The following is a 54,494-nucleotide window of genomic DNA, read 5'->3' as shown; positions in this document are numbered from 1 at the left end:
ATCAGGCCCTTGCGTGCCCCTAGAGGATGCTCCGCCTCAACTCAGGCGGATTCCTTCTTCGGCTCTGGCGTCTCCTTGTTGTCCTGCGAGTGCAGGACGACGGGCTCGCTCTTCTTGAGGATGACCTCCTCGGAGATGAGCACCTCGCGGGCCGTCTTGCGGGACGGGATTTCGTACATCACGTCCAGCATGGCCGTCTCCAGGATGGAGCGCAGGCCGCGAGCGCCCGCCTTGCGGCGGATGGCCTCCGACGCGATGGCCTTCAAGGCCCCGTCGGTGAACTTCAGCGACACGCCGTCCAGCTCGAAGAGCTTGCGGTACTGCTTGGTGAGCGCGTTCTTGGGCTCGCCCAGGATGTTCACGAGCGCGCCTTCGTCCAGCTCCTCCAGCGCGGTGATGATGGGCAGACGGCCGATGAACTCCGGAATCATGCCGAACTTGAGCAGGTCCTCCGGCTCCACTTGCTTGAGCAGCTCACTCAGGTTGCGCTGCTTGCGCGACTGGATCTCCGCGCCAAAGCCCAGGCTGCGCCCACCCATGCGCCGCTCAATCACCTGCTCCAGGCCGCCGAACGCGCCGCCGCAGATGAAGAGGATGTTGGTGGTGTCCACCTGCAGGAACTCCTGCTGCGGGTGCTTGCGGCCACCCTTGGGCGGGACGTTGGCCACCGTGCCTTCGATGATCTTCAGCAGCGCCTGCTGCACGCCCTCGCCGCTCACGTCGCGGGTGATGGAGGGGTTCTCCGACTTGCGGGCAATCTTGTCGATTTCGTCGATGTAGACGATGCCCCGCTGCGCGCGCTCGATGTCGTGGTCCGCGGCCTGGAGCAGGTTGACGATGATGTTCTCCACGTCCTCACCGACGTAGCCGGCCTCCGTGAGGCACGTGGCGTCCGCGATGGTGAAGGGGACGTTGAGGATGCGCGCCAGCGTCTGCGCGAGCAGCGTCTTGCCGGAGCCCGTGGGGCCGAGCAGCAGGATGTTGCTCTTCTGCAGCTCCACATCGTCCATGGCGACCTTGGACTCGATGCGCTTGTAGTGGTTGTGCACCGCCACGGAGAGCGTCTTCTTCGCGCGCTCCTGGCCCACCACGTACTCGTCCAGCACGGCCTTGATTTCAGAGGGCCGGGGGATGCGCAGCTTGGTGTCCTTGGTCTCCTCGCGGTCAATCTCCTCCGCGATGATGTCGTTGCACAGCCCGATGCACTCGTCGCAGATGTAGACCGTAGGGCCCGCGATGAGCTTCTTCACCTCCTTCTGCGACTTGCCGCAGAAGGAGCAGCAGAGGGTCTGGTTGTCTCGCTTCTCCACGTTCTTACCCGCCATGAAATCCCTCGCTGCGCCTGAAAGGCCCCAACCCGCTTCGCGTCCGGTCCCCTGCCCACACCAATCTAGTCAGCCCCCATCCGGAACGTCCACGCACCTTCCGGGTACTTAACAAGGGGAAAATACCGGTGATGGGGGAAAACAGAAGGCCGGAGGCGCGGGAGAAGATTCCCAGCACCCCCGGCCGCCGACCGGGTGTTTGACACCCCGGTCCGTTCGGATGTCGGTGTGTCTACTTCTTCTCTTCCGGCTTCACGCCCACGACCTTCCGGGGGTCCTGGATGGCGTCGAGGATGCCGTACGCCTTCGCCTCCGTGGCGCCCATGAAGTAGTCGCGGTCCGTGTCCTTCTCCACGCGCTCGATCGTCTGGCCGGTGTGCTTGACGATGAGCTCGTTGAGCTTGGCCTTCATGCGAAGGATTTCACGGGCCTGGATTTCGATGTCCGTCGCCTGGCCGCGCGCGCCGCCCAGCGGCTGGTGGATCATGATGCGGCTGGAGGGCAGCGAGTAGCGCTTGCCCTTCGCGCCGGCGAGCAGCAGCACGGCACCCATGGAGGCCGCCTGCCCCACGCAGATGGTGGAGACGGGCGCCTTGACGTACTGCATCGTGTCGTAGATGGCCAAACCGGCCGTCACCGAGCCACCGGGCGAGTTGATGTAGAGGTTGATGTCCTTGTCCGGGTCTTCGGACTCCAGGAACAGGAGCTGGGCGACGATGGCGTTGGCCACGTCATCGTCGATCTCCGTTCCCAGCATGACGATGCGGTCCTTCAGGAGCCGGCTGTAGATGTCGTACGAGCGCTCACCCCGGTGGGTCTGCTCGATGACGTAGGGGACGGGCATGAAGGGCATGTCGGATGGACCTCTAGAAGGAACTCAGAAGGCTTGAGGAAAAGACCTCAAGAATACTTCGCCCGGCCCTTGAGGAATTCAATCGTCTTTTCCTCGCGGAGTCGCAGAGACAACCCAAGGCGCTCGTCCGGGCCCTTGAAGTACTTCTTCACCTGGGCGACCGGCTGGTTGGCCTCGATGGCCAGGTCCTCGATGCGCTTCTCCACGTCCTCGTCGGACGCCTGGATGTTCTGCTGCTGGGCAATGGCCTCGAAGAGCAGCGTGCCCTTCACCTCCAGGGTGGCCTTCTCCCGCATCTCGTCACGCAGGCGGTTGAAGTCCAGGCCCAGCTGGCGCGGGTCGATGCCCTGGCGCTGCATCTGGCGGAAGGCGCCCTCCATCATGGAGTCGATGGCGCGCTCCACCATGGCGCGGGGCACGTCGAACGGGTTCTTCTCCAGCAGCGCCTTGATGAGCCCGTCGCGCTCGTCCACGGTGGACTGGTTCTTCCTGGCCTTCTCCAGGTCCGAGCGCACCTTGGCGCGCAGCTCATCCACCGTCTGCGCGACGCCCGTCTGCTTGGCGAAGTCGTCGTTGAGCTCCGGCACCACCGCCTTCTTCAGCTCCTTGACGGTGATGTGGAAGACGGCCGTCTTCCCGCGGACCTCTTCGGCCTGGTAGTCCTGGGAGAAGGTGTACTCGACGTCCTTGGACTCGCCGACCTTCACGCCCGCCAGCTGCGGGATGTTGCCCTGGATGAGGTCGCCGTCCTGCACGCGCACGCCAATGCCGTCCGCCTTGCTGCCGGGGAACTCCTTGCCGTCCACCTTCGCCTCGAAGTCGATGGTGACCTGGTCGTCCTGGGCCGCGGTGTCGCGGTCCGTGACGGGCTCGATGCGGCCCAGGTTCTGGCGCATGTTCTCGATCTGCTGGTTCACCGCGTCGTCAGCGACGGCGGTGTCCACCTTCGTGAGGGACAGGCCTTCGAAGTCCTTGGCCTCCACCTTCGGCTTCACCTCGACGCGCGCCTCGAAGCTGAAGGGGGCGTTGGGCTTGAGGCCGGAGTTGGTGACCTGGGGAGAGGCGACGGCCTCCACCTTGTGCTCGCGCACGGCGTCCAGGTAGGCCTTCTGCACGACGCGCTGGATGACGTCGTCCTCCACCTGCTCACGGTACTTCTGCTCGAGGATGCGGCGGGGGACCTTGCCCTGACGGAAGCCGGGCATCTTCACCTGGCCGCTGAGCGCGGCGTACGCGCGGTTGAGCTCCTCAACGACGCGGGCGGAGTCGACCTCGATGGAGAGCTTCTTCTCGATGGGAGAGAGCTCTTCGACCTGGACCTTCATGCGGGCCTCGCTCGCCGCCTCCACGGGCTATACGTCCCGGGGCGGCAACCGGAAAGTGGGACGTGCGGCTTTAGGGGATAGGCACGAACGGGTCAACGCGAAATGGGCGAGGAGGGACTCGAACCCTCACACCTTGCGGTACCAGATCCTAAGTCTGGCGCGTCTACCAGTTTCGCCACCCGCCCGACGCGTCGCGCGACCGCCGTCCTACTCCGAAACGTCCGTGGACGACAGGGGCTTTCCCGAGCGGACCTCCCCGTCAGGGAGTGCCGGAAAAGACACAGGGCCCCTTCCGTTTCCAGAAGGGGCCCTGCGAGTGAGAGCGGAGGGAATCGAACCCACAACCTATGGATTAAGAGTCCATTGCTCTGCCAATTGAGCTACGCTCCCGGCTTTGCTTTCGGCCGCGTTGGCTTCGCGACGTCCGAGGTGGCGCGGTGAATACCGGTCGCCGCCCGCTCTGTCAAAACGTTTTTGCACCCTCCTCACATTCTCCGCGGTGGAACCGGATGCCCGGCGTGCGGCCGGCCGTCCCTGCGCCCGGGAAGCGATGCGAAGGGCCTGCCCGGCTCGCATGTTGATCCACGCCTCGGTTCGCGCTGCAGGCCTGTAGCAGGGGGACCGTCCAGGCCCCTGCTCCACGGGTCGTGCGCCGTGTGCCCGGGCAACCATGTGGGCGGGCGAGGGTCGTCCGCTTTTTCGAGCGGTGCTGGAGACACAGTGATGGATGCGAATGTGAAGGCGGAAGGAACGACGTCGCCGCAGGGCGCGGCCTGGAACCGGGAGCGGGTGGACCTGGTGAAGCGGACCATCTGCCCCCGGGGAATCAGCGAGGACGAGTTCGCCCTCTTCATCGAGCAGTGCAAGCGCAGCGGGTTGGATCCGCTCCTCAAGGAAGCGTTCTGCGTGGCGCGCCGGCAGAACGTGGGCAACCGGGAGCGGCCCAACTGGGTGACGAAGTACGAGTTCCAGCCCTCGGAGGCGGGGATGCTCGCCCGGGCGGAGCGCTTTCCGGACTTCAAGGGCATCCAGGCGAGCGCGGTGTTCGCCGAGGACGAAATCGTCGTGGACCAGGGCAAGGGCGAAGTGGTGCACCGCTTCAACCCGGCCAAGCGCAAGGGCGCCCTGGTGGGTGCCTGGTCGCGAGTGGTGCGCGAGGGGAAGCTGCCCGTCGTCGTGTGGCTCGACTTCTCCGGCTACGTCCAGCAGACGCCGCTGTGGGCCAAGATTCCCACGACGATGATCGAGAAGTGCGCGCGAGTGGCGGCGCTGCGCAAGGCGTACCCGGAGGCCTTCGGCGGACTGTACGTGCGCGAGGAGATGCCGGCCGAGGAGTACGACGCGCACGACGAGCCCGCGCCCGCCTCCGGTTCCTATGAGGTGCTGGGCTCGAAGCCGGGCCCGGTGAAGGCGTCCTTCCCCACCCTGGCTCCGGCCCCCGCCCCCGCGGAAGCCGCCAAGGCGGTGGAGACGGCGCGGACTCCGGAGAAGGAGGAGGCGCGGCTGGACGTGGACGTGCCGCTGGCGCCGGCCACGACGGTGGCGGCGGTGCCCGTGTCCCAGACGCCCGAGCGTTCGAAGGCGAGCGCGGTGGTGGTGGCGTTCGGCCCCCACAAGGGAAAGACGACGTCCGAGCTGTCCGACGACGAGCTGAGCGAGACCATCGACCTGGCGCACGAGAAGCTGATGGAGCAGCCCCGGGCCCGTTGGGCGAAGGCCATGCGCGAGAACCTCACCGCGCTGGAGGCGGAGACGGAGCTGCGCTGCCAGGCGCCGTCCTCCAAGGACCGCGCCGGGACGAACCCGGAGGCCTGAGGCCGCGTCATTCGCTGAGTTGAAGAACGCCCGCGTTCCCGAAGAGGGGACGCGGGCGTCGTTGCTCAGAAAGACCAGACGCCGATGATAGGGATTGTCTCCCCGTCAATGACTCCAGTGCCGCGGATGACTGTGTTTGGACTGTGGGGAACCGAAGCGCGGAGCCGGGAGGCGGCGTCTGACGCGGCTTCAAGAGGGTTGAGACAGTGCGCCCAGAGGGACTTGAACCCCCAACCCTCGGCTTCGAAGGCCGATGCTCTATCCAGTTGAGCTATAGGCGCGGGGAAGCAAAGAAGGGCGAATGACCGGGATCGAACCGGCAACCTCCGGAGTCACAGTCCGGCGCTCTAACCAGTTGAGCTACATTCGCCGTCACTTCGCACGTCTCACGGCGTTGCTGCGGCGGTCTCCTACCGTGGAAACCGGGGCTGTTCAAGGCCCAAAACCACCGGCCAGCAGATTAGCGCCCCAGGCAGGGCTCGAACCTGCGACCCCCGACTTAGAAGGTCGGTGCTCTATCCAGCTGAGCTACTGGAGCTGGCCGGTCCTCACTGCTGAAACATCACGGCACTTCAAATCGGGGCGAGAGGATTCGAACCTCCGACCCCCTGCGCCCAAGGCAGGTGCGCTACCAGGCTGCGCTACGCCCCGAGAAGTGCTGCATTCTTCGCCTAACGCGGACGGACGCGCAAGCTTGCTCTTCCTGACGCCCGCCCGGCCGGTCAAAGCGCCAACAGATGGCGCCTCATCAACTGGAAGGCCCGGGCCCGGTGCGACACCCGCGACTTCTCCTCCGGCGCCAGCTCCGCCATGGAGCGCCCGCCCTCCCCCTCCACCTGGAACACGGGGTCGTAGCCGAAGCCGTTCGTCCCCTTCGGAGCCCGCAGGATGACGCCCTCGCAGCGGCCCACCTCCACCCGGGCCTCGTCACCCTTCCCCGTCACCAGCGCCAGGGCGCAGCGGAAGGACGCGGTGCGCTTTTCATCCGGCACGTCCGCCAGCTCGGTGAGGAGCTTCTCGTACCGGGCCTTGTCGTCCCCCGGCGCGTACCGGGCGGACAACACGCCGGGCTGTCCGTCGAGCGCGTCCACGAACAGCCCGGAGTCGTCCGCCAGCGCGGGCAGGCCGGTGGCCTTCGAGTACTCGCGGGCCTTCTTCACCGCGTTCCCCTCGAGGGTGTCGGCGTCCTCCACGGGCTCGGGGATGGGAGGCAGGTCCTTGAGGGACACCACCTCCACCGCGTCTCCCACGAGCGCGCGCAGCTCGCGCAGCTTGCCGGCGTTGCCAGTGGCGAAGAGCAGCTTCGGCTTCATCCCAGCACCTTCGCCTGCGCGGCGGCGAGCTGCTGGATGGCGGCCAGGCCCCCGTCCAGCATCGCGTCCATCGACTTGCGGTCGAAGAGCTTGTGCTCGGCGGTGCCCTGCACCTCCACGATGCGGCCGTCGCCCGTGGCCACGAGGTTCAGGTCCACCTCCGCGGTGGAGTCCTCGTCGTAGTCCAGGTCCACGCGCACCTCGCCGTTCACCACGCCCACGGACACCGCGGCCAGCGGCGTGAGGCCCTTCAACAGGCCCGGCTTGTTGAGCGAGCGCATGGCCAGCACCAGCGCCACGTACGCGCCGGTGATGGACGCGGTGCGCGTGCCGCCGTCCGCCTGGATGACGTCACAGTCCAGCGTGAAGGTGCGCACGCCCAGCGCCTGCAGGTCCACCGACGCACGCAGGGCGCGGCCGATGAGCCGCTGGATCTCCATGGTGCGGCCGGACTGCTTGCCCTTGGCGGCCTCGCGCGCGCCGCGGGTGTGCGTGGCGCGCGGGAGCATGCCGTACTCGGCCGTCACCCAGCCGCTGCCCTTGCCCATCAGGTGCGGCGGGACGCGGTCCTCCACCGAGCAGGTGACGAGTACCTTGGTGTGGCCGAACTCCACCTGGACGGAGCCCTCCGCGTAGCGGTTGACGTTGGGCGTGAGGGTGACAGGCCGGAGGTCCAGCGCACCACGGTTGAACGAACGCACGGGGAAAGGCTCCTGACAGGGAGGGACAGGCGAAGCCCCCACGCTTTATCAGGGCGCGGTGGATCCAGCCACCGGTTGCGAGGGCGAGGAGTCCCGCCGCCGCGTCTCCCGGAGGAAGGCCTGCACCCCGTCCGCGATGGCCTCCGCCAGCGTCTCCTGGTACGCGGCCTTCCCCAGCCGCGCGCCCTCCTGCGGGTGGGAGATGAAGCCCACTTCAATCAGCACCGCCGGCGCCTCCACGCCCGTGAGGACGAAGAAGGGCGCCTGCTGCACGCCCCGGTCCGCCGCGCCGCTCTTCGACACCAGCCGCGGGTGGATGGAGTAGGCCAGCCGGGACGCATCCGAGTGCGCCTCCGTGCGCGCCAGGTCATCCAGGATGAAGGCCAGCGTGGAGTGTCCACGCGCCGCACGGGCCGTGGGGGCTTCCGCGTTCTCTCGGTCCGCCACCGCGCGCGCCGCCTCACCGGAGGCGTTGGCGGAGAGGAAGTACGTCTCGATGCCCTCGGTGCGCTCGCGCAGCCGCTTCGTGGGCATGGAGTTGGCGTGGATGGAGAGGAAGAGGTCCGGCCGCTGGATGTTGGAGAACTCCACCCGCTCCGACAGCGCCATCAGCGTGTCGCGGTCACGCGTGAGGAACACCTCGCTGCCCGCGGCCTCCAGCTTGTCGCGCAGGCGCTGGGCAATCTGGAGCGCGACCTCCTTCTCCCAGATTTCGCCGGGCCCCTTCGCGCCCTCCTTCGCCCCGCCATGTCCCGGGTCGATGACGATGCGAGCGCCGCGCTCCCCCGCTCCGGCGAGGGCCGGCAGGAGGCACGCGAGCATGACGAGACCGAGAGGGAAGCGGCGCGGCGACATTCGCGCAGGGATGTTAGCGGAGGCCCGGCCCGGAGGCGAAATCCGCTCCCGGACGCGGTCGCCTCAGCCGATGACGTCGATGCCGGGGCGGCCCGCCTGCACTTCGCCGATGAGGGCCGCGTCCACGCCCGCCTTCTCCAGCGCCTGGATGGCCTTGAGCGCATGGCGCGCGGGCACACTGGCCAGGAGACCGCCGTTGGTCTGCGCATCCGCGAGCAGCCACTGGATGTGCTCCGGCAGCCCTTCCGGAAACGTCACCTGCTTCTTCACGTGGGCGAGGTTCGTCTTCGTGCCGCCTGGAATCACACCGGCCTCCGCCAGCGCGGGCACCTCCGCGATGAGCGGGATGCGCTCCAGGTCCACCGCCGCGCGCGTCTTCGCGCCGTTCATCATCTCCAGCAGGTGGCCCAGCAGGCCGAAGCCCGTCACGTCCGTGAGCGCGTTCACCTTGAACGCACCCGACGCGAACACCTCACCGGCCGCCTTGTTGAGCGTGGCCATCTGCGCCGTCACGCGCTTCGTCAGCGCCTTGGACGCGAGGCCCCGCTTGATGGCGGTGGTGGCGATGCCCGTGCCCACGGGCTTGGTGAGCAGCAGCACGTCCCCCGGCTTCGCGCCCGCGTTGGTGAGCACCTTCTTCGGGTGCACCACGCCGGTGACGGCCATGCCGAACTTGGGCTCCGGGTCGCGGATGCTGTGGCCGCCGAGGATGGGGATGCCCGCCTCGTCCGCCTTGGACTGGCCGCCCGCGAGAATCTTCTGCAGCGTCTTGAGCGGCAGTTCGTCCGGGAAGCACACCAGGTTGAGCGCGAACAGCGGCTTCGCGCCCATGGCCCAGATGTCCGACAGCGCGTTGGCCGCGGCGATGGCGCCGAACTGGAACGGGTCGTCCACGAGCGGCGGAAAGAAGTCCACCGTCTCCACCACGGCCATGCCCGGCGCCACCTGGTACACGGCGGCGTCGTCATTCGTGTTGAACCCCACCAGGGCCCGGGGATGAGACGTCTTCCCCTTCAGCCCGCCCAGGACCTTCGCCAGGTCCCCCGCCTTGAGCTTCGCCGCGCAGCCCGCGCAGTGGCTCATCTCGGTGAGGCGCTTTGCCTTCACCGGTTTCTCGCCCGCCATGGTGTTCCCCCGCGCCCTACTCCGCGCGCACGTAGTCGCGCTTCATGAGCTGCACCACCGTTTCGGCGGTGAGCACGTCGTCGCCGTCCGAGTGGTCCAGCACGCCACCCAACGAGCCGTGGTTGTGCACCAACTGCAGCACGTCCAGGTGCTCCGGCGTCAGTTCCTTCAAGGGCGCCGTCAGCGGCTGCGCGATGCGCAGCGCCGTGGCCATGGGCGGCAGGTTCGGCTGCAGCCGCTTGAACTCGTCCAGCTGCCGCAGGGCGTCCATCAGGAGCGCTTCGGTGGAGGAGTCCAGCTCCACCATGAACTCCTGCGAGTCCGCCGGGCGCAGCTCGAAGTCACCCTCTTCCCAGGTGACGATGCGGTTGAAGCTCTTCTGCGGGCCCAGGTTGTGGTTGTCGTCGATGACCGCGTAGTACACGCGGCCCTGGCGCAGGTAGATGCGACCCTCGTGGGCGTTGTTCACCACGAGCACGCCGTTCTTCTTGGACGTGTGGAAGAGCTGGAGCAGGTCCGGGAGGGGAATCTCCTCAATCTTCCCCGTCATGGAGCTGGCCTTGGTGGTCCGCGCGGCCTGTGCGGCGGCGGCCTCCTCCAGCTTCTGCTTCACGACGCTCTCGTCCACGGCGGCGCTCTCCGCGCCCTGGTGCACGAGCTTGAGGATGGAGGTCCCGATGAGGATGCGGTCCCCCTCCTTCAGCTTGGCCTGCTTGACCTTCTCGCCGTTGACGAAGGTGCCGTTGGTGGACCCCAGGTCCTCGATGGTGATGGCTCCGTCGGAGAACAAAATCTTCGCGTGCTTGCGCGAGACCATGTCCTCCACGAGCACCATGTCCAACTCGCTCGACCGTCCGACGACGATCTGCTTGTTGGCCTTCAGCGGGAACTCACCGCCCTGGTACTTCCCGGAGATGAACTTGAGGGCAAAGGACTTCGCCGTACCGCCAGGAGTGCTCACGGTGCCGCGACCTCGATGATGGAAGTTGCCATGGTGCTCAACCCGTTACTTCCGCCTTGCCCGGGTCCTTCACCAGGTTGAGGTACATCTGCGCGCTCTTGTTGCCGGGGCTGCGCACGAGCACGTCTTCCCAGACCTTCACCGCCTCGTCACGGCGTCCCGCCGAGTACAGGGCGATTCCATAATTGATCCGTCCAGGAATGTACGACGGATTCTGCGCGATGACCTGTTCGTACTCCGCCAGGGCCGCCGCATTGTCGCCGGCGTCCCTCAGGGCATTGCCCAGCTTCAGGCGGATGTCCACGAACTCCGGGAAGTGGGCCAGCGCGCGGCGGTACTCTTCAATGGCCTTGGCCCACACGCCGCTGGAGGCGAACACGTCGCCAATGTCGGCGTACATGTTGGCCACCTTCTTCATGACGTAGGGGTCCAGTTCGCCGGGGGCGCCCTTCTGGCGGGACAAGGCGGCCTGGTAGACCTCCTTCGCCTCCGCGTACTTCCCCATGTCGTTGTAGATGACCGCCAGGTTGAGCGCGGCCTCGGTGTACGCGGGGTTGAGCCGCAGCGCGGACTCAAAGGCCCGCTGCGCCCGGGCGAACTGGCCCTGGTCGTGGTAGATGATGCCGAGCATGTTGTAGACGTCGGCGAAGGTCGGATTCTGCTCGACCACCTTCGTCAAGAACTGCTCGGCCTGGGCGTACTGCTTCTTCTCGAAGGAGCCGCGCCCGAGGGTCAGTAGCTGCTTGAGGGCTTCGTCCATGACTCGGCCCGCGCGGGCCCCTGCCTCCTCGGGAAGCCTACATCAGCCCGGGCGAAAACAAGAATTGATCGCCCTCGCGCACGAGCAAAAGCGGTCGCTCACCCCGGGTGTCCACCGGCCGGGCCGGGAGATCGCCCTCCAACCGGTAGTGCTCCGTCACCGTCACCTCGTCCCGCTCCAGGCGCGCGTACCACGCCTGGACCGTCAGCCGCCGCTTGCTCAAGGGGGCCACCTCCGCCCACGCCCGCCCCGCACCGCCGTCCCCTCCCGGGCCCGCCAGCCGTGACAGCGCCTCCGGCCGCCCTTGCGCCAGGGCCTGCCGCCGCGCCTCCAGCGCCGCCACCACCGCCACCAGCCGGGGCGCCACCGAGGACGTGGGCTTCCACCGGCCGGACGCTCGGGTGAAGGCCACCGCCTCCACGCCGGCGGTGCTGACCGTGGTGGCGCCCAGCGCGCCCTCGAAGTCCAGCGTGGCGAAGGCCTCCGCGCGCTGGCCATCCGGCGCCACGGAGACGGAGATGCGGGCGTACTGGAGCTTCCGCGAGACGAGCGGAGCCTGTGCACCGGGCACGGGCAGGGACACTCCGTCGTGCTCGGCCTGCTTCAGGGTGGTGATGATCTCCGCTTCCGGTCCGGCGGCCGCGCCCAGGAGGCGCGAGCCGAGGAACAGGAGGACACAGGCGGCGGCGAGCACGGCGATGCCGATGCCCCCCAGCCGGCCCCAGTCCTCCGAGCGCCTCACGAGCCCAGCATCTTCTGGGCACGCTGGGCGGCGGGCGTGCCCGGCAGGCGCTTGACGACTTCCCGCAGCGTGTTCTGGGCGCGCTCCGTGTCGTTGAGCTTCACGTACGCGTTGTGGAGGTCGAAGAGGGCCTCCTCCTCCAGCGGCGTGCCCGGGTAGTCCTTGAGCAGCCCCTCCAGGCGTTGGGCCACGGCCTTCCAGCGCTCGCGCTTCGCGTAGAAGGACGCGACATAGAGCTCGTGGCGCGCCAGGCGCTGGCGGGCGTCATTCCGGTGCGCCGTGGCGTCCTTCACGTACTGCGAATCCGGGTACTGGCGCAGGAAGACGTTCATGGCCCGGAGCGCGTCGTACATGGGCTTCTGCTCCTTCTCGTAGGAAGGCGGCAGGGCGAAGAACTCCGAGGGGAACTCCTGCACGTAGGAGAGGGCCGCGCGGTAGGCGGCGTAGTCCACCTTGGGGTGCGTGGGGTGCAGCCGCATGAAGGAGTCGAACTTCTCGCGCGCCTCCGGGTACATCTCCCGGGCGAAGTCCAGGTCCGCCAGCTTCAGCTCCGCCTCGCGCGCAGCCTCCAGGTAGGGGAACTTGGCGCGGACGTGGTCGAAGTACTTCTCCGCCTTGAAGTAGTCGTTGTCCTCCATCGCGGCCTCACCCAGCGCCAGGTTCTCCGCGGCCATGGTGGCGTAATCAGGCTCGCCCGCGGGCCCCGCGGAGAGGGCGGCACAGGCGGACAACATCAGGGCGGACAGGACGAGGACGACGGAGCGCATCACGCCTCCAAACTATTCGTCCTGCCCGGAGGGGTCCAGCGAAGGTTCTCCCACCAGCCGGGTCACGATGTCCGGCGCGAAACCCCGGCTGAGCAAAAGCCGCCCCGCCCTCGCCTGCTCCTTCGCGTCCAGCGGGCGGCCGGACAGGCGGCGGCGCTCCAGCACCTGCCGTGCGGCCTCCAGCGCGTCGAAGCCCACCGCGTCCTTGGCCTCCGACAGTGCCCGCCGTGCCTCCGTGCCCTCCAGCCCGTGGGCCTGGAGCCGTTGAAGCACGGCCCGGGGGCCCAGCTTGCCCCTGCCCAGCAGGGCCTGGGCGCGTTCACGCGCGAACTTCGCGTCGTCCAGGTAGCCCCACTCCGCGAGGCGGGCGAGCACCGCTTCACGCACGGATTCGGAGAAGCCCTTGCGCTCCAGGGCGAGCGACAGCTCATGCCGGCTGCGGCCGCGCGCCTTGAGCAGACGCAGGCAGGCATCGGTGGCGCGCTGGACAGCCTCGGGGCCTTCGGGCTCGTCAACCATCGCGGAGTCCCTACCATGTGGTAACAGGCCCCGCCATGCACCCCATCCTCGCCCGCTTCCTCACCGCAGACGCCGCCAGGGAAACGCTCCGCAAGGAGAAGGCGGGGGAACCGCTGACTCCGGAGGAGCAGCACTTCGTGACCGCCGCGAACGCCAACCCCAGGCAGAAGGCCATGCTGCAGGGCGTGAGCGGACGCGCGCTGTCCTCCGACGCCCAGGCCGCGCTGGTGCTGCTGGCCGCGCACGCCGCCGCCCGCGCGCTCACGCAGGACGAGTCCCTGTCCGCCGCGACGCAGAAGGCGCGCGAGGCGCTGAAGGAGGAGGGCGCGAGCGACGAGGAGTCGGACTCCTTCCTCGCGTCCATCCTGCTGGAGGAGGCCTTCGGCTACGAGCAGGAGGTGGACAACTTCGACGCGGACTACGTGAAGGAGTCCCTGGGCGAGGTGCCCGCCCTGGCCGCGCTGTCCAAGGAGTCCGTGGACGCGCTGTTCCTCGCGTTCGCCAAGGCCGCGCCCAACGACGCGGACCGCAAGGCCCGCGAGCACATGGCGCGGGCGCTGTTCGACATCGCCTGGGCGGAAGGCCCCACGTCCATCAATCCGGAGCACCTGGAGACGCTGCTCGACAACGAGGTCCTCCAGGAGTCCGACGAGGCGCAGGACGCGCGCGTGCGCGCCACCGTGTCGCTGCTCCAGACGCTGGCGCACCAGGGGCTCATCGGGCCCATGCGCCTCAGCCGGCTGCGTGCGCAGCTGGGGGACGACGACGCCTGAGCGGCGCCCTCCCCCTTCGCACCGGGTTTCCTAGAAGCGTTCGATCTGGAAGTCGTCGTCGCCGCCAGCCGCCGGAGCGGGCGCGGCCACCGGGGCGGGCGTGGGCGGACGGGCCGCCACCTGCGGAGGCAGCGGCCGGCCCTGGACGACGCCGGGCGGCGGAGTGGCGGGACGCGGCGCCGCGACGCCGGGCGGAGGCGTCATGGGCCGGGCGGCCATGGGCGCTCCGGGGCGCGGGGCCTGGGGAACCGGCGCGGGCGTGGGCGCCACGGGGGCAGCCTGCGCGGGCGCGCCCTTCTGCGCGAAGGACGCCGAGCCCGGGATGGGACGCTCCTCGCCGGCCTTGGCGTCGAAGTTGTCCCACTTCGAGTCGGACGTGCCGCTGATGCCAGAGAAGCGCAGCGCGAAGTCGTCCGGGTTGCTGGCCTGACGGTGGGCCTCTTCGTAGGTGACCAGGCCGTTGCGCACCAGGCTCATCAGCGACTGATCGAACGTCTGCATCCCGTAGGAGTCCGTGCCCTGCGAGATGGCGTCGTGGATCTCCTTCGTGCGGTCCTTGTCCTCAATCATCTCGCGCACGCGCGCGGTGACGCGCAGCACCTCCACCGCCGCCACACGGCCCTTGCCGTCCGCGCGCGGAACGAGGCGCTGACTCACTACGCCGCGCAGCACGCTGGAGAGCTGCAGGCGCACCTGCTTCTGCTGGTGCGGGGGGAACGCGGACACGATGCGGTTGATGGTCTCCGTGGCGTCCAGCGTGTGCAGCGTGGACATCACCAGGTGGCCCGTCTCCGCGGCGTGGAGCGCCGTTTCGATGGTCTCGTGGTCGCGCATTTCGCCCACCAGGATGACGTCCGGGTCCTGGCGCAGCGCTGACTTCAGGGCCTGCGAGAAGCTCATCGTGTCCACACCCACTTCGCGCTGGTTCACGATGGAGCGCTTGTCGCGGATGAGGAACTCGATGGGGTCCTCGATGGTCATGATGTGGTTGGTTTCGTTGGAGTTGATGTAGTCGATCATCGCCGCCAACGTGGTGGACTTGCCGGAGCCCGTGGTGCCCGTCACCAGCACCAGGCCGCGCTCCTCGCCGCACACCTTCTCCAACACCGGGGGCAACAGCAGGTCCTTCATCGTCATCACCTTGAAGGGGATGACGCGGAGCACGGCGCCCACCGTGCCGCGCTGCTGGAAGACGTTCACGCGGAAGCGGCCCAGGCCCGGCACTCCGTAGGCCAGGTCCACCTCGTTGCTGACCTTGAACTTCTCCTTCTGGAACTCGTTCATGATGCCGAACGCCATGCGCGCCACCTCCTCCGGAGGCAGGCGGCGGCCGTCCTTGAGCGGCACCAGCGAACCATCCACGCGGAACATGGGCGGCAGGCCCGCCTTCAGGTGGATGTCGGAGGCTCCGCCGCGCAGGGCGATCTGCAGGATTTCGTTGAGTTCCATGAGGGTGCCGGGATGGTAGCAGAACGCCCGCGCGCGTCGCGACGGGGCGACGCCCACCCGCTTGCCCGCAAAGCACGACGGCGGAGGCTTCCCGAAGGAAACCCCCGCCGACGAACGGCCGGACAGCTGGCCGACAAGCGCGATTAGCGCTTGGAGAACTGGAACCGACGACGGGCGCCGGGCTGGCCGTACTTCTTACGCTCGACCGCGCGAGCATCGCGGGTGAGGAAGCCGGCCTTCTTCAGCGCCGGACGGAACTCCGGGTTGAAGGCGCACAGCGCGCGCGCGATGCCGTGACGGATGGCACCGGCCTGGCCAGAGAGACCGCCGCCGCGCACGTTGACCGTGACGTCGAGCTTGCCCTTCTGCTCCAGGATCTCCAGCGGCTGGTTGAGCACCATCTTCGACGTCTCACGGCCGAAGTACTCGTTGATGTCGCGGCCGTTGATGACGACAGCGCCGTTGCCAGGACGCAGCCAGACGCGAGCGGTGGCCTCCTTGCGGCGGCCCGTGGCGTAGAAACCGAGTTCAGGATTGATCGCCATGGTTGTCTTACGCCTCGACCTTGAACGCCACCGGCTTCTGCGCGGTGTGCGGATGAGTGTCACCAGCATACACCTTGAGCTTCGTCATCATCTGACGGCCCAGGGCATTGCGGGGCAGCATGCGGCGCACGGCGTTGAGGATGATGTCCTCAGGGTGACGCTGGCGCAGCTTCTGGAGGTTGGTGATCTTCAGGGCACCCGGGAAACCGGCGTACGGGTGACGGTAGTACTTCTTGTCCGTCTCCTTCGTGCCCGTCACCTTCACCTTGTCGGCGTTGATGACGATGACGTGGTCACCCGTGTCGATGGACGGGGTGTACGTCGGCTTGTGCTTGCCCTTCAGGAGGGTGGCGATCTGACTGGCGGCGCGACCAAGCACCTTGTCGGACACGTCGATGACGTGCCACTGGCGCTTGATGTCCCCAGCCTTGGCGCTGTAGGTCTTCTGCGACATTTCGTGCACTCCAGACTTCGGCGCGGCGCCCAGGTGCATGCCAGGGGCCGCGTGCTCGTGCGGAACCAACCGCGGGTCCTCCGTCCAAAACTCCGACAGAAGCCCGGAAAGGCTGACCCTCCTAGTAGGACGGCGGGATCAAGTCAAGGTTGGGCGTACGGGGGACCCCTCAGGGCGCCCGGCCAGGGGTGCCCGGGCCCGGCCCCCCGGCGGCGGGCTTCTTGAAGCGCTCCTTCAGGTTGGCGAAGAAGTTCTTCTCCTTCTCGTCCGGCGGCCCCTGACGCGGCGCGTCCATGTCCACGATCTCGAAGGCGTCCGGGGGGAGGTCCTCCAGGAAGCGCGAGGGCGTTCGGGGGACCTCCTTGCCGCGCTTCACGCGCACGGTGGAGCGGGTGAGGTAGAGCAGCTCCTTGGCGCGGGTGATGCCCACGTAGCAGAGGCGGCGCTCCTCCTCGAGGTTCTGCGCCTCGCCCTGCATGCCGCCGTGGGGCATCAGGTCCTCCTCCATGCCGATGAAGAAGACGAGCCGGTACTCCAGGCCCTTGGAGGCATGCAGGGACATCAGCGTCACGCGCTTGTTCTGCCCCGGGACGTCCTCCTCTTCCTGGCGCGTGTCCAGGCTGAGGCGGTTCAGGTACGTGAGGAGGCTGGCCTTGGGGCCCTCGCGCTTCTCGAACTTCTCCAGGGACGCGAGCACCCCATCCACGCCCTTGAGCTTCTTGTCCGCGGCGGTGCCGGAGACGGCCTTGGCGCGGGTGGCCTCGCGGAAGCCAATCTCCTCCAGCAGCTTGTGCGTGGCCTCCGACAGGCGGGGCGTCTGGGTGAAGGCGTCGCGGTAGCGCTCCACCATCTCCACGAACTCCAGCACCTTGCCGCCCGCGCCCGAGGGCAGGTCGTCATAGGTGTCCGCGCGGCGCATCGCCGTCCAGAGCGTCACGCCCTCCGCGCGCGAGTGCGCGTGCAGCCGCTCCATGGTGACGTCGCCAATGCCTCGCGAGGGCACGTTGACGATGCGCATGAGGGAGATTTCGTCCAGCTTGTTCGCCAGGACCTTGAAGTACGCGATGACGTCCTTCACCTCGCTGCGGTCGAAGAACTCGCTGCCGCCCACCACTTCGTAGGCGATGTTCTTCTCACGCAGCATCTCCTCCACCGGGTGGGCCTGGCCGTTGGTGCGGTAGAGCACCGCGATGTCGTCCGCGGGGACGCCCAGCGAGATGTGCTTCTGGATTTCGTGCGCGATGAAGCGGGCCTCCTCTTCATCATTGGGGCACGCCACCACCTTCACCAGCGGACCGCCCTTGCGGTCGGTCCACATGCGCTTGTCCTTGCGCTCCGGGTTCTTGGCGATGACGGCGTTGGCCGCGTCCAGCACGCGCTGGGAGGAGCGGTAGTTCTGCTCCAGCCGCACCTCCTTGCCGCCCGGGAAGTGCCGCTCGAAGTCCAGGATGTTGCGCACCTCCGCGCCGCGCCAGGAGTAGATGCACTGGTCGTCATCCCCCACCGCGCACACGTTCCTCGCCTCGCCCGCGAGCAGCTTGAGCAGATCCAGCTGGGCGTGGTTCGTGTCCTGGAACTCGTCCACCAGGAGGTACTGGAAGCGGGCCGTGTACTTGCGGTGCAGGTCCGGGTGCTCGCGCAACAGGCGCGCGGGCAGCACCAGCAGGTCGTCGAAGTCCACCGAGCCCTGCGCCTTGAGCGCGAGCTGGTAGTCCGCGAAGACCATGGAGGTGATGAGGTCGTAGTCGTCCCCCATGCCCTCCGGCTTGGGCTGGGGCGCCTCGCCGGAGTTCTTCGCCTTGGAGATGAGGGTGAGGACCTTGCGCGCGTCGAAGGCGCGGTCGTCGATGCGCTTCTCGCGCATGGCGCGGCGGATGATGGAGAGCTGGTCGCCCATGTCCGCGATGGCGAACTTCTTCGGCCAGCCCAGCCGGTGGATGTCCTCGCGCAGCACCTCCGCGCCGAACGCGTGGAAGGTGCACACCAGCACGCCCTGGGCGCGCGGCCCGGCCATGTGGATGAGCCGTTCCTTCATCTCCGTGGCGGCCTTGTTGGTGAAGGTCACCGCGAGGATGTTGCGGGCCATGATGTGGTTCGGCCGCTCGTTGAGCAGGTGGACGATGCGGTGGGTGATGACCCGCGTCTTTCCACTGCCCGCGCCCGCCAGGACGAGCAGGGGGCCCTGGAGCGTCACCACGGCCTCGCGCTGAGGAGGATTGAGCTTCGAAAGGTCCATTGCGCGCGGGCCAGGGATACCCTTTGATTCGTTCGTGCGCGACTATTTCCTACGGCTGGCCATCGCATCGCTCGCGCTCGGCGTGGGCGGCGGATGCCGTGACGACGAACGCACGACATCTCCCACCCCGCGCGACGTGGTGACGACCGCCGCACCGTGCGTGTACTTCAAGGACCTGGCGCCGTTCCTGCCGGAGTCACTGGAGGGCTTCACGGTGGGTTCCACCGCGGGCTCCACGGGGAAGTACGGCGAGGTGTCCGTGTCGGAGGCGGAGCGCACCTACACCCGGGGCGAAGGCCGCGAGGTGAAGGTGCGCATCGTGGACACCACCATGGGGTTGAAGCTGGGGGAGGCCATCCGCGAGGCGGCGCAGAAGGCGAAGGGCCGCGCGGCGAGCGACCCGACGGCGCCCATCCAGTGGAAGGAGGCCGTGGGCTTCGTGCGCTATGACGCGGACGAGGCCGTCGCGGAGGCGAACCTCCTGGTAGGCGAGCGGTTCGTGGTGGCCGTCACCAGCCGCGGCTTCCCCAGCACCGTGGAGGTGCGGCGGGTGGCGCGAGGCATCGACCTGGCCGGACTGGCCCAGCTGCAGTGACTCAAGAGTCCAAGGAGCGTTTGTGGCGGTGAAGGACAAGGGGTCGCGGACCCAGACGGCCCAGGAGCTGCTGGAGCAGGAGAAGGCGGCGCGCCTGGGCGTGTCGTCCCTGGGCAAGCGCGAGTTCATGGACCAGTTCCAGAAGCTGTCCAAGAGCTACGCGGTGGACCCGGGCAACCCCGGCTCCTACGCGTGCGAGGGCTGCCAGCGCTGCGCCAACTGCATGTTCTGCAAGGACTGCGACAGCTGCCACCAGTGCACGCACTGCACGCGGTGCGAGCTGTGCACCAACTGCTCGCACTGCGTGGAGTGCAAGAACTGCCACGCGTGCGCCTACTGCGTGCAGAGCGAGAACTGCTCCAGCAGCGCGTACGTGGTGCTGAGCAAGAACCTGCAGGACTGCAACTACTGCTTCGGCTGCGTGGGGCTGTCCAAGAAGGACTTCCACATCCTCAACGTGGGCTTTTCCCGCACCGAGTACTTCAAGGTCGTGGGCCGGCTGCGCAAGGAGCTGGGCATCCCGTAGCGGTTCCAGCCCCCTGCCCCGCCGCGCCCTGCCTTACAGGGCGCGCACGTAGAGGGCCTTGAGGTACTCCGTCTCCGTGAGGCCCGCGAGCACCGGGTGGTCCAGGCCGGCGCCCCGCCGCTCCAGGATCTGCACCGGGCGCTTCGCGTCCGCGGCGGCGTCCAGGACCATGGACTCGAAGCCCTGCCGGTCCAGCTTCCCCGAGCACGAGCACGTCACCAGCAAGCCGTCCGGCTTGAGGCAGCGCAGGGCGCGCAGGTTGAGCTCGTGGTAGGCGCGCAGCGCGGTGGCCAGGCCCTCGCGGCGCTTGGCCAGTCCGGGAGGGTCCAGGACGATGGTGTCGAAGCGGCGGCCCTCCTGGTCGAAGCGGCGCAGCACGTCGAACGCGTTGCCGTTCTCCACCTTCACGTTGGCGCGGCCGTTGGCCTCCGCGTTCGTCTGGATGCGCGCGGAGGCCTTCGCGTCCTGCTCCACCGCGAGCACCGACGTGCAGTGCTTCGCGAGCGCGAGCGCGAAGCCGCCGTGGTAGCTGAAGCAGTCCAGCGCTTCGCCACGGCCCAGCTCGCCCGCGCGCAGGTGGTTGTCCACCTGGTCCAGGAACGCGCCCGTCTTCATGTCGCCCAGCAGGTCCACTTCGAAGCGGTTGTCGCCCTCGTGGTAGGTGAAGCGCGCGGCGCCCTCGCCGTGCAGAAGGCGCACCTCGCGGGGCAGGCTCTCGAAGTCGCGGCCGGAGGCGTCGTCGCGGCACACGACGTGGCTTGCGCCGGTCCTCTCCACCAGCGCTCGCGCGAGCATCTCCTTGCGCGCGTCCATGCCCTCCGACAGGGTCTGCACCGTGAGGCCCTGGCCGTAGCGGTCCACGAAGAAGCCGGGGAGCAGGTCCGCCTCGCCGTGCACCAGGCGCAGGCCGTCCCGCCCCGGCAGCACCGCGCGGCGGGCGAGCGCGGCCTCCAGGCGGCGGATGAAGAAGGCGTCATCCACCTTCTCTTCATTCGGCCCCTTGCGCGTGAGCAGCCGCAGGGCGAGCGGGGAGCGGCGGGCGTAGAGCGCCTGGCCGATGGGGTTTCCCTGAGGGTCCACCACGGCCACCACCGCGCCCGGGGTGTCGGTGGCGGGGGCGTCGGTGAGCTCCGTGCGGTACACCCAGGGGGTGCCGCGACGCAGTGTCTTGGCGCCCTTGAGGCTGACCCGGGCAGTGGGAAGAGAAGGCATGTCGGGGCTCACTCCAGGCCGCGTGCGGCCAGTTCCTCGTCGTCTTCCCCGCGCAGATGCCCGATTTCATGCAGCAGTGTCACGCGAATCTGTTCGCGCAGCTCTTCGGGGGTGCGCACCGCGCGGGCCAGGTTGCGCCGGTAGAGGGCCACCGAGCGGCAGGGCGTCTCCGAGCCGTCGCACGGTTCCTGGAGGGAGGGCCCCCGGAACAGGCCCAGGATGGTGGGCGACAGGGGCGGCTGGTTGGCGAGCAGGTCGTCCTCGGAGGGAATCTCCTCCGTGGCCACCGGAACGCCCTCCAGGTCCCGGCGCATGTCCGCGGGCAGGGCCGCCAGCGCGCGCTTCACCTGGGCCTTGAACTCGTCCGCCGACGGCAGGGGCGGCGGGGGAAAGTCTTCGGGCTCCAGGGCGCGGGCCTTCTGGAAGTGGTCGTCCGCCTTGGCCCACTGGCCCTCGCGCTCCAGGAGCAGGCCCAGGTGCTGGTGCGCGTGCGCCGCGCGGTCCTTGTCCTTCAGGAGCGACGCGAAGGCGGCCTTCGCCTCGCGGAAGCGGCACAGCTCGAAGAGGGCCAGGGCCTTCTCGTACTTCGCCTCGGCGTTGCCCGGCTCGCGGGCGAGGACAATCGCCGCACGGTCCAGCGCCTGTTCCGCCTGCCCCAGGTCGTTGAAGGCCATGGCGGCCACCAGCGCCAGCGACGGCACCAGCTCCGGGGGCGTGGAGGGCTGGGACAGGCCTCGCTCGGCGTAGAGGGCGCCAAGTTCGTCCCGCTCGCGAGTGGAGGGCAGTTGCACCGCGTACAGGTGCGCGGCGCCCAGGAGCGCGTCCGCGTCCCCCGGGTCGATGGCCAACGCTCGGGCGTAGGCGAGCTGCGCCTCCGGCTCGCGGTTGAGCGCGGCCAGCGCGGCGCCCCGTTCCGCGTGGGCGGCGGCGAGGTCCGGCTCCTGCGCGGCGGCCTGCGCGGCGCAGGAGAGCGCGTCCTCGTAATGGCCGGAGTCGTAGTAGTCGCGGGCCGCGTCCAGGGGCGCACCGCCCCGCGCGTCGCACACCGCCAGCGGGTGCACCTCCGCCACCGCGTCGTCCGGGCGCTTCACGGAGGCGAGGGGGCCCGCGTCCACGGAGGACTCGGCGAGCGCGCCCGCGTCAGCCTCCACGGCCGTGGTGACCGTGCCCGCATCCGTGCCCGCGTCGGCGTTCGCCGGAGGGGGCCGTTTGCAGGAGGCGAGCAGGAGGAGACAGACAGCGAGCAGACCGCGCCGCGACATGGGCGGGGAGGCTATGGCATCCGCCCCATGCACAGGAAGCGGGGACGTGCCTGCCCGCCTGAGGGGTCCCATCCCCTCCCCGGCTGCATTACCCTCCGGCCTCCCATGAGCGACCTCATCCTGGCATCCACCTCCAGCGCGCGACGAGTCCTGATGGACGGGCTGGGCGTGCCCTACCGCACCGAAGCCCCCAACGTGGACGAGCAAGTCCCCGAGGACATGCCCGCCGACGAGGCCGTGCGGATGCTCGCCGTGCGCAAGGCCCGCGCGGTGCAGGAGCGCCACCCGGAGTCCTGGGTGCTGGCGGCGGATCAGCTGGTGGAGGTGGGCCGCGACGTGCTGGGCAAGCCCCAGGACCGGGACGCGGCGCGCGCGCAGCTCACGCGGCTGCTGGGGAACACCCATGTCATCCACACCGCCGTGTGCCTGCTGGGGCCGGGCGGTCACCACTCGGAGACCCTGGAGGACGCGCGCCTCACGTTCTTCGCCGTCCCGCCGGAGGAGCTGGAGCGCTACCTGGACACCGGCGAGTGGGAGGGCTGCGCGGGCAGCTACCGCGTAGAGGGCCGGGGGCAGGCGCTGCTCCAGAAGCTGGAGGGCGACCGCACCAACGTGCAGGGACTGCCCATGCTGTCGGTGGTACGGCTGCTCCGGCAGGCGGGCTTCGACCTCTTCGCCCGCCCCTAAGCCCCGGCGCTCAGCGCGCGCCGGACAGCTCCGCCAGAATCTCCTGGTACGCGGCGCGGGCCTTGTCGGACTGGTCCGCCTTGAAGCTCGCCGCGGCCACCACAGGGTGGCCGCCCCCGCCGTAGCGGCCGGCGATGGCCGCCAGGTCGTGCTTGCGCGTCTCCGGCCGCCACGGGTTGGAGCCCAGCGAGACCTTGGCGCGCGACGCGCCCTTCCCCACCCACAGCGTGTAGCGCGCGTCCGGATAGAGCGCGTACGCGATGAACTTGTTGAGGCTGTCCACGCCCTCGTCCACCAGGTCGAAGGAGACGACGCCGTTCTCGTACCGGGCCTTCTCACGCACGAGGTCGATGTTGCGCTGGTGCTTGAAGAGCAGCGGCTCCAGCGGGGCGGCGATGAGCGGTGACCGGGCGATGTCCGCCAGCGAGTCCGTCTGCATGCGCCGGATGACCTCCGGGATGAGCGTGTCGTCCTTCGTCGCCTCCAGCACCGTCATGATGCGCAGCGCGGGCTCCTCCAGCGCCACCGCCATCTGGGGGCTGGGGAACTGCGCTCCGTCGATGATCTCCGCCCAGTGCAGCAGGTCCTTCAGCGGGGACGAGTCCCAGCCGAAGCGCTCGCGCGCCACGTCCGCCAGGTACAGCGTGCAGCTCTTGCGATGCGGGTCGTGGAACTTCCGGCCGCTGGTGTCGCGCTGGAAGTGGGGCTCGTCGCCGGGCTGCTGGAAGGCGGAGGCGTGGTGGTCGAACCACCAGGTGAGCCGCGCGTCCTGGCTGTAGCGGAAGTCGACGATGACGTTCTCGTCGCCCGTGAAGACGGCCGGGTCGATGCCCTCCGCCCCCGGCTTGTGGGCGAGGCCCCGGTAGCTGAACGTCGCGTCGGCGCGCACGCGCTCCCGGTAGAAGCGGGTGAAGACCGCGGCGCTGGCCGCGCCGTCGAAACAGTTGTCGTGGAAGAGGACCTGGACTCGCATGGGCGCCCGCCCTCTACCGCGAATCCCCGCCGCGGCCCAACCGCACCGCGGTCGCCTGCCCGCAGGGGCTGTGGCCAGGGGGTGACACCCGACCCAGCCCTGTCGTCGCACGGCCTCAGGCGGTGCGCTCCATTGAACGATGCGTGGAAATCACCGCGCTGGATGAACGAAAAACTCGACAGAACGAGGAACGACCCTGAAGGGCTGAAAAAAGGAAGGCCCGTCCGCCCCTCGGAAACCCGCTACCCGCGAGGAAAACCCCTGGATTCAGGAACCTGACGGGGAGGCTGAGCCCTGGCACCTCGCCTGCATGGTGTCAGACCGACGAGGTACTCACCCGCGTATCGGCAGTAGCGGGAGGAACCATGGCGAAGCGGACCGCAGGCAAGACGAAGGGTGGCACGGTGCGGCGGCAGGGTCGGCGGGTGATGCCCGCGCTGCGTCGCACGGCGAAGCGCGCGCGGGTGGCGGCGCAGAAGGCCCAGCTCACCCTCGGCGAGGTCATCGCGGCGGCGTTCGACACCGCGGGCGGAGAGATGAGCGGCGTGCTGGAGCTCGTCACCTCCCCGCAGATGACCCGCGCGCTGGGCCGCCGCATCGTCGTCGAAGGCTGAAGCGCCCGCGTCCCGGCCCCGCGAAGCCCAGGCCGTGCTCCGCTGAAACGGAGCGCGCGGGCGCGGAGCTGTCGCGACACGGCTGTCAGCCTTTCTCCACCAGGTGCCGCGTTTCGCGTGAGCGCGGGTGGAGTCCTTCTCCCCTTCTTTTCGTCCTGAAACCTGGATCCGTTGGACTGGGTAATGGAGCCGCTCGGGGTTCATCCGGACCCTGGAGTGCCCGCGTTCGTCACTTCGCGCCGGGTGTGCTGCGCGCTTCGCACCTGAAACACGACGGCCCGTGCTCCCTCGTAAAACCGGGAACACGGGCCGGGAAACCCCGGAGTGCGGGGCTTTGGGTGCCTGGGACTAGCGGGGCTGCCAGCGCGGGCGGTAGTCGTCACCCTCGTTGGTCAGCACCGTGTACGTGTCCTTCGGGTGCTGGATGAGGGTGCCGGTGGGCTGGCCGGTGGCCGGGTCGATGGGCTGCACGTAGAGCGCTCCGCCGAAGACGTAGGCCACGAGCTGGCCGTCCGGGGAGAACGACGGCAGCGTGGCGTTGTCGGCGAGCTTCACCGGGGCGCCGTCCGCCGCGCCCGTGGTGGTGTTCACGCGCTGCAGGAAGATGACGTTGCCCGGCGTGGTCCCGCACAGCGTCGCGCCGGTGTTGCCGCACAGCGTGGCCGCGCCATTGATGTTCTGGTAGTAGGCGCGCACGTACGCCACCCAGCTGCCATCCGGCGCCCAGTTCGGGTTCGCGATGTACGAGTCCACGGTGCCGCCCGTCGCGCTATCGGAGGTCCTGTCCGCGAGCAGCGCCGGGGTACCGCCACCCGTCACCGGCAGCGAGTACAGCCGCAGCACCGGGGTGGTGTCCGTGCCGAAGGTCACCGTGAGGTTGTCCGGGTTGGCCAGGAAGAGCAGCTGCGAGGTGGTGCGGTTGTAGTGCGGCTGCTCGCCCGAGGTGGGCGAACCCGCCAGCGGAGCCGGCACGCCGCCGCCCGTGGAGACGTAGATGCCGTTGCCCGCGGCGCTGTAGGCGTAGTCCGTGCCGTTGGGCGCCAGGTCCGGGAAGGTGCCGTTGACGGTGGCCTGCGTGGGCGAGCCGCCCGTCGCCGCGATGGTGGAGATGCCCGTGCTGCCGCGCACCCAGGTGATGAGGTTGCCCGGCTCCCACTCCATGTAGCGGATGCGCGTGCTGCTGGAGGCCGTGCCCGTGGTCAGCACGGTGGGCGCGGCGGCCGTGAGCGGCACCGGGCGCACCGCGAGCTCACCCGCGGCGGCGGTGACGTCGCCCTGCACGAAGGCCACCTGGGCGCCGTCCGGGCCGAAGCGCGGGTAGGCGCTGGCGACACCGTCGGCGCTGAGCGACGTCATCCCCGGCACGTCGTATTCCGTCACCAGCGCGCGCGTGCCGCCGTCGTTGCCCGTCACGGCGATGAGGAGCGACTGGCAGGTGGCGGCCTCGCAGCGCAGGCCCGCCATGCACTCCGCGGACGCGGTGCACGCGCCGCCCTTGGCCACGTTCATCCCCGCGTCGGTGCCGGCGTCGACTTCCGTCCCGGCGTCCTCGGTGCCCGCGTCGACCTCCGTGCCGGCATCAACCTCCGTGCCCGCGTCGACCTCCGTGCCGGCATCAACCTCCGTGCCCGCGTCCTCTTCCGGCGGGAACACGAGTTTCTGCAGCTCGCACTTGTTGTCCGCGTTGCAGATCCATTCCTGGCCCGCTGGCGCGGCGCCCTTGTCACGGCAGTCGAACTGATCGACGCACTCGTCGCCACAGCCCGTCCCCAGCACCGTCAGCGCCCCGAACAACGCCCCCAACACCACTCGCTTGATCATTTCCACGCCTCCCAGGTCGCGATGCTCCAAAGTCAGGGGGCGCGTCTTAGCTTCGCGTTCACGGGTGCCGGCAGGCCTTGAAGGGCATGGCATCCGAGGCTGTCGGTGATTGAACTGGATTGAGAAGAAGGGTGCTCAATGATCGACACGCACTGCCATCTGGACGCCTCGCGCTTCGACCCGGACCGCGACAGCGTTGTCGCGCGCGCCTGGGCCGCGGGCCTGCACGGCATCCTCATTCCGGCGGTGGGCCCGGACACGTGGGAGCCACTGCTCGCGCTGCCGCGAAGGGACGCGCGCATCCAGGTGGGGCTGGGCATCCATCCCCAGTTCCTGCCGGACCTGCCAGCGGAGGATGACGGCGCGCACCTGGAGCAGCTGGACGCGCTGCTGTCGCAAGGCGGCGCGGTGGCGGTGGGCGAGTGCGGCCTGGATGGCCCGTCCCTCCCCGGCGCCCCACTGGAGCGGCAGCTGGCGATGCTGCGCGGACACATGGCCCTGGCGCGCAAGCATGGGCTGCCGGTGCTGATGCACTGCCACCGGCTGCACCCGGCGATGATGGAGTTCCTGAAAGCGGAGCCGTGGCCGGAGGCCGGCATCCTGATGCACAGCTACAGTGGCGGCGCGGAGCTGGCGCGCTTCTACATCCAGAAGGGCTGTCACTTCTCCTTCGCGGGCCCGGTGACCTGGGCGGAGGCGCGCAAGCCGCTGGACGCCCTGCGCGTGATTCCGGCGGACCGGCTGGTGGCGGAGACGGACTCGCCGGACCAGGCGCCCACGCCCTTCCGGGGGCAGCGGTCCGAACCCGGCTACCTGCCCCACATCCTCGCGGGCATGGCGCACGTGCTGGGAGAGCCGGTGGATGCGCTCGCCCAGCGGACGACCGAGAATGCCCGGCGCCTGTTCCGGGAAGCTTTCCCCTCCCCTTCGCGGTAGGCGAGCGTCGCGTGATAGAGGAGCCCTTCATGAACCCGCAGCCCGCCCCCGCCCCCACCGCCGAGACCGAGGCTCCCCCCGCCTCCCCGGCCGCTTCGAACGCCGTCGCGCCGGAAGCGTCGCTGGCGAAGCCCTTCAAGCTGTCGCGCCGCTTCGACCGCACGGCGCGCCTGTTGGGCGACAACGCCATGGAGCGGCTGGCCAACGCGCACGTGGTGGTGTTCGGCCTGGGCGGCGTGGGCAGCTTCACCGCGGAGGGCCTGGTGCGCAGCGGCGTGGGCCGCCTCACGCTGGTGGACCACGACGACGTGTGCGTCACCAACACCAACCGCCAGCTGCACGCGACGGTGAAGTCGGTGGGCAAGTCGAAGGCGGAGTTGATGGCCCAGCGCTGCCAGGACATCAACCCGCAGGCGAAGGTGGAGGCCCTGCGCGAGTTCTACCGCGAGGAGCTGGCGGAGACGCTGCTGCCCGCGGGCCGCTACGACTTCGTGGTGGACGCCATCGACAACGTGAAGGCGAAGCTGCACCTGCTGCACCGGTGCGTGACGCTGGGCCTGCCGGTGGTCAGCTCCATGGGCGCGGCGGGACGCCTGGACCCCACGGCCATCCGCGTGGAGGACCTGAGCGAGACGCACATGGACCCGTTCGCCAAGGACATCCGCAAGCTGCTCAAGCGCAAGTACGGCGTGGAGACGGAGCGCCACACGGGCATCACCGCCGTGTACTCCATCGAGACGCGCCGGCAGCCGGTGCCGCTCAACTACGACGACGCGACCGACGGCTTCCTGTGCGTCTGCCCGCAGGACAACGAGTTCCACACCTGCGACCACCGCACGCAGATTGACGGCAGCGTGGCGTTCGTCACCTCCGCCTTCGGCATGAACGCCGCGGGCGTGGTGGTGCGCCGGCTCGCTTCCACGCGGTAGCGCGTTTCAGGCGACCCGGGGCCGGGCCTGCGCCACCGCGGGCTCTCGGCCGCACGGACGGCGGAAGACGCAGCGGGCGCAGGCGTCCAGGTTCCCCGTCTGAGGGAAGGCCTCTGAGTCCTTCGGCGTGTTGGTGGCGACGTCCTTGAGCAGACCGCGCATCCCGTCCACGCTCCGGGCGAAGTGCTGGCGGAAGGAGTCCATGGCGGACGGATCCACCGTCACGTCGTGCTCCAGTCCCTCGTTGAGGTACACGAGCGACGCGCGCACCTTCTCCAGCGGGTAGCGGTAGCGCTGCGCGATGTAGAGCGCGTAGCCCAGCACCTGCTCGTCGTAGCCCTCGCGCGAGCGGCCCGTCTTCCAGTCCACCACGACGACGGAGCCTTCGGCGTCCACGTAGGCGAAGTCCGGGATGGCGAAGGTCTTCACCCCGTCCATGACGAAGTGGGCGAAGTCGAAGCCCGCGTCCACCTCCAGCCACTGCGCGGGCTTGAGCCCCTTGGCCACCGTGGGCCAGCGCGACTGGAAGAACCACGCGAGCGCGGAGCGCACCGTTTCGAAGTTCTGCTTCCAGGACTCGTTAGGGATGTCCTCCCCGTACTCGTGCTCTGAAAGGCCGGTGAAGGGCTTGCGGTACTTCGTCGTCCAGTAGGCCTTGGAGCGCGAGTGCCGGAAGTCGTCCTGCATCAGCTTGTGCGTGCGCGCCTCCACCTTCGCGGGGTCCACGTCACGGCCGGCGCGCCAGTCCAGCAGCACGTCCTTGAGGGCCTCGTGCACGATGCTGCCCGCCCAGGTGTAGCGGTTGTGCAGCTTCTTGAGGACGTAGAGCTCGCGCACGTCCTTGGCCGCCTCCGCCTCCCAGCCGCCCCAGGAGCGGTAGTAGTAGAGGTAGTAGGCCCGGAGACACTCGGAGAACTTCTCGTGGCGGCTCTTGGACCAGGAGAAGTCGTTGGTGATGGGAGGGCGGGCCATGGACGCGGGCATCCTATAGACGATCGCCCGCCCCGCCAGAAGAGGGACGGGCGGCCGGACAACCGCCCCATGCCGTCGGTAAAAACGACGGGTGCACCCGACCGTACGGGTATGGTGCCGCGCCGCCCCCGCGAAGAATCACATGAGCCCACGCAAGCGCACCGACACCGGGGCACTCCCCGCCCCCGTCTCCCCTGAACGCCACGCCGCCCTCCACGGCCCGCTGCTCTCCTGGTACGACCGGAACAAGCGCGACCTGCCCTGGCGCCGCACGCGCGACCCGTACGCCATCTGGCTCAGCGAGGTCATGCTCCAGCAGACGCAGGTGTCCACGGTCATCCCGTACTGGGAGCGTTTCCTCGCGCGCTTTCCCACGGTGAAGGCCCTGGCCTCCGCGCCCCTGGACGACGTGCTCTCCGGGTGGAAGGGGCTGGGCTACTACTCGCGCGCGCGCAACCTGCACCGGGCCGCTCAGGAGGTGGTGGAGCGCTTCGGCGGGAAGCTCCCGTCCAAGGCGGAGGAGCTGCTCTCCCTGCCCGGCTTCGGCCGCTACACCTCCGGGGCCGTGGCCTCCATCGCCTTTGGCGAGGAGGCGCCCATCGTGGACGGCAACGTGGCCCGAGTGCTGTCGCGCCTCTTCGAGGTGGAAGGCCTGCCCGGAGACCGCGACCGCGAGGCCACGCTCTGGGCGCTGGCCTCCGCGCTGGTGAAGGGTGAGCGGCCCGGAGACTTCAACCAGGCGCTGATGGAGCACGGCGCCACGGTGTGCCGGCCGGAGTCGCCGCTGTGCCTGCTGTGCCCCGTGCGCGACGGGTGCATCGCGTTCAAGAAGGGCCGCGTGGACGAACTGCCTCCGGCCAAGGTGCGCGCCGCGCCTCGCAAGCTGTTCCTGGCGCTGGCCGTGTGGCCGCACGCGGGCACGCTCCTCTTCGCGCGTCGCGCGGACAAGGGCCTCTTCGGCGGCCTGTGGGAGCTGCCCGCCGTGGAGGTGGAGGAGAACACGTCCGAAGCAGAGGCGACGGAGCGGCTGGCGACAGCACTGGGCGCGCCGCTCACGCTGGAGGGCACGTTGGACAGCGTGCGCCGGCAGCTCACCCACCGCGACCTCACGCTGCGGCTGTTGCGCGTGACGGGCGACAAGCGCCCCACGAAGTCCTCCGCGTTCCAGGAGCTGCGCTGGTGCACGCCGCGGGAGGCGGAGGCGCTGGGCATGAGCACCGCGATGCAGCGCGCGCTCGACGCGGCGTTGGGGCACGGAGTGATGGGCGGCGATGCGGCACCCGCCGAGCCCGCGAAGAAGAAGGCGGCGGGCCGCACTGTCCGGAAGGCGGCCGGGCGCTGAAGCGCCTGGTGGGCTTCAGCTCCAGGACCGCACGTCCGGGCCTATTCCGCTGATGGATTTTCCGCGCGGAATGGCCCGTTGGTCCCTCAACACTTCGCGACCTGAGGTGTCGCTCCGGCAACCCCACACGACTTGGGTCTCTTCCGTGATGCTGGAGCGCGTCCGAAGCTTCAGGCCGCCTTTTCCAGGAGGAAGCCCCATGGCCCGTCAGAACGCGCAGAAGTCGCAACCGAACCCGGCCCCCAAGGCCGCGCCGGAGCGGACCGAGGACAAGAAGCCGGTGGCCACGGCGAGCGCGCCCACGAGCAAGACCGCCGCGCTCACGCAGGAGCAGATTGCCCGCCGTGCCTACGAAATCTTCCAGGCCCGGGGCGGCACGCACGGCAACCCCGAACACGACTGGCACCAGGCTGAACGCGAGCTGCGGCTCGGCCGGCAGTAGTCAGCCGCCAGGGCCGCCCGCGAGTCAGTGCGCGGGCGGCATCCCCTGGAGGGACGGGCGCTCGGACTCCAGCGCCCGCTTCAGCCGGCGCTGGGCCTGCTTCAGCTCTTCCAGGATGCGCTCGGCGTCCATCACCGAGCGCATCGCCAGCCCGCATGCGGGCGTCAGCAGCACCGTGGACAGCGCGCGCGCGAAGCCGATGTCGTTGGGCAGCGCCGCCTTCAACGACGCCTCCACCGAGTCCGACAGCTCCTCCACCGAATACGTGGACGCCAGGTCCGTGGGGATGACGCCCAGGCTCAGCGTGGCGCCGGAGTCCAGGAAGCGCTTCAGCGCGTCCGTCTCCTCCAGCATCGCGTCCAGAGACAGCCGCACGTCCAGCGACACCAGGTCCGCCTGCGCGTCCAGCAGCACGCCCCAGTCCGTGTTGCCGCAGCAGTGGATGCCCACGAGCGCGCCCTCGCGCTGCAACGCCACCACCAAGAGCCGCAGCTCCTGCTGCGCCAACAGGTGCTGCGGGTTCATCCGCACGTAGGCGTAGAGGCCGGGCTCGTCCAGGTAGAACAGGGGCGTGGTGCCCGTGCGCTTGAGGGCGCGCACCATGGCCAGCGCGCGCACCATCACCAGCCGGTACAGCGCCGCGTCCAGGCCCGGCACCGCCAGCACCGGCTCACCCGTCGCGGTGCGCACCACGGAGCGCACCGTGAAGGGGCCGGCCAGCTGCGCCTTCGCGAACGCCAGCTTGCGGTGCTCCACCTCCCAGAGGAACGGCTTCCAAGCGCGGCACGCGTCCGCCGTGGGCTCGAAGGACTCCAGGTTCCCGGAGGCGAGCGCCGCCTCCAGCCGCTTCTCGAAGGCCTCGCGCCCCGCGTTCCACCCGTCCACGTCCACCGTGCAGACGCCGTCCTCGTCGAAGCGCAGGCCCGGCAGGCCCTCCAGCGCGGCGGGGATCATCAGCTCGGACGGATGGCCCACCGGTAGCTGCGGCAGGAACGGGATGTCCATGGCGAGCGCGGCCTGCAGACCCAATTCCACCTGGGTGTGCGGCAGGCTGCCGATGCCCGTCGTGGCACACGCGGGCAGGAGCTGGACGGCGCGACGGATGGTGGGCGAAGGCATGGGGGGCAATCTATCCCTTCCGCGGCGCCCGGGCCCGACCTTCGGGCCCGCGACGCATCAAGTCACCGAGAAGTACGTGGCGCCCGGGTGGTGGAAGACGATGGCGGACACGCTCGCCTCGGGCTCCATCATGCAGCCGTCGGTGAGCTGCACGCCGATCTCCTCCGGCTTGAGCGCGGCGAACAGCTTCGTCTGGTCCTCCAGGCGCGGGCACGCCGGGTAGCCGAACGAGTAGCGCTTGCCGGTGTACTCCGCGCGGAAGCGCTCCAGCATCGTCATGTCCGCGCGGTCCGGGAAGCCCCACATGCTGCGCAGCTGCGTGTGCAGGAGCTCCGCGTAACCCTCCGCGGTCTCCAGCGCCAGCGCCTGCACCGCGTGCATCTTGAGGAACTCGCCCTTGGCCTTGAAGCCTTCGGACAGCTCGCGGATGCCCGAGCCCGCGGTGGTGACGAACAGCGAGAGCGCGTCCACCGGCTTGCCGTTCTCCAGCGGCTTCACGTAGTCCGCCAGGCACAGGCCGTTGTCCTTGTCCTGCCGGGGGAAGTCGAAGGACGTCACCGGCTCGCCCGTCGTGCCGTCGAAGAGCAGCACGCGGTCGCCGTCGCTGGCCGCCTTGAAGAACTGGAACACCGAGCGCGCATGCATAGCTCCGCCGCGCAAGAGCGTCTTCAGCTCCTCCACCGCCTCCTTCAGCGCCAGCGCCTTGCGACCCTCTTCTGTCTTCGCCAGCTCCGCTTCAGCAGGCGTGCCCAGCGCGCGCGACGACGTGCGCAGGCCCAGGTGACGGCCGTAGAGCATCACCGGGTTGATGAACTTCCAGATGTGGTCCAACGGCGTGTTGGTGAGCACGTGCCGCGCGAAGTCCGGCGCGGGCGGCACCGCGTCCAGCACCGCCACCTCCATGCTGCGCGAGCGGCGCACCGGGGCCGCGGGCGCGGGCCGGTCCTTCGCCTCCTGCGCCAGCTTCAGCCGCCGCGCGGCCAGGTCGTCCCGCAGCTTCGCGTGCGCGCCCGGCTCCACGATCTGCTTCGCCAGCTCCAGGCCGTTCATCGCGTCCTGCGCGTAGGCCACGGTGCCGCCGCCGTAGGCCGGGGCGATGTTGCGGTCCACGAAGTTGCGGCTGAGCGCGGCGCCGCCCACCAGGATGGGCGTCTCCACGCCTGCGCGCTTCAGGTCCTCCGCGGTGGCCACCATCTGGTGCGCGCTCTTCACCAGCAGGCCGGACAGGCCCAGGATGTCCGGCCGGTGTTCCTTCACCGCCAGCACCAGCTGCTCGGGCGGGACCTTGATGCCCAGGTTCACCACCTGGAAGCCGTTGTTGGCGAGGATGATCTCCACCAGGTTCTTGCCGATGTCGTGCACGTCCCCCTTCACCGTCGCGAGGACAATCTTTCCGCGCGACGCCGCCTGGGTCTGGCTCATGTGCGGCTCCAGGTGGCTCACCGCCGCCTTCATGGACTCCGCGCTCTGGAGCACCTCCGCGACGATGAGTTCGTTGGCGCCGAAGAGGCGGCCCACCTCGTCCATGCCCTTCATCAACGGCCCGTTGATGATCTCCAGCGGAGGCATCTCCTTCATCGCCAGGTCCAGGTCCGCCGTCAGCCCGTCGCGCGTGCCTTCGATGATGTAGCGCTGGAGCCGCTCGAACAGCGGCAGGGTGCTCACCTGGGCGCGCGCGGGCTTGCGCTCGCGGAAGTGCGCCGCGAAGGGCGTCACCGGGTCCGCGGTCCGGTTGTAGAGGAGGTCCTCGGAGAGCTTCCGCTCCTCCTCCGGCAGCGACGGGTAGCGCTCCAGCTTCTCCGAGTTGACGAGCGCCATGTCCAGGCCCGCCTGCACGCAGTGGTACAGGAACACGGAGTTCAACACCTCGCGGCCCGCGGTGGGCAGACCGAAGGACACGTTGCTGATGCCCAGCACCGTGCGGCACTGCGGGAAGCGCTGCTTGATGAGACGCACGCCCTCAATCGTCTCCACGCCGCTGCCGGTGTACTGCGCATCACCCGAAGCGCAGGGGAACACGAGCGGGTCGAAGTACAGGTCCTCCGGACGCATGCCGTACTTCTGGGTGAGCAGCTCGAAGCTGCGCTCGGCCACGGCGAGCTTGCGGTCGCGCGTGACGGCCATGCCCACCTCGTCGATGCAGCCCACCACCAGCGCCGCGCCGAACGCCTTCGCCAGGGGGACGACCTTCTCGAAGCGCTCCTCGCCGTCCTCCAGGTTGACGGAGTTGATGATGGCCTTGCCCTGGCAGTACGTGAGCGCCATGGCGATGACCTTCTCGTCCGTCGAGTCGATCATCAGCGGCACGCGCACCTTCTTGACCACCACCTCCAGGAAGTGGCGCATGTCCTCCAGCTCGTCCCGGTCCGGGTTCGCCAGGCAGATGTCGATGACCTGCGCCGCCCGCCGCACCTGGGCGCGAGCAATCTCCGACGCGTCGTCGAACGCACCCGCGACGATGAGCTCCTTGAACTTCTTGCTGCCGATGACGTTGGTGCGCTCGCCCACGATGATGGGGCGCTGCTCGTCCGTCACCTCCAGGTAGTCCACGCCGGACAGCGACGAGCGCGGCTTGGGTACTTCCGTGCGCGGCTTGAGCCCCTTCACCGCGGCGGCGAGCGCCTCGATGTGGCCCGCGTGCGTGCCGCAACAGCCGCCCACCACATTGATCCAACCGCTGTCACAGAAGCGCCGGAGCGACCGGGCAATCATCTCCGGCGATTCCAGATACTGACCGTTCTCGTCCGGCAGGCCCGCGTTGGGCACGCACGACACCGGGAACGGGCTCATGGACGACAGCGAGCGGATGTGGTCCGTCATGAAGTCCGGACCCGTGGCGCAGTTGAGCCCCAGGTACAGCAACTCCGTGTGCTCCAGCGACGTGGCCAGGCTCTCCACGGACTGGCCCGCGAGCATCGTGCCCATCGGCTCAATCGTGCCGGACACCGCCACCGGCACCGCCCAGCCCAGCTTCTTGAACGCCCGGTCGATTCCCAGCAACGCAGCCTTCACGTTGCGCGTGTCCTGCGCCGTCTCCACCAGCAGGTAGTCGGAGCCACCCACCGCGAGCCCTTCGGCCTGCACGGCGAAGTTGTCCACCAGCTCCTCGAAGGTGATGCCGCCCGTGACGCTGATGGCCTTGGTGGTGGGACCGATGGAGCCCGCCACCCAGCGAATCCGGCCGTCCTTCGCCTCCGCGGCCTTGGCGGCCTTGAGCGCCAGGCGGGACGCGGCGATGTTGATCTCCATCGCCTTGTGGCCCAGCTCGAACTCCGCCAGCACCACCGGCGTGCCGCCGAAGCTGTCCGTCTCCGTCACGTCCGCGCCCGCGGCGAAGTACTTCGCGTGGATGCCTTCGATGACGTCCGGGCGGGTGAGGACCAGGTGCTCGTTGCAGCCCTCGTACTCCGCGCCGCCGAAGTCCGCCGCCACCAGCGTGTGCCCCTGCAGGAGCGTGCCCATGGCGCCGTCCAGCACGAGGATGCGCTCACGCATCGCGGCCTTGAGCGCTTCCACGCGCTGGCCGTGCTCCCCGGGGGGAAGCGGCAGGGGGTGGGCGATGTGGCTCGTCATGACGGTTTGACTCCGGTCAGCAGGAAGACGCGGAAGGGACTGGCCCCGTCGCGCGCGTGCGTCTCGCGGGTGAACGACGTGAAGCCGGCCTCGCGAAGGGCCGCTTCCAGGACTTCGGGCGAAAAGCCCAGGTGCCGGTGACCCAACCGCTCCAGCACCCACTTCTCTTCGTGCGGCATCAGCTCCAGCACCACCAGCCGGCCGCCCGGCTTGAGCAGCCGCGCGGCCTCCGCCACCACCGCCGCCGGAGCCTCCACGTGGTGCAGGCTCTGCGAAATCACCACCAGGTCCATGCGCCCACCGGCCAGGGACAGCCGGTGCAGGTCCTCGCGCAGGAACGTGATGTTCTTCAGTTCGTCACGGAGGGCCAGAGTTCGAGCCTGGGACAGCGCATCTTCACTCTGGTCGATGGCCCACACGTGCCGCGCCCACCGCGCCATGGCCCGGCTGAACACGCCCGTGCCACAGCCGAAGTCCGCCACGTCCAGCGGTGGCAGCAGCGACGCCAGCGCGCCCGCCCAGAGGAACCACGACTGGCCGGGCTCCAACAGCCGCTCGTTGAGCGCCTGCCGGTCCTCCCGCGCGCGCAGCAGGTCGTTGAGCCGCGCGGAATCTCCCGCCGCGTCCTCCGCCTCGCGCGCCAGCCGGACGAGCGGCCAGCGCGAGTCATCCGACTCCAGCGCCAGCGAGTAGTAGGTGAAGCCCGCCTGCCGCTCCTCGCGGATGAGCCCCAGCCCCTTCAGCTTCGACAGGTGGTGCGACACCGACGACTGGGCCACCCCCACCAGCGACACGAGCTCCGTCACGTTCAGCGGCGCCTGGGCCACCAACCGCAGGATGCGCAGCCGCGTCGTGTCCCCCAGGACACGGAAGGATTGGGAGAGAACGTCCATATCGAGCCATCAACATATATCGATTCAAGCCCCCAACCACAATGGCCCCGCCAACGCATTGCGTTGCCTTGAGGCACACCCATCCCGTAAAAATCCGGAATGGCTCCCTCTTCCACGCTGCATTCCCTGCTCGAAGGCAAGCGGTTCGGGCTGGTCCTCTCCGCGGGCTACTTCGGCTTCTATGGCCACGCGGGCTTCCTGAAGGGGCTGCACACCTCCGGACTGAAGCCGCACGCCTACGCGGGCACGTCCTCGGGCGGGATGGTGGCGGCGTACGCGGCGGCGGGCATGCCCATGACGGCGCTGGAGGAGCTGGTGCTGCGCCAGACGCGGGCCAACTTCTGGGACCCGGACCCCATTGGCGCGGTGATGAACGTGGCGTCCCGGGGGCACGGCTTCACGGGCCTGCTCAAGGGCGAGCGCTTCCGGCGCCTGCTGGAGGACACGCTGCCGGTGTCCACCTTCGAGGACCTGCCGCACCCGCTGCTGCTCACCGCGGCCAACCTCACCCACGGCTCGCACCAGGTGTTCACCACCGGGGAGCTGGCCCCGCGCGTCCACGCCACCTGCGCGTACCCAGGCCTCTTCCGCGCGGTGCCTCTGGACGGCCAGCTGTTCTGGGACGGAGGGCTCGTGGACAAGGCGCCCGCGCTGTCCCTCCAGGAAAGCAGCATCGGCAAGGACCTGGACGCCATCCTCGTGCACTTCCTGCCCAGCCGGACGGGCAAGGTGGTGGGCGGGCCCATGGCCTATCCGCAGGGCCTGGCCGCCGGCTCCGCCGCGCTCCGGCGAGACCACTTCCGCCTCCAGCTCACCGTCCTCCAGACGCGCAACGTGCCCGTCTATGTCGTCGTCTCCAACCTACCGCCGGTGACACCCGCCACGCTGGAGCGCGGCTTCGACGCCCTGGATCAGGCCCGGCTGTCCGCAGAGCGCGCCCTGGCCCGGCCCCCCGTTCCGTTCGAGGGAACCACCTGAACACCTCCGCACGCCCGCCCGGTTCAATGAGGGCCGAATAAACCACTAGGATAGAAATAACAGAATAGTCAGATTTGAATGACAGACCGGCGTGGCATGGTGGGGATGCTGTCCATCCCGGAGGAAATCCATGCTGAAGTCGACGCTGTCCCAGCGCCCCCTGCGCGGCGCGGTCATGGCTGTGTCCCTGCTGGCGTTGGCCCCCGCTGCTGTCGCCGCCCCCTCGCTGGCGCCGCGCGCGCTCATGGCGAAGCCCACGGGGCGGGAGCTGCCCGCGGGCACGTTCGTGGAGCGGCTGGTGGTGAAGTTCCACGAGGGCAGCCACGTGCGCCTGCGCGACAACGCGCTGCGCGCCCTGTCCTCCGAGCGCAGCGCGGGCGAGCGTGAGCTGCTGTCCGGCCTGCGCCTGGACTCCGCGCGCGTGGACGCGGACCTGGCGGAGGTGGTGGCGCTGCTGGAGCGCGCGCCGCGCATCGGTGTGCTGGAGCGGGTGTTCCAGGCGGAAGAGGCCGCGCTGGACGCGAGCAAGCTGTCCGGTGAGAAGTCGAGCGGCGAGCAGCTGGCGGACCTGAACCTGTACTTCGAAGTACCGCTGCTGCCCGGCACCACCGCGGACACCGTGGCGGACCTGGTGGCGGCGCTCAACCGCGTGGGGAGCGTGGAGACGGCCTACGCCGCGCCGCCCCCGGAGCCGGCGATGGTGAACTTCGCCATGGAGGCGGGGCTGCGCTCGCTGCTGTCCGCGGCGGACCTGCCGCCCACCACGCCGCTGTACCAGGCCAACCAGGGCTACCTCAACGCGGCGCCCTCCGGCATCAACGCGACCTACGCGTGGACGCAGACGGGCGGCCGGGGCACCAACGTGAAGATCGTGGACATCGAGGGTGGCTGGCGCACCTCGCACGAGGACTTCCCCGCGTTCTTCCGCATTGGCGGCACGCAGTACAACGACCTGGGCTGGCGCAACCACGGCACCGCGGTGCTGGGTGAAATCGTCGGCGCGAACAACGGCTACGGCGTGACGGGCATCGCCAGCGCGGCGTCGCCGGGCGTGGAGGCCATTGGCGCGCAGAGCAGCGCGAGCGCCATCACCAACGCGGCGGCGGCGGTGGGCGCGGGCGGCGTCATCCTGATTGAACTGCACGCGGGCGGCCCCGCGGACGGCACGGCCTGCACGTGCAACACGTCCCAGTGCAACTACATCGCGATGGAGTACTGGCAGGACAACTACGACGCCATCCGCACCGCCACCGCCAACGGCGTCGTCGTGGTGGAGGCGGCGGGCAACGGCAGCGCGAACCTGGACGCGGCGGCCTACGGCGGCCGGTTCAACCCGGCCACGCGTGACTCGGGCGCCATCCTGGTGGGCGCCAGCACCGCCACCACGCGCGTGCCCATGTGCTGGACCAACTTCGGCCAGCGCGTGAACGTGCACGCCTGGGGTGAGCAGGTCGTCACCACCGGCTACGGCGACCGCTTCGGCAGCGGCTACGGCGAGGACCAGTACTACACGTCCACCTTCAGCGGGACCTCCAGCGCGTCGCCCATCGTCGTGGGCGCCGCCGTCAGCGCCCAGGGCGTGGCGAAGGCCAACGGCCGGCTGCTGACGTCCGTGCAGATGCGCGGCCTGTTCGTCAACAACGGCACGGCGCAGGCCAACGACACCCGGAAGATTGGCCCGCTGCCGGACCTGCAGAAGGCCCTGCCCAAGGTCATCTCCGGCAACTTCTAGAGCTGACAAAGGCCGCCGACCTCCACGTGCGGCCACGCGGCCCTCCGTGCCCTTCGGGGTGCGGGGGGCCGTTGTCTTCTCCAGCCGTCAGCGCCCGCTGTAGCGGCGGTGGTCCACCATCAGGCAGCGGTCCTGCACCACGCGGATGCCAGCGGCGGCCAGCTTCTTCGCCGCGGCGTCGTTGCGGATGCCGGACTGGAACCACACCGCCTTGGGCTTCTTCGCGATGATGTCGTCCACGTGCTGGTCGATGTCTCCGGGCCTGCGGAACACATCCACCAGGTCGATGTCGCCCGGGATGTCCACCAGCTTCCGGTACACCGGCTTGCCCAGGATCACCTTCGCGTCCGGGTAGTAGACGGGCACCGGCACCACGTCCACGCCCGCCTTCGCCAGGTACTCCGGCACGTAGTACGCGGGCTGGGCGGAGTGGTCCTCCGTCTTGATGCCCAGCACCGCCACGCGCATGGATTCCTGCACCACGCGCTTCACACCCGCGTCATCCTCGATGAGGTACTCGTCGTGGCTCATGGCCCTTCCTCCTGGAGCTCTTCCGCCTGGGACTCGGTGGTGAGCGTCAACGTGCCGCCCGCCCCCACCGCCTTCACCTTCAGCAGGCGGCGCACCGGGATGAACCGGGCCCACGTCACCACCTGCTCGCCTTCACACGTCACGCCCTTCGAAAGCTCGGGCGAACCGGCCTCCGCCCACGCGGCCTTCAGCTCCGCCGGGGCGTTGGGAGGCAGCGCGTCCAGGCACTTCAGCGTCAGCACCACCGCGTCGCCGAACGTCGTGAGCCGGGTGCCTTCCACCGTGCGCTCCAGCAGGAAGGCGCGCTCCTCGCCATTCACGTCCACGGAGTCCACCGCCCAGGTGCGCTGCCCCTCCACCAGGTTGCGCTGGAGCAGCCCCGCGTACTTCGCCTCCCACTCGCGGCGCGTGCGGATCTCCAGCGCCTCCGGGTTGAAGAAGCGCTCCACCTCCGGCACACCGGTGCCTTCGGGCGCCACCTGCCGCAGCGCCTCCTGCGCGGCCTCCGGGCCCACCAGCTTCACGAAGGTGCCGTCCGCCGCCAGCTGCATGCGCAGCGTGAAGCGCTCCAGCACGGCGCCGGACACGGACGGCACGTCGTGCCCGTCATGCACCTGTCGCGGGGTGCGCATGGATTGGGCCACGCGCCAGCCGCCGTCGGAGGGGGTGAAGCGCGTCTCGGTGGTGAAGGCCGCCTCGTCGCGCACTTCCCGCTGACCCTCGCGCTGGAGGGTGCGGGTGGCGCGCACGGATTCGGTGAGGAGGCGATCCACGGGCGGCTTGAAGTCCAGACGCACCGGCGGCGGCAGCCCCGGCGCGGGGTTGAGCGGCGGATACCGGGACGTGCACCCGGCAGCCAGAGACAGCAGCAGACAGCTCCACAAGAGGCCCGTACGCATGCGCTCGCGAACGCTGGCAGAAAGCCAGGGCGCCCGCGAGCGTCTTGCAACGTCCTTGTGTGGAGTGTCAGCGCGTGGGCGACACTAGGGGTGGCGCGTCTCGCCCTCGGAGGCACCCTCGATGCGGTCGCGCCCGATGTTGCGCCGGTCGCGGTCCACGCCATCGTCATCCTTGAGGCCGTTCATCGCGAAGCGGCGCTCGGCCTCCGCCAGGTCGCGCAGCACGTGGTCGCGCAACATGTACTCCTCCTGCGGCAGGGACTTGAGGATGTTGATGATGTCGACCGGGGCCTCGCTGTCCGCGGCAGCCTCGACGAGTTCCTCGCGCGTCGCCGGGTACTCCACCCCATCCAGATGCGGGGTGATGGAGCGCGCGGGATCCTCAGCCTTTCCGTAAGCCATCGTGCCTTCCACCTTTCTTGCGCCCGGAGCGTCCAGTGCCCGGACGGCCATTCATGCCTCAACGTGGGGATGACGCCCGCCCCGGGCCACCCTGCCGCCCGGCACCTCCTACGACGCCAGGCAAGCGGGGGACCGGCCGTCTTGCTCGCGTCCGCTTCGGAGTAGAGTCCCCCCGCGCCAACGCCCGACGGAGTGTCCTCCCTGATGTCCGCAGCCTCCCTGCTCGCCGCCTGGCTCACGCTCGCCAGCCCCCCCGCCGAACCGACGTCCCCTGCCCCGGCCACGGTCGCCACCACGGCTCCGCGCGACGTCTACGCGCTGGACGACGCCGCCTTCGTGGCCCAGGCCCGCCGAGACCTGGAGACGCTGCGCCAGGGAACCGAGGGGCTCCGCCGGCTCAAGGAGGAGGCCTTCCGCTCCAAGGCGCTGTACCAGCGCGGCAAGGACGTGCCCTACACCCCGGACGAGAAGCAGCTCCTGGTGTCCACCTGGGCCGCCTTCTTCGACTGCTTCATCTCCACGGAGGTGGTGCGCCAGCGCTACTGGGACTTCCTCAAGGTGCCCGCCTTCACCCAGCCGAAGAAGCACGCCTGGGGCTTCCTCCTCACCCACGCCGCGCTCGCGTCGGAGCTGGCGCAGGGGATGGCCTTCGCGGACCTCACCGGAGGCCAGGCGCAGCTGGAGGTGCTGCTGAACGAGCCCGGCCCCGAGTACGGCCTGCCCCCGCGCGCATTCAGCCGCTTCAAGGAGAAGGTCGTCCACGTGGGCACCAGCACGCAGCTCTTCACGGGCGACGGCTACCGCGCGACGCTGCACCCGGTGCTGGCGAAGGCTGGCGTGCTGAACGAGCCGGGCGTCCCCGCGCTCTTCCAGACCATGCGGCAGGACAGCAAGGCGGCCCGCTCACGCCTCCTGAAGCGCGGCCCGGTGCTCTTCGCCAAGGCCGCCGCGGACCTCACCCAGGACACCACCGCCCGCGCGGTGTTCCCGGTGCAGAAGACCGTGGCCGAGTGGATGGGCGACACGCGCGTGCACCGCTCCGGCAAGCCGCTCATCTCCCGGGAGCAGGTGCTGTCGCTGCTGCCGCGCATGGCCCCCGGCGACGTGATGGTCGCGCGGCAGAACTGGTTCCTGTCCAACATCGGGCTGCCGGGCTTCTGGCCGCACGCGGAGCTGTACGTAGGCACGCCTCAGGAGCTCTCCCAGACCTTCGACGCGGATCCGGAGGTGAAGACCTGGGTGGCCACCCTGCCCGGCCACCCGGAGACGTTCACCGCCCACCTGGCGAAGGCGTTCCCCGCGAAGTGGGCCGAGTACACCGGCAAGGACGCGCACGGGGACCCGTTGCGCATCATCGAGTCCATCAGCGAGGGCGTGAGCTTCACCGGCGTGGAGCACGGCATGCACGTGGACTACCTGGGCGTGCTGCGGCCCCGGCTGTCCCAGGTGGACAAGGCCCGCGCCATCCTGCGCGCCTTCACCTTCCAGGGCCGGCCGTACGACTTCAACTTCGACTTCTTCTCCGACCAGTCGCTGGTGTGCACGGAGCTGGTGTGGAAGTCCTACGCCCCGTCGAAGGACATGAAGGGCCTGGACATCCCCCTGGTGAGCGTGGCGGGTCGCAGGACGCTGCCAGCGAACGAAATCGTGCGCGTGTTCGACGCCGAGTACGGCCAGCCCAACCGGCAGTTCGACTTCGTCGCCTTCCTGGACGGGCGAGAGGGCCCGGAGGACGCCGTCGAAGCAAACGCCGAGTCCTTCCGTTACACCTACCGGCGGATGAAGTGGGACATCGCCCAAGAGTGAGGCTAGAGGCACACACACCATGACGGAAGAGACGGCGAACGAGTTGCTGGCCCTGGCCTCCCCCCTCTACGAGCGGATGATTGCCCAGCAACAGGCGAAGGTGCTCAAGCTGGCGCGCGAGGCGGTGCCCAACATCGGGCCGGAGGAGCTGCGCAACCCGCACGACTTCCCGGAGCTGAAGGAGCACCCGACCTTCGAGTTCGAGGACGGCATCCTGGCGGGACTGATTTCAGCCCAAATGGCCCTGCGTGCGGAAATCAAGGGCCGGCTGCCCGCGACACCACCGGGCGCCTGATGCTCGGCTGCCTGCTTTTGCCGTGAGGAGCATCCGTGGGTTACTGGTGCGCACCGTGAGCTTTTCCTCTGGTTTCGGCCCTCCGCTGGCGCGTGAGCGGTTGGTGTCTTCCCTGGCGGCGGAACCCCCGCGGCTGGACCTGGCGGCCCTCGCCATCGCGACGTTGGGCCATGAGGACCTGGACGCTCCGGCGTGTCTCAGGACGCTGGATGCGCTCGCCGCGCGGGTGCAGGTGGAGACGGAGCGCCTGCGCGAGAAGGGCGAGGCCCTGGCCCCCCTGCGCGCCCTGCGCCACGTGCTCGCGGACATCGAGGGCTTCCGGGGCAACGAGGACGACTACCACTCCCCGGACAACAGCTTCCTGAACCGGGTGCTGGAGCGGAAGGTGGGGCTGCCGATAACCCTGTCGGTGCTCTATCTGGAGGTAGCGCGCCGCGCGGGCATCTCGCTGTACGGCGTCCCCTTCCCCGGCCACTTCCTGGTGGCGTGCGACGCGGGCGACCACAAGCTGGTGATGGACCCGTTCCACCACGGCGACATCCTCACGGAGCACGGCTGCGAGGAGCTGCTCAAGCGCGTGGCGCCGCAGCTCAAGTTCGACCGGGCGATGCTCGCGCCCGCGCCGGTGGAGCTCATCGCGTACCGCATGCTGTCCAACCTGCGCCGCGTGTACCTGGGGCGTGACGACAGCCAGCAGGGGCTGGCGGTGGTGGACCTGCTGCTGCTGTTGGCTCCGGACCACCCGGGCGAACTGCGCACCCGAGCGTCTCTGCTCACCACGCTGGGCGCCTTCCGCGCGGCGCTCAAGGACGTGGAGCGCTGCCTGGAGCTGTCACCGGACGCGCCGGACCGCGAGCGCCTGGAGCTGTCCGCCCGGGAGCTGCGCGAGCGCGCCGAACTGCTCAACTGAAGAAAGGGAATCCGTCGCATGTCGTCCACGCCCGAATCGCCCAAGTCCCAAGTGAAGCCCTGGCTGCGTCTGCGCCGGGGGCTGGAGCACGACTTCACGGTGGTGAAGGTGCGCGAGGACGTGGTGATGGATCCGCGCACGAACCGGGAGCACCCCCGCGTGCACATGGAGTGCGCGGACTGGGTGACCGTCGTCGCGGTGACGAAGCAGGATGAGCTGGTGATGGTGCGCCAGTTCCGCTGCGGCATCGAAGCGGCGACGCTGGAGGCGCCCGGCGGAGTCATCGACCCGGGCGAGGACCCGGCCACGGCCGCCGCGCGCGAGCTGGAAGAGGAGACGGGCTACCGCGCTGGCAGACTGGAGCCGCTGGGCGTCGTGCACCCCAACCCGGCCTTCCAGACCAACCGCTGCCACACGTACCTGGCGCTGGACTGCGAGCGCGTGAGCGACGGGGACCTGGATGACGGCGAGGACATCGCCGTGGAGCTGTACCCGCGCGCGGACCTGCCCCGGCTCATCCTGGAAGGCCACATCACGCACTCGCTGGCGGTGGTGGCCTTCTTGCTGGAGCGGCTGCGCGCGGAAGTGAAGCGCTAGGCCTGCTCGCGCTCCCAGGTGCCGGAGCGTCCGCCGGACTTGTGGTCCAGCTGCACCGCTTCGATGACCATGCCGCGGTCCACGCTCTTGCACATGTCATAGACGGTGAGCGCCGCCGCGCACGCGGCCGTGAGCGCCTCCATCTCCACGCCCGTGCGGTCCACCGTCTTCACCCGCACGCGGACCTCCAGCCCTTCGTCCACGGGCGTGAGCGTCACGTCCACGCCCGCGAGCGCGATGGGATGGCACAGGGGCACGAAGTCCGGGGTGCGCTTGGCGGCCATGATGCCGGCGAGCCGCGCCGCCGCGAGCACGTCCCCCTTCTCCACCTGCCCCGCGAGGATGCGCTCACGCGTCGCGGGCAGCATGCGCAGGCGCGCGGTGGCCACCGCCACGCGGTCCGTCTTCGGCTTGTCGCCGACGTCCACCATCTTCACTGGCCGGCCCCCTTCGCCACCGCGGCGAGCAGGTCGTCCGCCACGTCGTCCGGGTCTTCCAACCCCACGGACACGCGGATGAGGCTGTCGCGGATGCCCGCCTGGGCGCGCTCCTGAGGAGTCATCCGGCGCGCGCTGGCGCTGGCCGCGTGCATCACCAGCGTGCCCACGTCACCCAGCGAAGGACCGGGCTTCGCCACGCGAAGCGCCTCCAGGAACCGGTCCCCTTCCTTCTGCCCCGCGCCCTTGATTTCGAACGCCACCATGGGCCCGAAGCCACCCTCCAGCACCCGCGCCGCCACCGCATGGTCCGGGTGGGAAGAGAGGCCCGGGTAGATGACCCGCTCCAGCAGCGGCGAATCCGAAAGCCGCTTCGCCACGTGGGCGGCGTGCTCGTTGTGGGCCTTCATGCGGACGGGCAACGTGCGCAGGCCGCGAAGCGTGAGCCACGCCTCGAAGGGGCCCAGCACGTCGCCGGACAGGATGCGCGCCGACCGCAGCGGGTCGATGCGCGCCTTGGAACCACTCACCGTGCCGCCCAGTGCGTCGCTGTGGCCGTTGAGCCACTTGCTGGTGGACTGCACCGCGTAGTCCGCGCCCAGCTCCAGCGAGCGCTGGCCGAAGGGCGACGGGAACGTCGCGTCCACCGCGAACACCGCCCCCGCGTCCTTGCAGGCCTGCGCGAGCGCGCGGATGTCCGGCACGCGCAGGAGCGGGTTGGAGATGCTCTCCGCCAGCACCAGGCGCGGGCGCCACTCGCGGATGCGCGCGGGCGCGTCCGGAGACGTCTGGTCGAGCGGACGCAGCTCCACGCCCCAGCGGGCGCACAGGTTCTTGTAGAGCGCCCGCGTGACGCCGTAGCCGTCCGTGGGCATCACCAGCACGTCGCCGGCCTTCCACGGCTGCGCGTCGAACAGCGAGCGCAGCGCGGCCATGCCACTGGCGTAGGCGACGCAGGCCTCCGCGCCTTCCAATGCCGCCACCGCCTCCTCCAGCAGCGCCGCGTTGGGCGCGCTGATGCGGGCGTAGGCGTAGTCCTTTCCGTCCAGCGCGTCGGACAGGTCGTCGCTGCTGTCGAACCAGTTCACCGCCGCCGGGAAGATGGGCGGCATGACGGGCACGGCCTTGCTCCCGGTGAGCCGGGAGCCCGCGTGCACCGCCACCGTTTTCTGTTTCGTGCTCATGCGCGTGTCGTCTCGCTCAGGACGGAAAGGAGGAGGGGCTACTCGCCGTGCTCGATGAGCCAGCGCTCCGCGTCGATGGCGGCCATGCAGCCCGTGCCCGCCGCGGTGATGGCCTGGCGGTAGTAGCTGTCCTGCACGTCGCCGCAGGCGAAGACGCCTTCGACGTTGGTGCGCGTGCTGCCCGGAATCGTCTTCAGGTAGCCGCTCTGGTGCGTCTCCAGGATGCCCTGGAACAGCTCCGTGTTCGGCGTGTGGCCAATGGCCACGAACAGGCCGTGCGCGTTCACCAGCTTGCTGTCGCCCGTCTTGACGTTGCGCACCACGGCGCCCGTCATCCCCTTCCCGTCGCCCACCACCTCTTCCACGGCGGAGTCCCACATGAAGGAGATCTTCGGGTTGTTGAGCGCGCGCTCCTGCATCACCTTGGACGCGCGCAGCGAGTCACGGCGGTGGACGAGCGTGACGTGGTTGACGATCTTCGCCAGGTACGTGGCCTCTTCCATGGCCGTGTCGCCGCCGCCCACCACCAGCACGTCCTGCTTCTTGAAGAAGGCACCGTCACAGGTGGCGCACGCGGACACGCCGCGGTTCTTGTAGGAGTCCTCGCCCTTGACGCCCAGCCACTTGGCCGTGGCGCCCGTGGAGATGATGACCGTCTCCGAGCGCACCTGGAGGCCGCTCTCGCTCTCCAGCAGGAAGGGCCGCTTGGAGAAGTCCACCTTGGTGATGTTCTCCATGTGGATGACGGTGCCAAAGCGCTCCGCCTGCTTCTGGAAGCGCTCCATCAGCTCCGGACCGGTGATGGCCTCCGGGAAGCCGGGGTAGTTCTCCACGTCGGTGGTGACCATCAGCTGGCCGCCCGGGACGCGCTGCGGGTGCTCCAGGGTGGGGCCGCCGGCGAACACCACGGGCTCCAGGTTGGCGCGCGCCGCGTAGATGGCGGCGGTGTAGCCCGCCGGGCCCGAGCCGATGATGGTGACCTTCTGGATCTTGTCCTGCGACACGGCGCCTCCTGCGCTCATACGTTGACGGGCCCGGACGGTAACAGACACCGCCTTCCTGGCCATGATACGAACCTGGACCCCATGGATGCCGCTGTCCTCAAGAAGGTTGCGCTCTTCGAGGGATTGACCCAGGGCCAGCTCGCCAAGGTCGCCCGGATTGCCCAGTCCCGGACCCACACGGCCGGAGACTTCCTATTCCGCGAAGGTGACACCGGCCAGGACATGTTCATCCTCGCCGACGGCAAGGTGCGCATTTCCAAATCCGTGCCGGGCATCGGGGAAGAGGCGCTCGCCATCCTTGAAGCCGGTCAGTATTTCGGGGAGATGGCGGTCATCGAGGATTCGCCCCGCTCCGCGGACGCCATCGCCCACACCTCCTGCACGGTGTGGGTCATCGAGCGCGCGAAGCTGGACCAGCTGATGTTCACGGACAAGGACCTGGCCTACGTCCTTCTCTGGACGTTCGTCCGCACGCTGAGCGAGCGGCTCCGCGAGACGAACGACAAGATCAAGGGCTTCTTCGCCATCTCCCGCTTCTAGCCGCCGGCCCCAGCGCTTCTCGGCTCCTCGCACGCCAGGAGTGCGAGTGGAGCATCGCTGTCCGTCCCGCCACCGGGCCTCTTCACGCGCCGCTGGACGGGCCCTGCCCTGGCGTCCCGGAGTGGCCCCGGAAAGGCACAGGCCTTGCTCAAGCCCGCCGTCGCGTGGACGGAGGCGGGATGGAACAGGGTGGAGAGGCGTGGGTGGAGTCGGGCGAAGGGGAAGCCACGGGTGGCAGGTCGGTGAGGGCACGAGGCGCGGGCCTGGGGGATGCGCGCGAGCGACTCTTCCGGCTGGGCGCGGAGGCCCTCACCGACCTGGAGTTGTTGGGACTCCTGTGGACGGAGGGGCTGGGGGACGCGGCGGACGGCGTGGCGAGGGACGGGCTCAAGGCGCTGGTGCAGGAGGATCCGCGCGTCTTGTGCGCGCGGCGGGGCGTGGGGCCGGCCAGAACGTCCCGGCTGCTGGCGGCGCTGGAGCTGGGACGGCGCGCGCAGCGCTCACCGGAGAAGCGGCCCCGGCTGCGAAATCCGAAGGAGGTGCACGCATACCTGGCCCCCACGCTGGGCGCGCTCCGGCGTGAGGTGTTCCACGTGCTGTGCTTCAACCCGCGCAACGTGCTGGTGCATGACGCCCGGGTGGCGGAAGGGACGCTGAGCGCGTGCCCGGTGGACCCGCGGGAAGTGTTCGCGGCGGTGCTCTCCTCGCGGTCCACGGCCATCGTGTTCGCGCACAACCACCCTTCCGGAGACCCGGAGCCCAGCGTCCAGGACGTGGGACTCACGGAGCACCTGGCGCGGGCGGCCGGCATCTTGGGAGTGAAGCTGTTGGACCACGTCGTCGTGGGGGACGGCGCGTTCGTGTCCATGCTGGAGCGGGGCATCCTGCCGGACAGCGAGCGGGAGGGGCGGCGCAAGTGCGTCACGGGCGGGGGCTGGTGATGGGGGCGGGCGTGTTGCTGGGGCTGGGGACGAGCCCCATCCGGGTGGAGTTGCTGGAGGAGACGCGGGCCCAGGTGGTGCGGACCGACGGCGGGCAGGCGTGCACGGTGGAGCGCTGGCGGCTGCCACCGGGCGTGCGCGAAGGGGACGTGCTCGTGGACGGCCGCCTGGACCCGGAGCGGACGGAGGCGCTGCGCCGCGAGGTGGCGTTGAAACGGGCCGCGCTGGCGGTTCCCCTTCCTCCGGGGCTCGAGCTGTGACGCGGGGACACCGGTATCCACGAGGGGATTGGCGTTGACGGCCCATCCAGGATGATGAACATGCGCGCGATGACGGAGTCCCTGCCCTTCCTCGAAGATGCCCAGCAGGGACTGGTGCGGCACTTCGGCCTGCCGGAGTTCCGCCCTGGACAGGCGCCCGTCATCAGCTCCGTCCTCAGCGGCCGCAACACCGTGGTGGTGATGCCCACGGGCGCGGGCAAGAGCCTGTGCTACCAGCTGCCGGCGATGCTGTTGCCGGGCATCACGCTGGTGGTGTCACCGCTCATCGCGCTGATGAAGGACCAGGTGGAGCAGCTCACCGCGAAGGGCATCGCGGCCACGTACATCAACTCGTCCCTGTCCGACGTGGAGCGGGCGGAGCGCCTGCGCAAGCTGCGCGCCCGCGAGTACAAGCTGCTCTACGTGGCGCCGGAGCGCTTCCGCAGCGCAAGCTTCCTGGAGCTGGTGTCCGGGCTGGGCGTGGAGCTGCTCGCCGTGGACGAGGCGCACTGCATCTCCCAGTGGGGCCACGACTTCCGTCCGGACTACGCGCTCTTGGGCCAGGTGCGCAAGCGGCTGCGGCCCCCGCGCACGGTGGCGCTCACCGCCACGGCGACGCCGGAGGTGCGCGAGGACATCGTCCGCGTGCTGCTGATGAAGGACCCGGCGGTGTTCGCGCAGGGGTTCGACCGGCCCAACCTCTTCCTGGACGTGGTGAACGTCAGCGGGGACGAGGAGCGCCGGGACGCGTGCGCGAGCCTGGCGGCGAAGGGCGGCGGCAGCGGCATCATCTACTGCTCCACGCGCAAGGCGGCGGAAGGGATGCACTCCGCGCTCGTCACGCGCAAGGTGAAGGCGGTGCTGTACCACGCGGGCATGGAGGACGACGCCCGCCGCCGCGCGCAGGACGACTTCATGTCCGCGAAGGAGGCGGTGGCGGTGGCCACCAACGCCTTCGGAATGGGCATCGACAAGCCGGACATCCGCTTCGTCGCGCACGCCAACATCCCCCGGGCGGTGGAGGCGTACTACCAGGAGATTGGCCGCGCGGGCCGCGACGGCAACCCCGCCACGGCGGTGCTCCTGTTCAACCACGCGGACGTGTACACGCAGGAGCGCCTCATCGAGGGCAGCCACCCGTCCGAGTCCGTGCTGGCGGACATCTGGGCGCAGCTGCAGGCCGTGGAGGAGTTCGACCGGGGCGTGCACGCGCTCGCGGGCATGGTGGGCGCCAGCGAGTTCGAGGTCTCCGCCGCCCTGAAAATCTTCGAGCGCGAAGGCAAGCTGGAGCGCGGTGGCCGGGGTGAAGGCGAGTACGGCATCACGCTGACGGACAAGGCCGCCAGCGCGCAGCCGCACGCGGCGGAATCACAGCGGCTGCTGCGTTCGCTGCTGGAGACCTTCCCCGTAGGGCGACAGGCGACCACGGAGTTGCCCATCCTCGCGCGGCGCACGGGGCTGACGGAGGACGACGTCCGGCACGCGCTGGGCCTTCTGGAGAAGTCGGGCGTGGTGCGGGTGCGCCGGCCGTTCGCGGGGCGCTCCATCCGCGCGCTGGAGCGCATCCCATTCCGCGAGCTTTCGGTGGACCTGTCCCGGGTGCGCGAGCAGGAGCGGCTCAACCGGCTGATGCTCAAGCGGATGGCGGACTACGCGTACACGCCGAAGTGCCGGCGCGCGTTCATCCTGCGCTACTTCGGGCAGACGGACGCGGCGGCGGTGTGCGGCAAGTGCGACCGGTGCGCGGGCAGCATGATGCCCAAGCCGTCCGGCTCCTCCTCGCGCTCCCTGCCGGCCGCGGCCGGAGCGCCGGTGATGGCGTACAGCGAGCTGGCGTCCATGGAGCTGCGCCGCTGGCGCAAGGACCTGGCGAAGGACCTGGGCGTCGCGCCCTTCATCATCTTCAACGACGCGACGCTGCTGGGGCTGTCCGCCGCGCTGCCGGTGGACCGGGAGGCCTTCCTCGCGGTGAAGGGCACCGGGGAGAGCCGCTGGGAGCGCTTCGGCCCCAAGGTGGTGGAGATCTGCCTGATGGCGCGCGCGGCGGGCCATGAGCCGCAGGCGGCGCCCGTGGCCCCGCGCATCCGCAAGGCGAAGTCGCGCAGCTAGCCCTCCGCCTCCACTCCAGAGGGGCCCACCGGGACTCTGGTAGAACCCGCCGCAGCCGCCATGTCCTCCACGCCCCCGCTCCACCGCCGCGAGCTCCTCTCCGTCCTTGGAGCCCTGTGCGCGGCGACGCTGCTCTTCTTCCACCGCCTGCTCGCCTCCGGAGGGGTCTTCTGCGAGCGGGACATGCTCCGGGTCTGTCTGCCGGCCAAGTGGCTCTGGGTCCAGGCCGTCCGCCAGTGGGAATGGCCGGACTGGACGCCCTTCAATTCGCTGGGGCAGCCCTTCGCGGGCGCCACCGTCACCGGCGCATTCCACCCCGCGAACCTGCTGGGCCTGCTGGTGGAGGGGCCGGCGATGCTCACGCTGATGGTGCTGGTCTGCTACCCCGTCGCGGCCCTGGGCACCTATGTCCTCCTGCGGCGCTGGGGCACGCGCCCGGGCGCCGCCGCGGTGGGGGCCCTGGGCTTCGCCTTTGGCGGCGCACTGGTCAGTCTCACCAACAGCCTGCCGTACCTGCAGGCCGCCATGGCGCTCCCTTGGTTGCTGGTGGCGACGGACGCGGTGCTGAAGCACGCGTCGTGGGCGGCGGCGGGCGCGGTGGGACTGGTGCTGGGCACCCTCCTCTTCGCGGGAGACCCCCAGGGCTTCGCGGTGGGAGGCGCCACGGTGCTCGCGGTGGCGGCGTTCGGCCCACTTGAAGGCGCGCCTCGCCGCAAGGTCCTCCTGGCGGCGGGGGCGGGGTTGGGGCTCGCGCTGCTCGTGAGCGCCGTACAGCTCTGGGCCTCCGCGTCCGTCCTGCGAGAGACGTTCGCGGAGCGGCGCACCCTGGAGACGGCCGTGGTCTGGTCGACCCATCCACTGCGCCTGCTGGACATGGCGCTGGGCAATGTCTTCGCCCTGGAGCGCCCCCTGCGCGCGCCGGTGGCGGAGGGGTTGCTGGGCACGCAGGTGAACGACTTCTGGCTCCGCTCGCTCTACGTGGGCCTGCCCATGCTCTTCCTCGCGGGAGTGGCCGCCGCGAGCCGGTGGCGGGAGCGCCGGGTCCAGTTGGCGTTGGGGCTGACGGCGCTGTTCGTCCTGCTGATGTTCGGACGCCACACGCCGCTGTATGCGCTCGTCTACGAACTGCTCCCCCCGTGGCGTCCCTTCCGCTACCCGGAGAAGCTCTCCGTGCACGTGGCCTTCTGGCTCGCGGTGCTCGCGGGGCTGGGCGCCGAATCGCTCGTGGCGCGAGAGGCCCCGGGCAGGCGGCGCGTGGCGTGGGTCCTGGGCGGGCTGGGCCTGGGGGTCCTGCTCCTCGCGCTGACAGGCACGGGCGCCCGCCTGGCCGAGGCCCTGAGTGGCTTCTATTCGGGCCGCCCGGAGCTCTGGCCGGAAGTGGCGCGACAGGTCGGTGAGCGGCTCTCGGAGGGCGGCCTCCGGACCGGAAGCGTCTGTCTGGCGCTGGGGCTGCTCCTCGTCTGGAGGAAGCTCCAGCCACGGCCCCTGGCCCTGGTGCTCGTCACCCTCGTCGCGGTGGACGTCGCATGGGTCACCGAGCCCGTGTACGTGTCCTGCGACCGCGACCTCATTGAGGCACAGCCCCTCTTCGTCGAAACGATGCGGCAGCGCGTGGGGGGCGAAACGCTGCTCGGCCAGACGCGTGTGTACACCGCGGTCGCGACCATCCAGCAGCCGAGTCTGGAGGGACTGTCCCTGGACGACAGGGACGCGGCGGCGAACCTGACGATGCTCGTTCCCGACGTGGGAGCGCGTTGGGGGGTGGAGGCCGCGAACTGGTACCTGCCCACGCTCTCCGCGCGCGTCGGGGCGCTGCTCAAGGACCAGCGCCAGTGGTGGCGGCGCTACGCGGGGCTCGCGGGAGTGGGCTTCTTCACCCTGGACACGCTCCAGGTCCAGAAGCGGGGGATGGAGAAGTACGTCGTGGCGGAGAGCGAGCCCTTCGGCGTGCAGCTGCTCGCGAACCCGCTCGCGCTGCCTCGCGTCTACCTCGCGGCGCCGCGTTGCGTGGCGGGCCCGGAGGAGAGCCTGGCCCTCATCGCCTCCAGCGACTTCGTTCCCGGACGCCAGGCGGCCGTGGAGTGCCTCACGCCCCTGTCCCAGCCCGCGCCGGACGCGGACCTGGGCAGCGTCCGCGTCGTGGAGCGCGACCCGGACGGCTCCACGGTGGAGGTGGATGCGAAACAGCCCGCGGTGCTGGTCGCCTCGGAGGCCTATTTCTCGGGCTGGACCGCCACCGTGGACGGTGCGCCCGCGGAGGTGCTTCCCACCAACCACGCCTTCCTTGGCGTGGCGCTTCCGGCGGGGCGGCACCAGGTGATCTGGCGCTTCATCCCTCCGGGACAGGGCATGGCCCTGGCGGTGAGCGGACTGGGCGTGGGCCTCTGCCTCTTGCCGTGGCTGCTCCGCCTGCGGCGCGTCCGCCGGGCGTAAGCGGAGGTTTCAGCCCCTGGGAGAGCCATGCCCACCGCGGGTGGCGCGCATCAGCGCCCACCGCAGCACGGCCATGATGGCGCCCACCACCACGGCGAGCAGGAAGATGACCGCCACGGTGACGAGGCCGAAGACGACGCGTACGCCCAGGTCGGTGATGCGGCCGCTGAAGTACGCCTCGCGCAGCGGCTCCATGGCGCGCACCAACTCCAGCGCCCGCGCCGGCAGCGAGTCGAGCGCCATGGAGAGGCGCTCGAAGAAGGGCTTGTGGTACCGCCTCCGGACGGACTCCACGACGATGCCCGTCAGCAGGTAGAGCACCGACAGCAGGAAGGCATTGCCCCACATGACCTTCAGCAGGGGGGAGGACGGGGGCCGCGGGTCGCTCACGTCGACCACGCTAGCGCGACGCCCGGCGCTTGAGGAGCGGAAGGGCCTTCTTCACCCGGTTCGCCTCCGACGCGCCCCCCGCGAGCTTCAGGAAGGACTCGTAGGCCTCCACCGCCCGGGGCAGCTCCGCCGTCTCGCGCACCAGCACGTCCGCCAGCGCCAGGTGTGCCAGGCCGTCCGTGGGCTCCAGCTCCACGGCCTTGGCCAGCGCCTCGCGCGCGGGGGCCTCCTGACGCTGCTTGAAGGCCACCAGGCCCAGGGCCAGGTACGCGCGCCCGTTGTAGGGGGCCAGCTTCACGGCCTCGTCCGCCGCCGCGCGGGCCTCCTTCACGGCCCCGGCGCCCAGCAGCACCCGCGCCAGCGTCACCTGGGCGAAGGCCTTGTCCCAGACGGTGGGCGCCTTGTCGGCCAGGTCCTGCAGCGTGCGCGCCGCGCCACGGCCACCGCCCGGCAGCTGCGCGTACAGCTCGCCCACGCGGCCGCACGTCGCGTCCGGCCCTTCCCGCCGCGCCGCCGCGAAGGCCGCGTCCGCGCTCTCCACCTGACCCTGGCGCAGGAACGCCTGGGCGATTTCGCAGAAGGTGTCCGGGTCCTTGGAGTCCAGCTTGTTGGCCCGCTCCAGCGCGGAGAAG

Annotated in this window: 53 protein-coding genes and 6 tRNA genes (1 of these 59 cut by a window edge); 21 read left to right on the top strand and 38 right to left on the bottom strand. The window is 69.7% G+C overall.

All coding sequences use genetic code 11. The features are described from left to right. Positions 1-41: 41 nt before the first annotated feature. The 5 genes from clpX to GTZ93_RS17345 all read right to left on the bottom strand — a co-directional run bounded on the left by clpX (position 42) and on the right by GTZ93_RS17345 (position 3,893). Positions 42-1,325: an ATP-dependent Clp protease ATP-binding subunit ClpX gene (gene clpX, locus GTZ93_RS17365; RefSeq protein ID WP_120595429.1), complete on the bottom strand. Its 1,284-nt coding sequence runs from the start codon at positions 1,323-1,325 to the stop codon at positions 42-44. Positions 1,326-1,557: 232 nt separating this feature from the next. Beyond that, the gene (gene clpP, locus GTZ93_RS17360) at positions 1,558-2,178 is read right to left on the bottom strand and encodes an ATP-dependent Clp endopeptidase proteolytic subunit ClpP (protein WP_120557687.1); all 621 of its coding nucleotides are present in this window, start codon (positions 2,176-2,178) and stop codon (positions 1,558-1,560) included. Positions 2,179-2,225: 47 nt separating this feature from the next. Further along, positions 2,226-3,503, bottom strand: coding sequence for a trigger factor (gene tig, locus GTZ93_RS17355; protein WP_139923619.1), 1,278 nt, complete (start codon positions 3,501-3,503; stop codon positions 2,226-2,228). A gap of 103 nt (positions 3,504-3,606) precedes the next feature. Further along, positions 3,607-3,688, bottom strand: a tRNA-Leu gene (locus GTZ93_RS17350). Positions 3,689-3,820: 132 nt separating this feature from the next. After that, positions 3,821-3,893, bottom strand: a tRNA-Lys gene (locus GTZ93_RS17345). A 333-nt stretch (positions 3,894-4,226) separates the two neighbouring features. Here GTZ93_RS17345 and bet point away from each other — a divergent pair. Further along, on the top strand, positions 4,227-5,318 hold the full coding sequence (gene bet / locus GTZ93_RS17340) for a phage recombination protein Bet (RefSeq protein ID WP_161662881.1): 1,092 nt from the start codon (positions 4,227-4,229) through the stop codon (positions 5,316-5,318). 207 nt (positions 5,319-5,525) lie between these two features. Here bet and GTZ93_RS17335 read toward each other — a convergent pair. The 13 genes from GTZ93_RS17335 to GTZ93_RS17275 form a co-directional block, all read right to left on the bottom strand. Then, positions 5,526-5,599, bottom strand: a tRNA-Arg gene (locus tag GTZ93_RS17335). A gap of 15 nt (positions 5,600-5,614) precedes the next feature. After that, positions 5,615-5,688, bottom strand: a tRNA-His gene (locus GTZ93_RS17330). Positions 5,689-5,782: 94 nt separating this feature from the next. After that, a tRNA-Arg gene (locus GTZ93_RS17325) sits at positions 5,783-5,856 on the bottom strand. Positions 5,857-5,895: 39 nt separating this feature from the next. Next, positions 5,896-5,969, bottom strand: a tRNA-Pro gene (locus GTZ93_RS17320). A gap of 71 nt (positions 5,970-6,040) precedes the next feature. Next, positions 6,041-6,631, bottom strand: a complete 591-nt coding sequence (gene rdgB, locus GTZ93_RS17315; protein WP_120581228.1) for an RdgB/HAM1 family non-canonical purine NTP pyrophosphatase — start codon at positions 6,629-6,631, stop codon at positions 6,041-6,043. Beyond that, positions 6,628-7,332 carry a ribonuclease PH gene (gene rph, locus GTZ93_RS17310; RefSeq protein ID WP_139923393.1) on the bottom strand — a complete coding sequence of 235 codons (705 nt, stop codon included), beginning with the start codon at positions 7,330-7,332 and terminating at the stop codon, positions 6,628-6,630. The genes rdgB and rph overlap by 4 nt, the downstream gene beginning before the upstream one ends. Positions 7,333-7,380: 48 nt before the next feature. Continuing rightward, entirely contained in the window at positions 7,381-8,187 is an 807-nt protein-coding gene (locus GTZ93_RS17305) for an N-acetylmuramoyl-L-alanine amidase family protein (protein ID WP_139923391.1), read from the bottom strand. Between the two features lie 63 nt (positions 8,188-8,250). Further along, entirely contained in the window at positions 8,251-9,312 is a 1,062-nt protein-coding gene (gene selD, locus GTZ93_RS17300; RefSeq protein ID WP_120581231.1) for a selenide, water dikinase SelD, read from the bottom strand. Between the two features lie 16 nt (positions 9,313-9,328). Continuing rightward, entirely contained in the window at positions 9,329-10,273 is a 945-nt protein-coding gene (locus GTZ93_RS17295) for a DUF4388 domain-containing protein (protein WP_120581232.1), read from the bottom strand. A 37-nt stretch (positions 10,274-10,310) separates the two neighbouring features. Next, entirely contained in the window at positions 10,311-11,033 is a 723-nt protein-coding gene (locus GTZ93_RS17290) for a tetratricopeptide repeat protein (RefSeq protein WP_014394857.1), read from the bottom strand. A 37-nt stretch (positions 11,034-11,070) separates the two neighbouring features. Continuing rightward, positions 11,071-11,775 carry a hypothetical protein gene (locus tag GTZ93_RS17285; protein ID WP_121754524.1) on the bottom strand — a complete coding sequence of 235 codons (705 nt, stop codon included), beginning with the start codon at positions 11,773-11,775 and terminating at the stop codon, positions 11,071-11,073. Beyond that, positions 11,772-12,542, bottom strand: a complete 771-nt coding sequence (locus GTZ93_RS17280; RefSeq protein WP_120577033.1) for an outer membrane protein assembly factor BamD — start codon at positions 12,540-12,542, stop codon at positions 11,772-11,774. The genes GTZ93_RS17285 and GTZ93_RS17280 overlap by 4 nt, the downstream gene beginning before the upstream one ends. A 12-nt stretch (positions 12,543-12,554) precedes the next feature. Further along, positions 12,555-13,061, bottom strand: coding sequence for a regulatory protein RecX (locus GTZ93_RS17275; RefSeq protein WP_139924050.1), 507 nt, complete (start codon positions 13,059-13,061; stop codon positions 12,555-12,557). A 35-nt stretch (positions 13,062-13,096) separates the two neighbouring features. On the opposite strand from GTZ93_RS17275, the gene GTZ93_RS17270 reads away from it, so the two are divergent. After that, complete coding sequence (locus GTZ93_RS17270; protein ID WP_139924048.1) at positions 13,097-13,834, top strand: hypothetical protein; 738 nt, start codon at positions 13,097-13,099, stop codon at positions 13,832-13,834. 30 nt (positions 13,835-13,864) lie between these two features. Here GTZ93_RS17270 and GTZ93_RS17265 read toward each other — a convergent pair whose 3' ends face one another. The 4 genes from GTZ93_RS17265 to GTZ93_RS17250 form a co-directional block, all read right to left on the bottom strand. Then, positions 13,865-15,283, bottom strand: coding sequence for a type IV pilus twitching motility protein PilT (locus tag GTZ93_RS17265; protein WP_120577038.1), 1,419 nt, complete (start codon positions 15,281-15,283; stop codon positions 13,865-13,867). Positions 15,284-15,426: 143 nt separating this feature from the next. After that, positions 15,427-15,828, bottom strand: coding sequence for a 30S ribosomal protein S9 (rpsI, locus tag GTZ93_RS17260; protein WP_120549158.1), 402 nt, complete (start codon positions 15,826-15,828; stop codon positions 15,427-15,429). A 7-nt stretch (positions 15,829-15,835) separates the two neighbouring features. Further along, entirely contained in the window at positions 15,836-16,282 is a 447-nt protein-coding gene (rplM, locus tag GTZ93_RS17255; RefSeq protein WP_139921178.1) for a 50S ribosomal protein L13, read from the bottom strand. Positions 16,283-16,451: 169 nt separating this feature from the next. Then, positions 16,452-18,518 (bottom strand): ATP-dependent helicase, encoded by a 2,067-nt coding sequence (locus tag GTZ93_RS17250; protein WP_121754526.1) that lies wholly within the window; start codon positions 18,516-18,518, stop codon positions 16,452-16,454. A gap of 34 nt (positions 18,519-18,552) precedes the next feature. Between GTZ93_RS17250 and GTZ93_RS17245 the strand changes: the two genes are divergently transcribed. Together GTZ93_RS17245 and GTZ93_RS17240 are read left to right on the top strand one after the other, a co-directional pair. Next, a complete protein-coding gene (locus GTZ93_RS17245) occupies positions 18,553-19,113 on the top strand; it encodes a hypothetical protein (RefSeq protein ID WP_233597000.1) in 561 nt (186 codons plus the stop codon). A 28-nt stretch (positions 19,114-19,141) separates the two neighbouring features. Continuing rightward, positions 19,142-19,639, top strand: a complete 498-nt coding sequence (locus GTZ93_RS17240) for a caib/baif family protein (protein WP_120577036.1) — start codon at positions 19,142-19,144, stop codon at positions 19,637-19,639. Between the two features lie 33 nt (positions 19,640-19,672). On the opposite strand, the gene GTZ93_RS17235 is transcribed toward GTZ93_RS17240, so the two are convergent. Beyond that, positions 19,673-20,851, bottom strand: coding sequence for a class I SAM-dependent rRNA methyltransferase (locus GTZ93_RS17235; protein ID WP_120577028.1), 1,179 nt, complete (start codon positions 20,849-20,851; stop codon positions 19,673-19,675). Between the two features lie 8 nt (positions 20,852-20,859). Beyond that, the gene (locus GTZ93_RS17230; RefSeq protein WP_139921180.1) at positions 20,860-22,113 is read right to left on the bottom strand and encodes a metallopeptidase family protein; all 1,254 of its coding nucleotides are present in this window, start codon (positions 22,111-22,113) and stop codon (positions 20,860-20,862) included. A 105-nt stretch (positions 22,114-22,218) separates the two neighbouring features. On the opposite strand from GTZ93_RS17230, the gene GTZ93_RS17225 reads away from it, so the two are divergent. Continuing rightward, entirely contained in the window at positions 22,219-22,800 is a 582-nt protein-coding gene (locus tag GTZ93_RS17225; RefSeq protein ID WP_139921182.1) for a Maf family protein, read from the top strand. 10 nt (positions 22,801-22,810) lie between these two features. On the opposite strand, the gene GTZ93_RS17220 is transcribed toward GTZ93_RS17225, so the two are convergent. Beyond that, a complete protein-coding gene (locus GTZ93_RS17220) occupies positions 22,811-23,773 on the bottom strand; it encodes a DHH family phosphoesterase (protein WP_139921184.1) in 963 nt (320 codons plus the stop codon). A 365-nt stretch (positions 23,774-24,138) separates the two neighbouring features. Here GTZ93_RS17220 and GTZ93_RS17215 point away from each other — a divergent pair, with 365 nt between their 5' ends. Then, complete coding sequence (locus GTZ93_RS17215; protein WP_120577024.1) at positions 24,139-24,387, top strand: hypothetical protein; 249 nt, start codon at positions 24,139-24,141, stop codon at positions 24,385-24,387. A gap of 348 nt (positions 24,388-24,735) precedes the next feature. Here GTZ93_RS17215 and GTZ93_RS17210 read toward each other — a convergent pair whose 3' ends face one another. Further along, a complete protein-coding gene (locus GTZ93_RS17210; protein WP_139921186.1) occupies positions 24,736-26,208 on the bottom strand; it encodes a TolB family protein in 1,473 nt (490 codons plus the stop codon). A 138-nt stretch (positions 26,209-26,346) separates the two neighbouring features. On the opposite strand from GTZ93_RS17210, the gene GTZ93_RS17205 reads away from it, so the two are divergent. Together GTZ93_RS17205 and GTZ93_RS17200 are read left to right on the top strand one after the other, a co-directional pair. Further along, on the top strand, positions 26,347-27,144 hold the full coding sequence (locus GTZ93_RS17205; RefSeq protein WP_139921188.1) for a TatD family hydrolase: 798 nt from the start codon (positions 26,347-26,349) through the stop codon (positions 27,142-27,144). A 29-nt stretch (positions 27,145-27,173) separates the two neighbouring features. Next, positions 27,174-28,073, top strand: coding sequence for a tRNA threonylcarbamoyladenosine dehydratase (locus GTZ93_RS17200; RefSeq protein ID WP_161662880.1), 900 nt, complete (start codon positions 27,174-27,176; stop codon positions 28,071-28,073). Positions 28,074-28,079: 6 nt separating this feature from the next. Here GTZ93_RS17200 and GTZ93_RS17195 read toward each other — a convergent pair whose 3' ends face one another. Then, the gene (locus GTZ93_RS17195; protein WP_390624881.1) at positions 28,080-29,045 is read right to left on the bottom strand and encodes a PD-(D/E)XK nuclease family protein; all 966 of its coding nucleotides are present in this window, start codon (positions 29,043-29,045) and stop codon (positions 28,080-28,082) included. Between the two features lie 142 nt (positions 29,046-29,187). Here GTZ93_RS17195 and mutY point away from each other — a divergent pair, with 142 nt between their 5' ends. Then, positions 29,188-30,387, top strand: coding sequence for an A/G-specific adenine glycosylase (gene mutY, locus GTZ93_RS17190; protein ID WP_161662879.1), 1,200 nt, complete (start codon positions 29,188-29,190; stop codon positions 30,385-30,387). A gap of 199 nt (positions 30,388-30,586) precedes the next feature. Beyond that, positions 30,587-30,829: a DUF2934 domain-containing protein gene (locus GTZ93_RS17185; RefSeq protein ID WP_120598101.1), complete on the top strand. Its 243-nt coding sequence runs from the start codon at positions 30,587-30,589 to the stop codon at positions 30,827-30,829. A gap of 24 nt (positions 30,830-30,853) precedes the next feature. Here GTZ93_RS17185 and GTZ93_RS17180 read toward each other — a convergent pair whose 3' ends face one another. Genes GTZ93_RS17180 through GTZ93_RS17170 form a run of 3 tightly spaced genes read right to left on the bottom strand, consistent with a single transcriptional unit; the run spans position 30,854 to position 36,414 of the window. Further along, positions 30,854-31,948 carry a uroporphyrinogen decarboxylase/cobalamine-independent methonine synthase family protein gene (locus GTZ93_RS17180; protein ID WP_121755166.1) on the bottom strand — a complete coding sequence of 365 codons (1,095 nt, stop codon included), beginning with the start codon at positions 31,946-31,948 and terminating at the stop codon, positions 30,854-30,856. Between the two features lie 57 nt (positions 31,949-32,005). Then, positions 32,006-35,521 (bottom strand): methionine synthase, encoded by a 3,516-nt coding sequence (gene metH / locus GTZ93_RS17175; protein WP_139921789.1) that lies wholly within the window; start codon positions 35,519-35,521, stop codon positions 32,006-32,008. Then, positions 35,518-36,414: an ArsR/SmtB family transcription factor gene (locus tag GTZ93_RS17170; protein WP_121755168.1), complete on the bottom strand. Its 897-nt coding sequence runs from the start codon at positions 36,412-36,414 to the stop codon at positions 35,518-35,520. The genes metH and GTZ93_RS17170 overlap by 4 nt, the downstream gene beginning before the upstream one ends. A 99-nt stretch (positions 36,415-36,513) precedes the next feature. On the opposite strand from GTZ93_RS17170, the gene GTZ93_RS17165 reads away from it, so the two are divergent. Next, on the top strand, positions 36,514-37,392 hold the full coding sequence (locus GTZ93_RS17165) for a patatin-like phospholipase family protein (protein WP_139921791.1): 879 nt from the start codon (positions 36,514-36,516) through the stop codon (positions 37,390-37,392). Between the two features lie 130 nt (positions 37,393-37,522). Then, a complete protein-coding gene (locus GTZ93_RS17160) occupies positions 37,523-39,124 on the top strand; it encodes a S8 family peptidase (protein ID WP_139921793.1) in 1,602 nt (533 codons plus the stop codon). An 87-nt stretch (positions 39,125-39,211) separates the two neighbouring features. Here GTZ93_RS17160 and GTZ93_RS17155 read toward each other — a convergent pair whose 3' ends face one another. The 3 genes from GTZ93_RS17155 to GTZ93_RS17145 all read right to left on the bottom strand — a co-directional run bounded on the left by GTZ93_RS17155 (position 39,212) and on the right by GTZ93_RS17145 (position 40,956). Beyond that, on the bottom strand, positions 39,212-39,655 hold the full coding sequence (locus GTZ93_RS17155) for a CoA-binding protein (RefSeq protein ID WP_120598095.1): 444 nt from the start codon (positions 39,653-39,655) through the stop codon (positions 39,212-39,214). Continuing rightward, positions 39,652-40,554 carry a hypothetical protein gene (locus GTZ93_RS17150; RefSeq protein ID WP_139921795.1) on the bottom strand — a complete coding sequence of 301 codons (903 nt, stop codon included), beginning with the start codon at positions 40,552-40,554 and terminating at the stop codon, positions 39,652-39,654. The genes GTZ93_RS17155 and GTZ93_RS17150 overlap by 4 nt, the downstream gene beginning before the upstream one ends. A gap of 84 nt (positions 40,555-40,638) precedes the next feature. Next, positions 40,639-40,956, bottom strand: a complete 318-nt coding sequence (locus GTZ93_RS17145) for a DUF2795 domain-containing protein (RefSeq protein WP_120577011.1) — start codon at positions 40,954-40,956, stop codon at positions 40,639-40,641. A 204-nt stretch (positions 40,957-41,160) separates the two neighbouring features. On the opposite strand from GTZ93_RS17145, the gene GTZ93_RS17140 reads away from it, so the two are divergent. From GTZ93_RS17140 to GTZ93_RS17125, 4 genes are all read left to right on the top strand, one after another. Further along, positions 41,161-42,762 (top strand): YiiX/YebB-like N1pC/P60 family cysteine hydrolase, encoded by a 1,602-nt coding sequence (locus GTZ93_RS17140; RefSeq protein WP_161662878.1) that lies wholly within the window; start codon positions 41,161-41,163, stop codon positions 42,760-42,762. Positions 42,763-42,781: 19 nt separating this feature from the next. After that, entirely contained in the window at positions 42,782-43,057 is a 276-nt protein-coding gene (locus tag GTZ93_RS17135) for a hypothetical protein (protein ID WP_120598093.1), read from the top strand. Positions 43,058-43,142: 85 nt separating this feature from the next. Beyond that, a complete protein-coding gene (locus GTZ93_RS17130) occupies positions 43,143-43,967 on the top strand; it encodes a SirB1 family protein (RefSeq protein ID WP_139923080.1) in 825 nt (274 codons plus the stop codon). A gap of 18 nt (positions 43,968-43,985) precedes the next feature. Further along, entirely contained in the window at positions 43,986-44,564 is a 579-nt protein-coding gene (locus GTZ93_RS17125) for an NUDIX hydrolase (protein ID WP_139923072.1), read from the top strand. Here the strand turns inward: GTZ93_RS17125 and moaC are convergent. From moaC to trxB, 3 genes are read right to left on the bottom strand one after another with little or no spacing between them, the layout of a single operon-like run. Further along, the gene (gene moaC / locus GTZ93_RS17120) at positions 44,561-45,001 is read right to left on the bottom strand and encodes a cyclic pyranopterin monophosphate synthase MoaC (RefSeq protein WP_120598091.1); all 441 of its coding nucleotides are present in this window, start codon (positions 44,999-45,001) and stop codon (positions 44,561-44,563) included. The two genes, GTZ93_RS17125 and moaC, sit on opposite strands and share 4 nt — an antisense overlap. After that, complete coding sequence (locus GTZ93_RS17115) at positions 44,998-46,185, bottom strand: trans-sulfuration enzyme family protein (RefSeq protein WP_139923075.1); 1,188 nt, start codon at positions 46,183-46,185, stop codon at positions 44,998-45,000. Before GTZ93_RS17115 ends, moaC begins: the two co-directional genes overlap by 4 nt. A gap of 38 nt (positions 46,186-46,223) precedes the next feature. Further along, positions 46,224-47,207, bottom strand: a complete 984-nt coding sequence (gene trxB / locus GTZ93_RS17110) for a thioredoxin-disulfide reductase (RefSeq protein ID WP_167548163.1) — start codon at positions 47,205-47,207, stop codon at positions 46,224-46,226. Between the two features lie 63 nt (positions 47,208-47,270). On the opposite strand from trxB, the gene GTZ93_RS17105 reads away from it, so the two are divergent. The 5 genes from GTZ93_RS17105 (at position 47,271) to GTZ93_RS17085 (ending at position 53,472) form a co-directional block, all read left to right on the top strand. Beyond that, entirely contained in the window at positions 47,271-47,729 is a 459-nt protein-coding gene (locus GTZ93_RS17105; protein ID WP_121759038.1) for a cyclic nucleotide-binding domain-containing protein, read from the top strand. A 179-nt stretch (positions 47,730-47,908) separates the two neighbouring features. Continuing rightward, positions 47,909-48,670: a RadC family protein gene (gene radC / locus GTZ93_RS17100; protein ID WP_161662877.1), complete on the top strand. Its 762-nt coding sequence runs from the start codon at positions 47,909-47,911 to the stop codon at positions 48,668-48,670. Continuing rightward, positions 48,670-48,930 carry a DUF3006 family protein gene (locus GTZ93_RS17095; RefSeq protein WP_161662934.1) on the top strand — a complete coding sequence of 87 codons (261 nt, stop codon included), beginning with the start codon at positions 48,670-48,672 and terminating at the stop codon, positions 48,928-48,930. Before radC ends, GTZ93_RS17095 begins: the two co-directional genes overlap by 1 nt. 51 nt (positions 48,931-48,981) lie before the next feature. Then, positions 48,982-51,039, top strand: coding sequence for a RecQ family ATP-dependent DNA helicase (locus GTZ93_RS17090; RefSeq protein WP_139923869.1), 2,058 nt, complete (start codon positions 48,982-48,984; stop codon positions 51,037-51,039). A gap of 60 nt (positions 51,040-51,099) precedes the next feature. After that, positions 51,100-53,472, top strand: a complete 2,373-nt coding sequence (locus GTZ93_RS17085) for a YfhO family protein (RefSeq protein WP_161662876.1) — start codon at positions 51,100-51,102, stop codon at positions 53,470-53,472. 9 nt (positions 53,473-53,481) lie between these two features. Here the strand turns inward: GTZ93_RS17085 and GTZ93_RS17080 are convergent, their stop codons facing one another. Further along, positions 53,482-53,820 carry a hypothetical protein gene (locus GTZ93_RS17080; RefSeq protein ID WP_139921352.1) on the bottom strand — a complete coding sequence of 113 codons (339 nt, stop codon included), beginning with the start codon at positions 53,818-53,820 and terminating at the stop codon, positions 53,482-53,484. A gap of 52 nt (positions 53,821-53,872) precedes the next feature. Beyond that, positions 53,873-54,494 carry the 3' portion of a tetratricopeptide repeat protein gene (locus tag GTZ93_RS17075; RefSeq protein ID WP_139921348.1) on the bottom strand. Its footprint extends 2,981 nt past the window's final position, so 622 of the gene's 3,603 nt are visible here — the last part of the coding sequence; the start codon falls outside the window, past its right edge — the gene reads right to left on this strand; it ends in the stop codon at positions 53,873-53,875.

The organism is Corallococcus exiguus (assembly GCF_009909105.1).
Classification (GTDB): domain Bacteria; phylum Myxococcota; class Myxococcia; order Myxococcales; family Myxococcaceae; genus Corallococcus; species Corallococcus exiguus.
Note: the sequence above shows the minus strand (reverse complement) of the source record. Positions and strands in the feature narration are given on the sequence as shown.

What these genes read in the sequence shown, in the direction of transcription:
- selD (WP_120581231.1), bottom strand. Translation starts at nt 9,312, where the DNA reads ATGGCGGGCGAGAAACCGGTGAAGGCAAAGCGCCTCACCGAGATGAGC.
- rplM (WP_139921178.1), bottom strand. Translation starts at nt 16,282, where the DNA reads ATGTCGCAGAAGACCTACAGCGCCAAGGCTGGGGACATCAAGCGCCAG.
- trxB (WP_167548163.1), bottom strand. Translation starts at nt 47,207, where the DNA reads ATGAGCGCAGGAGGCGCCGTGTCGCAGGACAAGATCCAGAAGGTCACC.
- metH (WP_139921789.1), bottom strand. Translation starts at nt 35,521, where the DNA reads ATGACGAGCCACATCGCCCACCCCCTGCCGCTTCCCCCCGGGGAGCAC.
- GTZ93_RS17220 (WP_139921184.1), bottom strand. Translation starts at nt 23,773, where the DNA reads ATGCGAGTCCAGGTCCTCTTCCACGACAACTGTTTCGACGGCGCGGCC.
- GTZ93_RS17160 (WP_139921793.1), top strand. Translation starts at nt 37,523, where the DNA reads ATGCTGAAGTCGACGCTGTCCCAGCGCCCCCTGCGCGGCGCGGTCATG.
- GTZ93_RS17145 (WP_120577011.1), bottom strand. Translation starts at nt 40,956, where the DNA reads ATGGCTTACGGAAAGGCTGAGGATCCCGCGCGCTCCATCACCCCGCAT.
- GTZ93_RS17080 (WP_139921352.1), bottom strand. Translation starts at nt 53,820, where the DNA reads ATGTGGGGCAATGCCTTCCTGCTGTCGGTGCTCTACCTGCTGACGGGC.
- bet (WP_161662881.1), top strand. Translation starts at nt 4,227, where the DNA reads ATGGATGCGAATGTGAAGGCGGAAGGAACGACGTCGCCGCAGGGCGCG.
- GTZ93_RS17215 (WP_120577024.1), top strand. Translation starts at nt 24,139, where the DNA reads ATGGCGAAGCGGACCGCAGGCAAGACGAAGGGTGGCACGGTGCGGCGG.
- GTZ93_RS17280 (WP_120577033.1), bottom strand. Translation starts at nt 12,542, where the DNA reads ATGCGCTCCGTCGTCCTCGTCCTGTCCGCCCTGATGTTGTCCGCCTGT.
- clpX (WP_120595429.1), bottom strand. Translation starts at nt 1,325, where the DNA reads ATGGCGGGTAAGAACGTGGAGAAGCGAGACAACCAGACCCTCTGCTGC.
- GTZ93_RS17250 (WP_121754526.1), bottom strand. Translation starts at nt 18,518, where the DNA reads ATGGACCTTTCGAAGCTCAATCCTCCTCAGCGCGAGGCCGTGGTGACG.
- GTZ93_RS17180 (WP_121755166.1), bottom strand. Translation starts at nt 31,948, where the DNA reads ATGCCTTCGCCCACCATCCGTCGCGCCGTCCAGCTCCTGCCCGCGTGT.
- radC (WP_161662877.1), top strand. Translation starts at nt 47,909, where the DNA reads ATGGAACAGGGTGGAGAGGCGTGGGTGGAGTCGGGCGAAGGGGAAGCC.
- GTZ93_RS17275 (WP_139924050.1), bottom strand. Translation starts at nt 13,061, where the DNA reads ATGGTTGACGAGCCCGAAGGCCCCGAGGCTGTCCAGCGCGCCACCGAT.
- GTZ93_RS17230 (WP_139921180.1), bottom strand. Translation starts at nt 22,113, where the DNA reads ATGTCGCGGCGCGGTCTGCTCGCTGTCTGTCTCCTCCTGCTCGCCTCC.
- tig (WP_139923619.1), bottom strand. Translation starts at nt 3,503, where the DNA reads ATGAAGGTCCAGGTCGAAGAGCTCTCTCCCATCGAGAAGAAGCTCTCC.
- GTZ93_RS17155 (WP_120598095.1), bottom strand. Translation starts at nt 39,655, where the DNA reads ATGAGCCACGACGAGTACCTCATCGAGGATGACGCGGGTGTGAAGCGC.
- GTZ93_RS17140 (WP_161662878.1), top strand. Translation starts at nt 41,161, where the DNA reads ATGTCCGCAGCCTCCCTGCTCGCCGCCTGGCTCACGCTCGCCAGCCCC.
- rpsI (WP_120549158.1), bottom strand. Translation starts at nt 15,828, where the DNA reads ATGGCGATCAATCCTGAACTCGGTTTCTACGCCACGGGCCGCCGCAAG.
- GTZ93_RS17125 (WP_139923072.1), top strand. Translation starts at nt 43,986, where the DNA reads ATGTCGTCCACGCCCGAATCGCCCAAGTCCCAAGTGAAGCCCTGGCTG.
- rdgB (WP_120581228.1), bottom strand. Translation starts at nt 6,631, where the DNA reads ATGAAGCCGAAGCTGCTCTTCGCCACTGGCAACGCCGGCAAGCTGCGC.
- GTZ93_RS17265 (WP_120577038.1), bottom strand. Translation starts at nt 15,283, where the DNA reads ATGGAACTCAACGAAATCCTGCAGATCGCCCTGCGCGGCGGAGCCTCC.
- GTZ93_RS17150 (WP_139921795.1), bottom strand. Translation starts at nt 40,554, where the DNA reads ATGCGTACGGGCCTCTTGTGGAGCTGTCTGCTGCTGTCTCTGGCTGCC.
- GTZ93_RS17170 (WP_121755168.1), bottom strand. Translation starts at nt 36,414, where the DNA reads ATGGACGTTCTCTCCCAATCCTTCCGTGTCCTGGGGGACACGACGCGG.
- GTZ93_RS17165 (WP_139921791.1), top strand. Translation starts at nt 36,514, where the DNA reads ATGGCTCCCTCTTCCACGCTGCATTCCCTGCTCGAAGGCAAGCGGTTC.
- GTZ93_RS17210 (WP_139921186.1), bottom strand. Translation starts at nt 26,208, where the DNA reads ATGATCAAGCGAGTGGTGTTGGGGGCGTTGTTCGGGGCGCTGACGGTG.
- GTZ93_RS17200 (WP_161662880.1), top strand. Translation starts at nt 27,174, where the DNA reads ATGAACCCGCAGCCCGCCCCCGCCCCCACCGCCGAGACCGAGGCTCCC.
- GTZ93_RS17185 (WP_120598101.1), top strand. Translation starts at nt 30,587, where the DNA reads ATGGCCCGTCAGAACGCGCAGAAGTCGCAACCGAACCCGGCCCCCAAG.
- GTZ93_RS17235 (WP_120577028.1), bottom strand. Translation starts at nt 20,851, where the DNA reads ATGCCTTCTCTTCCCACTGCCCGGGTCAGCCTCAAGGGCGCCAAGACA.
- GTZ93_RS17115 (WP_139923075.1), bottom strand. Translation starts at nt 46,185, where the DNA reads ATGAGCACGAAACAGAAAACGGTGGCGGTGCACGCGGGCTCCCGGCTC.
- mutY (WP_161662879.1), top strand. Translation starts at nt 29,188, where the DNA reads ATGAGCCCACGCAAGCGCACCGACACCGGGGCACTCCCCGCCCCCGTC.
- GTZ93_RS17090 (WP_139923869.1), top strand. Translation starts at nt 48,982, where the DNA reads ATGATGAACATGCGCGCGATGACGGAGTCCCTGCCCTTCCTCGAAGAT.
- GTZ93_RS17195 (WP_390624881.1), bottom strand. Translation starts at nt 29,045, where the DNA reads ATGGCCCGCCCTCCCATCACCAACGACTTCTCCTGGTCCAAGAGCCGC.
- GTZ93_RS17085 (WP_161662876.1), top strand. Translation starts at nt 51,100, where the DNA reads ATGTCCTCCACGCCCCCGCTCCACCGCCGCGAGCTCCTCTCCGTCCTT.
- GTZ93_RS17205 (WP_139921188.1), top strand. Translation starts at nt 26,347, where the DNA reads ATGATCGACACGCACTGCCATCTGGACGCCTCGCGCTTCGACCCGGAC.
- GTZ93_RS17135 (WP_120598093.1), top strand. Translation starts at nt 42,782, where the DNA reads ATGACGGAAGAGACGGCGAACGAGTTGCTGGCCCTGGCCTCCCCCCTC.
- GTZ93_RS17225 (WP_139921182.1), top strand. Translation starts at nt 22,219, where the DNA reads ATGAGCGACCTCATCCTGGCATCCACCTCCAGCGCGCGACGAGTCCTG.
- GTZ93_RS17290 (WP_014394857.1), bottom strand. Translation starts at nt 11,033, where the DNA reads ATGGACGAAGCCCTCAAGCAGCTACTGACCCTCGGGCGCGGCTCCTTC.
- clpP (WP_120557687.1), bottom strand. Translation starts at nt 2,178, where the DNA reads ATGCCCTTCATGCCCGTCCCCTACGTCATCGAGCAGACCCACCGGGGT.
- GTZ93_RS17305 (WP_139923391.1), bottom strand. Translation starts at nt 8,187, where the DNA reads ATGTCGCCGCGCCGCTTCCCTCTCGGTCTCGTCATGCTCGCGTGCCTC.
- GTZ93_RS17095 (WP_161662934.1), top strand. Translation starts at nt 48,670, where the DNA reads ATGGGGGCGGGCGTGTTGCTGGGGCTGGGGACGAGCCCCATCCGGGTG.
- GTZ93_RS17270 (WP_139924048.1), top strand. Translation starts at nt 13,097, where the DNA reads ATGCACCCCATCCTCGCCCGCTTCCTCACCGCAGACGCCGCCAGGGAA.
- GTZ93_RS17105 (WP_121759038.1), top strand. Translation starts at nt 47,271, where the DNA reads ATGGATGCCGCTGTCCTCAAGAAGGTTGCGCTCTTCGAGGGATTGACC.